This is a genomic window from Paenibacillus sp. 481 (genome assembly GCF_021223605.1).
Taxonomy (GTDB): domain Bacteria; phylum Bacillota; class Bacilli; order Paenibacillales; family Paenibacillaceae; genus Paenibacillus_B.
This window is the reverse complement of sequence record NZ_CP075175.1, coordinates 922741-980411: the sequence shown is the minus strand read 5'-3', so window position 1 is coordinate 980411 and position 57671 is coordinate 922741. Positions and strand designations below refer to the sequence as shown.

The 57671-nt window shown below is 45.8% G+C and carries 50 protein-coding genes (2 of these 50 only partly in view); 45 read left to right on the top strand and 5 right to left on the bottom strand.

All coding sequences use genetic code 11. The annotated features are described in order from the left end of the window. The 9 genes from hisS to KIK04_RS04020 form a co-directional block, all read left to right on the top strand. Positions 1-1045, top strand: the 3' portion of a protein-coding gene (hisS, locus tag KIK04_RS04060) for a histidine--tRNA ligase (protein ID WP_232278589.1). 206 nt of this gene lie to the left of the window's left edge; the window shows 1045 of its 1251 coding nt (coding positions 207-1251); the start codon falls outside the window, past its left edge; its stop codon occupies positions 1043-1045. Between the two features lie 104 nt (positions 1046-1149). Beyond that, positions 1150-2937: an aspartate--tRNA ligase gene (aspS, locus tag KIK04_RS04055; protein WP_232277050.1), complete on the top strand. Its 1788-nt coding sequence runs from the start codon at positions 1150-1152 to the stop codon at positions 2935-2937. 209 nt (positions 2938-3146) lie between these two features. Next, entirely contained in the window at positions 3147-3893 is a 747-nt protein-coding gene (locus KIK04_RS04050) for a tRNA threonylcarbamoyladenosine dehydratase (RefSeq protein ID WP_232277049.1), read from the top strand. A 10-nt stretch (positions 3894-3903) separates the two neighbouring features. After that, the gene (locus KIK04_RS04045) at positions 3904-5238 is read left to right on the top strand and encodes a replication-associated recombination protein A (RefSeq protein WP_232277048.1); all 1335 of its coding nucleotides are present in this window, start codon (positions 3904-3906) and stop codon (positions 5236-5238) included. Then, entirely contained in the window at positions 5231-5707 is a 477-nt protein-coding gene (gene crcB, locus KIK04_RS04040; RefSeq protein ID WP_232277047.1) for a fluoride efflux transporter CrcB, read from the top strand. The genes KIK04_RS04045 and crcB (KIK04_RS04040) overlap by 8 nt, the downstream gene beginning before the upstream one ends. Further along, positions 5704-6060 (top strand): fluoride efflux transporter CrcB, encoded by a 357-nt coding sequence (crcB, locus tag KIK04_RS04035; protein ID WP_232277046.1) that lies wholly within the window; start codon positions 5704-5706, stop codon positions 6058-6060. Before crcB (KIK04_RS04040) ends, crcB (KIK04_RS04035) begins: the two co-directional genes overlap by 4 nt. A 56-nt stretch (positions 6061-6116) precedes the next feature. Further along, positions 6117-6656 (top strand): PCYCGC motif-containing (lipo)protein, encoded by a 540-nt coding sequence (locus KIK04_RS04030; RefSeq protein ID WP_232277045.1) that lies wholly within the window; start codon positions 6117-6119, stop codon positions 6654-6656. Positions 6657-6814: 158 nt separating this feature from the next. Then, entirely contained in the window at positions 6815-7129 is a 315-nt protein-coding gene (locus KIK04_RS04025; RefSeq protein WP_232277044.1) for an ArsR/SmtB family transcription factor, read from the top strand. A 209-nt stretch (positions 7130-7338) separates the two neighbouring features. Continuing rightward, positions 7339-8685 carry a hemolysin family protein gene (locus KIK04_RS04020; protein WP_269670992.1) on the top strand — a complete coding sequence of 449 codons (1347 nt, stop codon included), beginning with the start codon at positions 7339-7341 and terminating at the stop codon, positions 8683-8685. 73 nt (positions 8686-8758) lie between these two features. Here KIK04_RS04020 and KIK04_RS04015 read toward each other — a convergent pair whose 3' ends face one another. Next, positions 8759-9115 carry a cupin domain-containing protein gene (locus KIK04_RS04015; protein ID WP_232277043.1) on the bottom strand — a complete coding sequence of 119 codons (357 nt, stop codon included), beginning with the start codon at positions 9113-9115 and terminating at the stop codon, positions 8759-8761. A 224-nt stretch (positions 9116-9339) separates the two neighbouring features. Further along, entirely contained in the window at positions 9340-10446 is a 1107-nt protein-coding gene (mnmA, locus tag KIK04_RS04010) for a tRNA 2-thiouridine(34) synthase MnmA (protein ID WP_232277042.1), read from the bottom strand. Between the two features lie 351 nt (positions 10447-10797). Between mnmA and cymR the strand changes: the two genes are divergently transcribed. The 18 genes from cymR to KIK04_RS03920 all read left to right on the top strand — a co-directional run bounded on the left by cymR (position 10798) and on the right by KIK04_RS03920 (position 33539). Beyond that, a complete protein-coding gene (cymR, locus tag KIK04_RS04005; protein ID WP_232277041.1) occupies positions 10798-11217 on the top strand; it encodes a cysteine metabolism transcriptional regulator CymR in 420 nt (139 codons plus the stop codon). 14 nt (positions 11218-11231) lie between these two features. Beyond that, positions 11232-12401 (top strand): cysteine desulfurase family protein, encoded by a 1170-nt coding sequence (locus KIK04_RS04000; RefSeq protein WP_232277040.1) that lies wholly within the window; start codon positions 11232-11234, stop codon positions 12399-12401. A gap of 106 nt (positions 12402-12507) precedes the next feature. Beyond that, positions 12508-12987: a PRC-barrel domain-containing protein gene (locus tag KIK04_RS03995; RefSeq protein ID WP_232277039.1), complete on the top strand. Its 480-nt coding sequence runs from the start codon at positions 12508-12510 to the stop codon at positions 12985-12987. Between the two features lie 49 nt (positions 12988-13036). Then, positions 13037-13252 carry a hypothetical protein gene (locus KIK04_RS03990; protein WP_232277038.1) on the top strand — a complete coding sequence of 72 codons (216 nt, stop codon included), beginning with the start codon at positions 13037-13039 and terminating at the stop codon, positions 13250-13252. A gap of 233 nt (positions 13253-13485) precedes the next feature. Then, positions 13486-15345, top strand: a complete 1860-nt coding sequence (locus tag KIK04_RS03985; RefSeq protein ID WP_232277037.1) for an anaerobic ribonucleoside triphosphate reductase — start codon at positions 13486-13488, stop codon at positions 15343-15345. Positions 15346-15356: 11 nt separating this feature from the next. Continuing rightward, positions 15357-15833, top strand: coding sequence for an anaerobic ribonucleoside-triphosphate reductase activating protein (gene nrdG, locus KIK04_RS03980; RefSeq protein WP_232278587.1), 477 nt, complete (start codon positions 15357-15359; stop codon positions 15831-15833). A 51-nt stretch (positions 15834-15884) separates the two neighbouring features. Further along, positions 15885-16955 (top strand): AI-2E family transporter, encoded by a 1071-nt coding sequence (locus tag KIK04_RS03975; protein WP_232277036.1) that lies wholly within the window; start codon positions 15885-15887, stop codon positions 16953-16955. Between the two features lie 252 nt (positions 16956-17207). Further along, entirely contained in the window at positions 17208-20552 is a 3345-nt protein-coding gene (locus KIK04_RS03970) for a SwmB domain-containing protein (protein WP_232277035.1), read from the top strand. A gap of 583 nt (positions 20553-21135) precedes the next feature. Continuing rightward, on the top strand, positions 21136-23766 hold the full coding sequence (alaS, locus tag KIK04_RS03965) for an alanine--tRNA ligase (protein WP_232277034.1): 2631 nt from the start codon (positions 21136-21138) through the stop codon (positions 23764-23766). Between the two features lie 99 nt (positions 23767-23865). Beyond that, positions 23866-24126, top strand: coding sequence for an IreB family regulatory phosphoprotein (locus KIK04_RS03960; protein ID WP_232277033.1), 261 nt, complete (start codon positions 23866-23868; stop codon positions 24124-24126). A gap of 75 nt (positions 24127-24201) precedes the next feature. Beyond that, positions 24202-24618: a Holliday junction resolvase RuvX gene (gene ruvX, locus KIK04_RS03955; protein WP_232277032.1), complete on the top strand. Its 417-nt coding sequence runs from the start codon at positions 24202-24204 to the stop codon at positions 24616-24618. Positions 24619-24628: 10 nt separating this feature from the next. Then, complete coding sequence (locus KIK04_RS03950; protein WP_232277031.1) at positions 24629-24955, top strand: DUF1292 domain-containing protein; 327 nt, start codon at positions 24629-24631, stop codon at positions 24953-24955. Continuing rightward, positions 24952-25260, top strand: coding sequence for a DUF1292 domain-containing protein (locus KIK04_RS03945; RefSeq protein WP_232277030.1), 309 nt, complete (start codon positions 24952-24954; stop codon positions 25258-25260). The genes KIK04_RS03950 and KIK04_RS03945 overlap by 4 nt, the downstream gene beginning before the upstream one ends. Positions 25261-25355: 95 nt before the next feature. Beyond that, entirely contained in the window at positions 25356-26414 is a 1059-nt protein-coding gene (gene mltG, locus KIK04_RS03940; protein WP_232277029.1) for an endolytic transglycosylase MltG, read from the top strand. Positions 26415-26532: 118 nt separating this feature from the next. Then, positions 26533-27468 (top strand): peptidase U32 family protein, encoded by a 936-nt coding sequence (locus KIK04_RS03935; protein ID WP_232277028.1) that lies wholly within the window; start codon positions 26533-26535, stop codon positions 27466-27468. Between the two features lie 46 nt (positions 27469-27514). Then, a complete protein-coding gene (locus tag KIK04_RS03930; protein ID WP_232277027.1) occupies positions 27515-28846 on the top strand; it encodes a peptidase U32 family protein in 1332 nt (443 codons plus the stop codon). Between the two features lie 153 nt (positions 28847-28999). After that, positions 29000-31144 (top strand): methyl-accepting chemotaxis protein, encoded by a 2145-nt coding sequence (locus tag KIK04_RS03925; RefSeq protein WP_232277026.1) that lies wholly within the window; start codon positions 29000-29002, stop codon positions 31142-31144. Between the two features lie 415 nt (positions 31145-31559). Then, positions 31560-33539, top strand: coding sequence for a peptidoglycan D,D-transpeptidase FtsI family protein (locus KIK04_RS03920; RefSeq protein WP_232277025.1), 1980 nt, complete (start codon positions 31560-31562; stop codon positions 33537-33539). A 37-nt stretch (positions 33540-33576) separates the two neighbouring features. Here the strand turns inward: KIK04_RS03920 and KIK04_RS03915 are convergent, their stop codons facing one another. Continuing rightward, positions 33577-34749, bottom strand: coding sequence for an AI-2E family transporter (locus KIK04_RS03915; RefSeq protein WP_232277024.1), 1173 nt, complete (start codon positions 34747-34749; stop codon positions 33577-33579). Positions 34750-34883: 134 nt separating this feature from the next. Between KIK04_RS03915 and KIK04_RS03910 the strand changes: the two genes are divergently transcribed. From KIK04_RS03910 to KIK04_RS03850, 13 genes are all read left to right on the top strand, one after another. Further along, positions 34884-36260 (top strand): polysaccharide deacetylase family protein, encoded by a 1377-nt coding sequence (locus KIK04_RS03910; protein ID WP_232277023.1) that lies wholly within the window; start codon positions 34884-34886, stop codon positions 36258-36260. Between the two features lie 578 nt (positions 36261-36838). Further along, a complete protein-coding gene (locus KIK04_RS03905) occupies positions 36839-38581 on the top strand; it encodes an ABC transporter substrate-binding protein (RefSeq protein ID WP_232277022.1) in 1743 nt (580 codons plus the stop codon). Positions 38582-38659: 78 nt separating this feature from the next. After that, on the top strand, positions 38660-39616 hold the full coding sequence (locus KIK04_RS03900) for an ABC transporter permease (RefSeq protein ID WP_232277021.1): 957 nt from the start codon (positions 38660-38662) through the stop codon (positions 39614-39616). Positions 39617-39631: 15 nt separating this feature from the next. Continuing rightward, positions 39632-40558 carry an oligopeptide ABC transporter permease gene (opp4C, locus tag KIK04_RS03895; RefSeq protein ID WP_442951133.1) on the top strand — a complete coding sequence of 309 codons (927 nt, stop codon included), beginning with the start codon at positions 39632-39634 and terminating at the stop codon, positions 40556-40558. 10 nt (positions 40559-40568) lie between these two features. Beyond that, entirely contained in the window at positions 40569-41552 is a 984-nt protein-coding gene (locus KIK04_RS03890) for an ABC transporter ATP-binding protein (RefSeq protein ID WP_232277020.1), read from the top strand. Continuing rightward, a complete protein-coding gene (locus KIK04_RS03885; protein ID WP_232277019.1) occupies positions 41549-42517 on the top strand; it encodes an ABC transporter ATP-binding protein in 969 nt (322 codons plus the stop codon). The genes KIK04_RS03890 and KIK04_RS03885 overlap by 4 nt, the downstream gene beginning before the upstream one ends. Positions 42518-42848: 331 nt before the next feature. After that, a complete protein-coding gene (locus tag KIK04_RS03880) occupies positions 42849-43013 on the top strand; it encodes a hypothetical protein (protein ID WP_232277018.1) in 165 nt (54 codons plus the stop codon). A 107-nt stretch (positions 43014-43120) separates the two neighbouring features. After that, complete coding sequence (locus KIK04_RS03875) at positions 43121-44005, top strand: McbB family protein (protein WP_232277017.1); 885 nt, start codon at positions 43121-43123, stop codon at positions 44003-44005. Further along, positions 43998-44810: a nitroreductase family protein gene (locus KIK04_RS03870; RefSeq protein ID WP_232277016.1), complete on the top strand. Its 813-nt coding sequence runs from the start codon at positions 43998-44000 to the stop codon at positions 44808-44810. The genes KIK04_RS03875 and KIK04_RS03870 overlap by 8 nt, the downstream gene beginning before the upstream one ends. 42 nt (positions 44811-44852) lie before the next feature. After that, positions 44853-45926, top strand: a complete 1074-nt coding sequence (locus KIK04_RS03865; RefSeq protein WP_232277015.1) for a YcaO-like family protein — start codon at positions 44853-44855, stop codon at positions 45924-45926. 17 nt (positions 45927-45943) lie between these two features. Next, complete coding sequence (locus KIK04_RS03860; protein WP_232277014.1) at positions 45944-47182, top strand: M16 family metallopeptidase; 1239 nt, start codon at positions 45944-45946, stop codon at positions 47180-47182. A gap of 17 nt (positions 47183-47199) precedes the next feature. Then, positions 47200-47937 (top strand): hypothetical protein, encoded by a 738-nt coding sequence (locus tag KIK04_RS03855; RefSeq protein WP_232277013.1) that lies wholly within the window; start codon positions 47200-47202, stop codon positions 47935-47937. Between the two features lie 39 nt (positions 47938-47976). After that, the gene (locus tag KIK04_RS03850) at positions 47977-48678 is read left to right on the top strand and encodes an ATP-binding cassette domain-containing protein (RefSeq protein ID WP_232277012.1); all 702 of its coding nucleotides are present in this window, start codon (positions 47977-47979) and stop codon (positions 48676-48678) included. 109 nt (positions 48679-48787) lie between these two features. Here the strand turns inward: KIK04_RS03850 and KIK04_RS03845 are convergent, their stop codons facing one another. Beyond that, positions 48788-50074 (bottom strand): BslA/BslB family hydrophobin, encoded by a 1287-nt coding sequence (locus tag KIK04_RS03845; protein ID WP_232277011.1) that lies wholly within the window; start codon positions 50072-50074, stop codon positions 48788-48790. 260 nt (positions 50075-50334) lie between these two features. Continuing rightward, positions 50335-52020, bottom strand: a complete 1686-nt coding sequence (gene ilvD / locus KIK04_RS03840) for a dihydroxy-acid dehydratase (protein ID WP_232277010.1) — start codon at positions 52018-52020, stop codon at positions 50335-50337. Positions 52021-52455: 435 nt separating this feature from the next. Between ilvD and KIK04_RS03835 the strand changes: the two genes are divergently transcribed. The 5 genes from KIK04_RS03835 to gntK form a co-directional block, all read left to right on the top strand. Beyond that, entirely contained in the window at positions 52456-52782 is a 327-nt protein-coding gene (locus KIK04_RS03835; RefSeq protein ID WP_232277009.1) for a hypothetical protein, read from the top strand. A 230-nt stretch (positions 52783-53012) separates the two neighbouring features. Next, entirely contained in the window at positions 53013-53912 is a 900-nt protein-coding gene (gene gnd / locus KIK04_RS03830; RefSeq protein WP_232277008.1) for a phosphogluconate dehydrogenase (NAD(+)-dependent, decarboxylating), read from the top strand. A 116-nt stretch (positions 53913-54028) separates the two neighbouring features. Continuing rightward, entirely contained in the window at positions 54029-54706 is a 678-nt protein-coding gene (locus KIK04_RS03825) for a GntR family transcriptional regulator (protein ID WP_232278585.1), read from the top strand. A 94-nt stretch (positions 54707-54800) separates the two neighbouring features. Next, the gene (locus tag KIK04_RS03820) at positions 54801-56162 is read left to right on the top strand and encodes a GntP family permease (protein WP_232277007.1); all 1362 of its coding nucleotides are present in this window, start codon (positions 54801-54803) and stop codon (positions 56160-56162) included. Positions 56163-56195: 33 nt separating this feature from the next. Then, on the top strand, positions 56196-57671 hold the 5' portion of the coding sequence (gntK, locus tag KIK04_RS03815; RefSeq protein ID WP_232277006.1) for a gluconokinase. 72 nt of this gene lie beyond the right edge of the window; 1476 of the gene's 1548 nt are visible here — the first part of the coding sequence; it begins with the start codon at positions 56196-56198; its stop codon lies beyond the right edge, outside the window.

Sequence of the window (57671 nt, the reverse complement as noted above, 5' to 3'; positions counted from 1 at the left end):
TGATCGCGGCGAGCGCAGCATGACCCTTCGTCCAGAAGGAACGGCTGGTGTCGTACGCGCCTATGTGGAGAACAAATTGTACGGCGAACCGGACATTTCCAAGTTGTACTACATTGGTCCGATGTTTCGCTACGAGCGTCCGCAAGCAGGCCGCCAGCGTCAATTCCATCAATTTGGCGTGGAAGCGTTTGGCGCTACAGACCCGAGCATTGATGCAGAAGTAATCGCACTTGGCTACTTGTTTATGAAAGAAGTTGGCTTGAGCGGTGTTCGTGTTGAAATTAACTCCATCGGTAATGCGGATGTACGTGCATCATACCGTCAAACTTTGCTAGACTTCTTGATGCCGATGAAGGAAACGTTGTGCAAAGATTGCCAATCCCGTATGGAACGCAATCCGTTGCGCGTGCTTGACTGCAAAGTGGATCAGGATAAATTCGGTGGTGCGCCATCTATTTTGGATAGCTTGGATGAAGAGTGCACGACTCACTTTACAAAAGTGAAGCAGCATTTGGATGCGATGGGCGTGGAATACGAAGTGAACTCCCGCCTCGTGCGTGGTTTGGATTATTACACGCACACAGCATTTGAGTATAAAGCGCAAGGCATTGGCGCTATCGATACAATCGGTGGCGGCGGTCGCTATAACGGCCTTGTGTCGGCAATTGGCGGACCAGACCAGCCAGGTATCGGCTTTGGTATCGGTATGGAGCGCATTGCGCTGCTACTTGAAAAGCAAGGTGTTAATGCGAACAACCAACCGCCATTGGATATTTATTTGATTGCGCTTGGTGAGCAAGCAGAGGACGAAGTGACGAAGCTGCTCTTTAATTTGCGTACAGCGGGCGTTGTAGCCGAGAAGGATTACCAATGCCGCAAAATGAAGGCGCAAATGAAATCGGCTGACCGCATGCAAGCACGCTTTGCCGCAATTCTCGGCGACGATGAGTTGGCGCGTGGTGAAATTGCGCTCAAGGACCTGGCAACGGGTGAGCAGCGTTTTGTGAAGCTGGAAGAGCTGGCACAGGCGGTAAAGCAGGGCTAAGCTTAGCGACTGTATGCTGACAATTGGTTAACTTATGCTAACTCTGTACACAGAGGTTAAGGTATATATAAACATAAAATTGAGTGAGATAGGGGAGTCATCACATGATGTATAAGACTCATCATTGCGGAAGCTTAACATCCGCACACATTGGTGAAACAGTAACACTTAACGGTTGGGTTCAACGTCGCCGCGACTTGGGCGGGGTATTGTTTATCGACCTTCGTGACCGCAGCGGTCTCGTGCAAGTTGTATTTAACCCGGAATTTTCTGCTGAGGCACTTACGATTGCTGACCGTGCCCGCAACGAATTTGTATTGGCAGTTAAAGGACAAGTCGTAGCGCGTGACGCAGAAACAGTTAACGCAAACTTGCCAACAGGCCAAATCGAAGTTCGCATTACTGAAATCGAAGTATTGAACGGAGCAAAAAACCCGCCATTCTTTATCGAAGACGGCATCGAAATCGACGAATCCCTTCGTTTGAAATATCGTTATTTGGATTTGCGTCGTCCTGAAATGCAGAAGACGTTGATGTTGCGCTCGAAAGCGGCGAAAATTTTCCGTGACTTCTTGGACGATAACGAGTTTATCGAAGTAGAAACACCAATCTTGACTAAGAGCACACCAGAAGGTGCACGCGACTATCTCGTACCGAGCCGTGTACATCCAGGCGAGTTCTTCGCATTGCCGCAATCGCCGCAAATTTTCAAGCAATTGTTGATGGTATCCGGTTTGGAGCGCTACTACCAAATCGCACGTTGTTTCCGCGATGAAGACTTACGCGCTGACCGTCAGCCTGAATTTACACAAGTGGACATCGAGACTTCGTTCTTGTCCCAAGATCAATTGCATGACATGATGGAGCAATTGATGGTTCGCTTGTTCCGTGAAACAGTTGGTGCTGAAATTCCAACTCCGTTCCAACGCATCACGTATAAAGATGCAATGGAGAAGTACGGTTCCGATAAGCCGGACTTGCGTTTTGGCTTGGAGCTTGTTGACGTATGCGACATCGTGTCGACGTGCGGCGTTAAAGTGTTCGCGTCTGTTATCGAAAAAGGCGGCGTTGTTAAAGTATTGAACGCGAAAGGCTGTGGCACATGGAGCCGTAAAGAGATCGACGATCTTGCTCCATTCGCAGCTCGCTACGGAGCAAAAGGCTTGGCGTGGGTTCAAGTGAAAGACGGCGAATTCCGCGGTCCGATCGTGAAGTTCTTCTCTGAGCAAGAGATCGAAGCATTGCGTGAGCGTACAGGTGCAGAAGAAGGCGACTTGTTGCTCTTCTCCGCTGACAACCGTAAAGTCGTTGCAGACGTGCTCGGCAACTTGCGTCTGCTCGTTGGCCGTCGCTTGAACTTGATCGACGACAGCAAGTTCAAATTTGCTTGGGTTGTTGATTTCCCATTGCTCGGCTACGACGAAGAAGCGAAGCGTTATGTAGCAGAACACCATCCGTTCACACGTCCTCGTACAGAAGACGTCGAGTTCTTCGATACAGACCCAGGTCAAATTCGTGCGCAAGCGTACGACTTGGTCTTGAACGGTTACGAAGTAGGTGGCGGTTCGATGCGTATTTACGAGCGTGACGTGCAGGAGAAAATGTTCCAAGCACTCGGTTTCTCACCAGAAGAAGCACAAGAGCAATTTGGCTTCCTCTTGAACGCATTCGAGTACGGCACGCCTCCACACGGTGGTATCGCATTCGGTTTCGACCGACTTGTGATGTTGCTTACAGGACGTACAAACTTGCGTGAAACGATCGCCTTCCCTAAAACGGCGAGTGCGACAGACTTGCTCTGTGACGCGCCTAGTATGGTAGAGCCTGTACAATTGGAACAGTTGCATATTAAGACAGCGATCAAGAAAAAAGAGAAAAAAGAAGAACAATAAGTTGCACAATTGCTATAATCGATTCGCGTAAATGCTCATGGGCCCATATGGTCAAATGAACGGATAGCGTAGCTGAATAGTTAAGCAACATATGTCCGACGCCCCTCGCTTGACTTCGCAGAAGTTTGCGCTTGGGGCGTTGCGGCTATTTAAGGGTGAACATGTTCAGGAACCCATTTTAATCGAATTTCAGGGAGGCTTTTTATCCAATGTTGCATCAATTTTCCCGTACAGAATTAGCTTTCGGCCCTGAAGGCTTAGAGAAAATGAAAGGCAGCACAGTTGCTGTACTTGGTATTGGCGGTGTGGGTGGTATTGCCGCAGAAGCGCTTGCGCGTACAGGCATCGGACGCATCATTATGATTGATAAAGATGTCGTCGATATTACGAACATTAACCGTCAAATTCATGCATTGACGACGACGGTTGGGCAAAAGAAAGCAGAGTTAATGCAGGAGCGCATTAAGCTTATCAACCCAGAGTGTGAAGCGATTGCACTTAATATGTTCTACACGGAAGAAACGTATGAAGAGCTGTTTAAATATGACCTCGATTACGTCGTGGACGCATCGGATACGATTTCATACAAAATACATTTGATTAAAGAATGCTTGCGTCGTAAAATTCCAATTATATCAAGTATGGGTGCAGCGAATAAGATGGACCCGACTCGTTTTCAGGTGGCCGACATTTCGAAGACGACCTATGATCCGATGGCGCGCGTTATTCGTCAGAAGCTGCGCAAAGAAGGCATTCGCAAAGGCGTTAAAGTCGTATTCTCGACAGAAGAGCCGATCAAACCACGTGGTGATGTAACGGAAAAGATCGTTTCGCCGAATGCGCCGGAAATTCGTAAAGCGAAGCAGCCGCCAGCGAGTAACTCGTTCGTACCGCCAGTAGCTGGGCTGATTATGGTAAGCGTCGTCGTTCGTGATCTGTTGCAAGACGTAGAGTAACGGTGCCACTATGGACTTATTTTCTTTTCGTGAAGAAGAGCAGGAAGCGGGGAGTATGCGGCTGTTAGCAGACCGCATACGTCCGCGCACGTTGGATGAATATATCGGTCAGGAGCATATCGTTGGCCCGGGAAGGCTACTTCGCCGAGCCATCGAAGCGGACAAAGTATCGTCCATTCTGCTCTATGGACCACCAGGCTGTGGCAAGACGACACTTGCCAATATCGTGTCAGAGCAGACGCAAGGCGAGTTCGTCCGCTTAAATGCGGTTGATGCATCCGTTAAAGATGTGCGTGCAGTCATTGAGAAGGCGGTATCGAACAAGTCCTTATATGGGACGAAGACGATTTTGTTCTTGGACGAAGTTCATCGCTTCAACCGTTCGCAGCAGGATGCCTTGCTGCCCGCGGTTGAAAAGGGGACGATCGTGTTCATCGGCGCAACGACAGAGAACCCATTCCATCATGTGAATGGGGCTTTAATGAGCCGTTCGACGCTGTTTCAATTGAAGCCGCTGACGAAGGAGCATTCGCTAATCGCGATGCAGCGAGCGCTTGCTGATAAGGAGCGTGGACTCGGCTTTATGCCGATTCAGGCCGATGAGCAAGCGCTTGCTCATATTGCTGCCATGGCAAATGGCGATATTCGGCGCGCGCTGAACGCTTTGGAGCTAGCGGCGATGACGACGATACCGGAGCCTGACGGCACGGTGCGTATTACGCTTGAAGAGGCGGAGGAGTCGGTGCGCCGTCCGACGATACAGGCGGACGAGTCTACGCAATACGACGTGCTGTCCGCCTTCCACAAGAGCGTGCGCGGCTCAAGTGATGCCGCACTGTTCTGGTTCTTCTATGCGGTCGAACAGCTTGGCATGGACCCGATGACGTTTATACGTCGGCTGACCGTAGCGTGCAGCGAAGATATTGGCCTGGCCAATCCGCAGGCGATGGTGCAGGCTGTAAGCGCCTTGGAGGCGTACCAGCGCATTGGCTGGCCGGAATCCAAATACGTGATTGCGCAAGCGATTTTGTTCGCGGTAGAAAGTCCGAAGTCCAATTCGATTCCGCTGGCGATTCAGCGCGTGATGCAAGCGTTTGAAGACGTCAAGTCGGCTGAAGTGCCGCTTCATCTGCGCGATACGCATTACAAAGGTGCAGATAAGCTCGGGCATAAAGGGTACCAATATCCACATGATTATGCTGGGCACTACGTGGATCAGCAGTATTTGCCCGATCCGCTTAAAAAACGTGTGTTCTTTATGGCCAGCGAACAAGGAATGGAAGCCAAAATGCGCATCAACCAAGAAATTCGCCGCAAACAGCGAACCGATCGGTCCGATGCGTAGTTCCGTCCGGCCTCCAGTTGAGCAAGATTTAAATGGTGCAGATCGTGCGGCTAGAGTGCCGCTCGGTCTGCTCGTTGTAATCGGCGGGTTTCTCGGAGCTGTGCTGCGTTACGGCATTTCACTTATGATGCCGTGGGAAGCGACAGCGGGATTTCCGTGGAGCACTTGGATCGTGAACATGGTGGGCAGTGGTTTCCTAAGCTGGTTGTATGCTTGGTTGCATATGCGCCCAGATGTAGCACCTGTATGGAAGTCGTTGTTAGGGACTGGGGTAGCTGGCGCATTTACGACCTTTTCTACCTTTTCAATGGAATCGGTATTGCTCGTTGAACAGGGGCTAGTGGATATCGCATTGTTGTACGTAGCTGCGAGTCTTCTAGGAGGGCTTCTATGTGCTTGGATAGGCTTTCTGTGTGGTTCTAGACGAACTAGCCGTTCTACGTCAAAAAACAAGGGAGAAACCCGATGAGCTGGCTATGGGTTGGACTAGGTGGGGCTGTCGGTGCGTGGTGTCGTTATTATATAGGCATCGTTGCCCTAAGACGTTGGAACGGTGACTTTCCTTGGGGTACTTGGATCATTAATATGTTGGGTTCTGCGTTGCTAGGTTTTATGTTTACTGTACAACTTTCATTACCTCAATCTATATATCTACTAATGGGCATAGGTTTTTGCGGTGCCTTTACGACCTTCTCTACCTTTTGTTACGAAGCGGTAGTGCTGATCCAGCGTGGAAAAGCAAAGGTCGCCTTTTTATATGTCGGAAGCAGTACGATTATTGGATTTGGTGTGGCTTATATTACCTACACGGTAAGCGGTTAGATCGACTCTTGTGATGGGTAATAAGATTTGCTAATCGAAAAGGAGAGATGTTTGTTATGGCAACTCAAGCACGTACTTCTAAGCTAGTCTGCGTATTTTTGCTCGGAATAAGTATCGTATTTCTATCTGCCTGCCAATCGTCGCAAAATGAATCCACAAATGAATCAACATCAACAGAATCAGCGCATGGCCATCACCAAGATCAGCTGATGACAAATGGGGATCTCCGACAATGGACAGCATCTAAGGACGAGCTACCCTCCTTTTTAGACGAGCAACGGGATGAAATTAAGTTGATTTATCGTTTGGCTGCACAAGAAGCTGAATTGTTACAATCGATGCCGTGCTATTGCGGTTGCGGAGATAGTGCTGGACATAAGAGTAATTTGAACTGCTTTGTGGCTCAAATTAACGAGAAGAACGAAATCGAATGGGATGACCATGGGACGAGATGTGGCGTTTGTTTGGATATTGCAGTCGAAGCTTCAAAGTTGAAACGGGATGGGAAATCGGCATCCGACATTCGTAAGATTATCGACAACAAATACAATGAGGGCTTTGCGAAGCCAACGCCGACGCCATTCCCAAAAGTGTAGGCAACGAGTTTTTTGACGTTTCCGAACGTTTCCTGTTGCAGCCATGATTATTATGAGGTCCTTTGTCATATCCTACAGGCATCAGCATGCGGTACATATGTCGATATGTTCATCTTCGGACGAAGACGGATGCTTAAGACGAAGGAGTGAATGTAGAAATGAATGATTTTATGGGAAAAAACTTGGAGGCTGACGTGCTTGAGCGGGTGTCACAAACGTTTAAAGCGTTGGGTGATCCGACGAGAATCCGAATTTTAACTTTGCTGGCACGGGAAGAGTGTGCGGTTAATCAAATTGCTGAAACCTTGCAATTGTCGCAGTCTGCGGTGTCACATCAATTGAAAACGCTCCGTGCGTATCGCTTTGTACGTTATCGTCGAGAAGGGCAGAACATTTTGTACGCTTGTGATGACTTACACATAATCGGACTGTTATCCGAAGCGATTCGTCATGCAGAAGAGGAAGGCGTTTAAGGCGTCTAAATATTACGAATTTTTTTAGTATAGGACGTTGCTGCCGATGAATATATTAGGCAAAAGATGTTTAGTGAAGCAGTGCTACGCGGTGTGAGTTTGACGGTTATGTTATCTGTTATATAATAAGATGGAAGGATTTTATTATTCAAAAATGGGGAGGTGGACCTGTCTGCGTCTAGTTTGTGTGGGGCAGATGGGGCAATTGTTTGAGTAGTGGTGATCCGTTACCGATAGGCTGGGGCCTACTGTTCATCGTGTTATTTGTGCTTATGAATAGCTTTTTTGTGGCAGCTGAGTACGCATTAGTCAAAGTTCGCGGCAGCCGCATCGAAGCTCTTGCTCAAGAGGGAGATCTGAGAGCTAAATTGGCACAACGCGTAACAAACAATGTAGACGGTTATTTATTAGCTTGTCAGTTAGGAATAACGTTGGCGTCACTTGGCTTAGGATGGATTGGAGCGCGTATGCTGTCGTTATGGCTGCATGATCCATTATCTGCGTTAGAAGCGGACTGGGCTGTCGTACACACGATATCGGTAGCTATCGCAATTATTATTATTGCTGCGCTGCATATTGTGCTGGGAGAGCTTGCACCCAAGACGTTAGCGGGGCGACGTGCAGAAGCAACCGCGATGTGGACTGTTGTGCCACTTATGTTGTTCTATAAACTGATGTATCCGTTTATTTGGTTGCTGAATAGTATGGCCAATCTCATTTTGCGCAGGACTGGCGTGAAACACGCTGGGGATCATGAGTCCGCGCATACAGAAGCAGAAATACGCAGCTTGGTGAAAGAAAGCCACAAGAGCGGATTAATTGATAACACTGAACTAGCATTAATGGATAACATATTTGAATTTTCGGAGACACACGCGCATGAAATTATGATTCCACGCACCGATATGGTATGTTTGTACGCTATTGATTCGATTGAGGCGATCAAGCAAAAAGCGTTTCGGGAAATGCATACTCGATTTCCTGTGTGTGAGTCGGACAAAGATCATATTCTCGGTTTTGTCCATATTAAGGACCTTGTGAAGACATCCCCAGATATAATGGACGTTCGTGATATTATCCGTCCGATTATGAGTGTTCCGGATTCGATGTCAATTAGCGCATTGCTTAAATTAATGCAAAAAAAGAAGATGCAAATGGCCATTCTCATTGATGAATATGGCGGTACGGCAGGACTAGTTACGCTGGAAGACATTATCGAGGAAATCGTCGGTGAAATACAAGACGAATTCGATGAGGATCGATTGCAAATTGAGAAGCGAGATGACAGGAATTACTCCATTGACGGCATGTTGCTTATTGAGGAATTGAATGCTTACTTCGGCACAGCGATTGTAACCGAAGATTATGATACAATTGGTGGTTGGATATATGCACGCTTAGACGCTGCGCCTAAAATTGGTCAACGCGTACGGGTAAGTGATGATTATGAATTTGTTGTGGAAGAAACCGATCATTTGCGCATTGTGCGCTTGCAAGTACAGCGCTTGAGTCATTTTAGATTAGATGAAGTTGCGGTCTCATCAGCGATGTTATAACGTTATAGTAACATGAAATATGCGAAATCGGCCTGGTCATAGACACAGGCCGATTTTTTTTGATTAGGAGCGTTTACTTTTTTACAGGCATAAATACAGAGGGTGTTAATTGTTCACTTTCAATAACGATGGCAGTTAGTCCATGACTGGTCTTCGTTTCATGCCATTCGTCTTTATCCCAAAAGACGGCGTCTCCAGCCTGTACATGAACGTACTCTTCCTTTTCGCCCCTTACGTATCCTTCGCCATTCATGACTAACAGAAGTTGAGGGACGACGGCTTGGTGATAACCAATGATGTCGTTCGCATCTAAATGCATACATCCAATATGCGTTGCAGCATCCGTTCGAACAATACGAGACATAACAAATTGGGAATCATAACGGGTAACAGGTTTACCGCTATCTTTGCTGAAAGTGAAAAATTGCATGATGTACCTCCTAGATGATGTTATCCATCATATTTATTCAACGGAATGGTACAATTATCCTGCTTTCATGTTACATGTAATTCCATAATCAGACGTAAATAAGCCCTCGTATCCTATAAAAAAATCCCTCACTAGACAACTGCGTACAACCTAAGCTTGTACGAGCTTCTAATGAGGGATCTTAGTTACCTATTCAAGTCGAACTCGGATGTATATCCAAGCGACTAAGCTTGCAATTTACGCACGGCATCAATAGTGCCGCCGCCTAAGCATGTTTCGCCGTCGTAAAATACGACCGCTTGACCTGGCGTCACCGCACGCTGATTGACGTCAAACGTGACTTCAACCGTACCGTCGGCGTTGCGTTGCAGCGTCACGCCTTGATCAGGCTGACGATAGCGGAACTTCGCTGTGCAGCGAATCGGGCCTGCTGGCATCTCGCCTGCAATCCAATTCATACGGCCAGCAAGCAAGCCCGTGGAATAAATGCTCGGGTGGTCGTCGCCTTGGACCACGTGCAACACGTTGTCCGTCAAGTCCTTATCGACCACGAACCACGGCTCGCCTGTGCCAGAGCCGCCGATGCCCAAGCCTTGACGCTGTCCTAGCGTATAGTACATCAGTCCGTCGTGACGGCCCTTCACTTCGCCTGAACGAATGTCAACCATATTGCCCGGCTGTGCAGGCAAGAACTGACTCAAAAATTGCTTGAAGTTGCGCTCGCCGATAAAGCATACGCCTGTGCTGTCTTTTTTCTTCGCCGTAGGCAATCCAGCTTCTTCTGCAATACGACGCACTTCCGGCTTCGGCAAATGGCCGATCGGGAACATGGCTTTGGACAATTGTTCCTGATTGAGCGCGTTTAGGAAATACGTCTGGTCTTTATTCTGGTCAATCCCGCGTAAAAGCTTGAAAGCTCCATTGTCGCTCGTTACCCGCGCATAATGTCCTGTCGCCAAGTAATCGGCGCCGAGATCAAGCGCTTTTTGCAAAAATTCACCGAACTTGATTTCGCGATTGCACATGACATCCGGGTTCGGTGTGCGTCCGCGACGGTATTCGTCTAAGAAGTAAGAGAACACTTTATCAAAATATTCCTTCTCGAAATTAACCGTATAATAAGGAATGCCGATATGCTCGCATACGCGACGTACGTCTTCTGCATCTTCCTCTGCTGTACAGTGGCCGAATTCGTCTGTATCATCCCAGTTTTTCATAAAGATGCCGATCACGTCATAGCCCTGTTGCTTCAGCAGGAGCGCGGTAACGGAAGAATCGACACCGCCTGACATGCCGACGACGACGCGAGTGTCTGCGTTCGATTTTGTCATTTAGAATCACCATCTTTGCTGCGAGTATTGTTTGGCCCGCGTAATCATTTATAATTGTAACATATGGCGCTTTTATAACGAAATGCTGAACTTTTGTCAAGTGTATGTCCATTTCTGTGAATAGGTTGCTAGATTGTTGCCCATAACGAGTATAGTTGTGTTACGATATACAGGGTGCCTTAATCGGAATACATTGTTTTAATTGCATAAAATTATACAATGGTGATAAAGTCATGACAACACAATATTCGTGAACAAGACGCTAGGTAGTTATACTGGTAAAATGAATAATTACAACCTACAAAGCCTATGAAACCTACAAACTTACGAAACCAATAATGAGGTGTAAACATGAAGATTTCAACGAAAGGCCGTTACGGCTTAACGATTATGATGGAATTGGCAAGGAGCTTTGGTGAAGGACCGACTTCTTTGAAAAGTATTGCCGAGCGTAACAACTTATCTGAGCATTATTTGGAGCAACTTATCGCTCCGCTGCGTAACGCAGGGCTTGTAAAAAGTATTCGCGGCGCTTACGGCGGTTATATTTTGGCTCGCGAGCCGGAAACTGTATCCGCAGGCGACGTGATTCGCGTGCTTGAAGGGCCGATCTCACCAGTTGACTTTACCGAAGAGGATGATCCGGCAAAGCGCGATTTGTGGCTGCGTATTCGTGACAGCATTGCGCAAGTGCTGGATACGACGACGTTGGCAGACCTGATTCATTTTAAAGGCGAAGGCAGCCTTAATAGCTACATGTTCTATATTTAAAGGAGATTGGCAAAATGGAACGGATCAACTTTGACCATGCAGCGACGACACCGCTTCATCCAGCTGTCATCGACGTGATGGTAGCCAGCATGCGTGATGTATACGGAAATCCGTCCAGCGTGCACGCGGCTGGACGGGAAGCAAAGCTTGCGCTTAATCAGGCGCGCGACCGAATTGCGGCGCGTTTAGGCTGCAAGCCGCAGGAACTTATTTTTACGAGTGGCGGCTCGGAAAGCGACAATACGGCGCTGTATGGCGTGGCTATGGCAGCTTGGCTCAAATCGGGCAAGCAGGTGAAGCCGCATCTCGTGACGACTCAAATCGAGCATCATGCCGTGCTGCACGCGTGTGAGCGCTTGGAGCGTCTTGGCTTTGAAGTGACTTACGTTGCACCGGATGAGTTCGGGCAAGTTCAGGCAGACGACATTGTTGCAGCATTGCAACCGAATACGTGCTTAGTGAGTGTCATGTATGGGAACAACGAAGTTGGAACCTTGCAGCCGATTGAGCAGATCGGGGCACGCGTTCGTGAGCGTGGCGTCCTTATGCATACGGACGCGGTACAAGCTTTAGGGTTGGTGCCTTTGCATCTTGCGTCACTGCCTATTGATTTTGCCAGCTTCTCTGCACACAAAATTAACGGCCCTAAAGGTGTGGGCCTGTTATATGCACGTACGGGTGCTGCGTGGGACCCGTATTTGTACGGTGGAAATCAAGAGCGCAAGCGCCGCGCGGGCACGGAAAATGTAGCGGGCATCGTCGGCTTCGCAGAGGCGGTAGAGCTTGCAACTAGTGATGCCGAGTCCGCAGCGAAAATAGAGCTGCTGGGCCAAATTCGCCATACGCTCTGGACGGAACTATGTGCACAGCTCGGTGCTCATGTCGTGCTGAACGGGCACCCCGAGCAAGGCTTGCCGCACATTTTAAACGTTAGCTTTAGCGGTGTGCCGACCGAATCGCTACTTATGAATTTGGACATGGAAGGCATATTGGCGGCAAGCGGCTCAGCGTGTACGTCAGGATCGCTTGAAGTGTCGCACGTGCTGCAAGCGATGCGACTTGATCATGAACGTGCTCGCACGGCTGTTCGATTCAGCTTCGGTTTGGGCAATACTATAGAACAGGCACAATTTGCCGCTCACCAAATTGCAACCATCGTAACACGCGTTCGTACTAGACGATAAGGACATGAATTAGCGTGATTGGAGGGGCTTAGCGTGGACGGCAAGTTACCGTGCTGAAATTAGTAAGGCATACATAGCCGTAACGCTAGCTATAGGAGGCCCCGACATGAAGCTGCTAGAATTAATTGGTTTGCCTGTTTACGATATTGTGACTGGCAAGCGGGTGTCCAAGGTGAAAGATATTTGGTTGTCAGAACAACATTGCATCACCCATATTGAGCTTGAAGGGGTGTCCCGTTTTGAGCGCGTCATACGGTATGTAGCTTGGGAAGATGTGACGGGCTGTGGAGAGGATGCCATCATGATCGTGGACAACGAAGCTGTCCAACATTCAGCAGAGGTATTTCACGAACGAAAGTTCCTCCATGGTGGTCAGCATTTGAAAGATTTGCCTGTCGTCACAACGGAAGGCATTCAAGTGGGATGGGTAGCAGATGTTTATTTTCAGCCAAATATGGGTAACCAGTTAATAAGTCTAGAAATTACAGACGGGTTGCTATCCGACCTTCTGGAAGGTAGACGACGCATAGATTGGACCAGTCAAATGACTTGGGGTGAAGATGCTATCGTCGTGCAAGAAGGCTGACAGAGGCGAGATAGGAACAAATTTACGTATGGACGGAATGGTGAAGACGATGATTCGATGCCCAAATTGCAACTCGAAAGACATCGGAAAAATAGGCTCCCACCAGTTTTATTGCTGGGGATGTTTTATTGAATTGACTGTGAACGGAGAAAAAATGTCCGTATTTCAAGTGGAGGAAGATGGTTCATTAAGCTCGCTGGACGATTTGTTTTTTGGCGATGACCTTATGCCGCCTTCTTTCCCAGAGGCGCAAGCTTCGACGTAGTCGCGTACACGTACGATAGCGGACTTTACATTTTAGCATATAGGCATACGTTTGCGGTGTAACAGCGCCTGAACTTTAACCGATAAGGTTTTAGTTCAGGCGTTTTTTGTGTTTCCTGAAAAGTGTGAGCAATATCATATTGCGAGTTTATTTTGTAATTCATAATACATGTAGTGGGATGTTGAATAATAAACACTATATGTAGTGTTTCATAAGATAAAGAGGTGGGCAATGTGTCATTAATACCGATCCAGCCATTAGAGCAGTTGACTGCATCGTTGGACGAAATTGTCGTAGGCGACAACCATGATGTGATGCAGGAAAACGCAAACGTTGACAGCAGGTCGCCAATGGGAATGATGGGCAAAATGGCTAGTGAAAGTGCGCGCTGGTATGCCGTGCAGCACTTGCTTACGCCTGAAGCACGTGAAGCCATCGAGCAAAATATAATGTATCCGCACGATCTCGATTTTTACGCTTCCGGCACGACGACTTGCTGCCAGATTTCGCTCGCCAAGCTGCTCGCGAGCGGCTTTAACACAGGTCATGGGCATATGCGTCAGCCGCAAGACATCAAGAGTGCGCTTGCACTCGCCTCGATTATTTTACAGGCGAATCAAAATCAGCAGCACGGCGGTCAGGCTTACCCGACGTTTGATTATGATGTGGCGCCGTATGTGCGGCGCACGTTTGAGCGTCATAGACGCTACTTAAGCGGGTTGCCGCTAGGCGCACAATTTGCTGTCGAGCAGGAGGCTTGGAAATTGACCGAGCGCGACGTCTATCAGGCGTGCGAGGCATTTATCCACAACGCTAACTCGATGCACTCGCGCGGTGGTGGTCAGGTGCCGTTTATTTCGATTAATTACGGCACCGACACGTCAGTTGAAGGACGGATGCTTGTCCGTCAACTGCTGCTTGCGACGCAGGCGGGTCTTGGCAAAGGGGAGACACCGATATTTCCGATTCAAATCTTTAAGCTGAAGGACGGAGTCAATTTTCAACCTGAAGACCCGAATTACGATCTATATTTACTCGCGCTAGAAACGACAGCCGAAAGGTTGTTTCCGAACTTCGCATTTCTCGACGCACCATTCAATGCGCAGTACGATGACGGTACACCAGAGAGCGAAGCTTGCTATATGGGCTGCCGTACCCGTGTCATGGGAAATGTAAACGGCAAAGAAACACCACTCGGCAGAGGCAACCTGTCTTTCACCTCGCTGAATCTAGTTCGACTTGCGCTGCTCACGGGTAGCGAGGCGGGCTTTTTCCTCCGCTTGGATGAGCTGCTCAGCATCGCCGTGCGTCAATTGCTGACGCGCTATGAGTATCAAGCTAGCAAGCGGGCACGTGACTTTTCGTTTTTGATGCAGCAGGGGGTGTGGCGTGGTGGCGAGCAGTTGCGGCCAGAAGATGAGCTGCGTGAGATATTAAAGCAGGGCACGCTTAGCGTTGGCTTTATCGGGCTCGCGGAAGCGCTTGTCGTGCTGACCGGTAAACATCACGGCCAGTCAGATGATGCTTGGCAACTAGGCATGCGCATCGTTCAACATATGAGACGCCGCATGGATGAGGCGATGCATGCGACAGGAATGAACTTTTCGTTAATCGCGACTCCCGCGGAAGGGTTGTCTGGTAAGTTTACGAAGCGGGATCGTCGTGATTTCGGAACGATTATGAATGTCACCGACCGCGACTATTACACGAATTCGTTTCATATTCCGGTCTACGCTAAATCACTCGCCTACGACAAAATTCGGTTGGAAGCACCGTTTCACGAGCTGTGCAATGCGGGACACATTACGTATGTCGAGCTGGACGGCAGCGCCAAGGCGAACCCGCAAGCGCTGGACAAACTTGTGCGCACGATGGCAGCTCACGGCATCGGCTACGGCTCAATCAATCATCCGATCGATCGCTGCCGCGCATGCGGCCACCACGATACGATCGAGCAGCGCTGCCCCGTCTGTGGAGCCGGAGAGCACGAGATCGAGCGCATCCGCCGCATTACTGGTTACTTAGTTGGCGATATGAACAAATGGAACTCTGCCAAGCGCGCAGAAGAAGCAGAGCGGGTGAAGCACGGATGAGCTTAACCGCCTTGCGCGTCCTCTCGATCGTACATGATAGCGTTGTGGACGGTGAGGGCTTACGCAGCGTTGTCTTTTTTAGCGGCTGCCCGCATCGCTGCTTCTGTTGTCACAACCCACAATCTTGGCGGTTTGAACAAGGAACCGCGATGACGGTAGAAGAGGTGTTCCAAGCGCTTATGTCCAATCCGCTGTGTGAGGTTACGCTATCTGGCGGAGAGCCATTTATGCAAGCTAAGCAGGTTAAAGTACTCGCACAGCGTCTCAAGCAAGCGGGTAAGCATATTTGGGCGTATAGCGGCTACACGGTGGAGCAATTATTATCAGGCACAGTGCACCAGCAAGAGCTGCTTCGCTATATAGATGTGCTGGTGGACGGGCCATTTCGGCTGGAGCGCAAAGTTCCAGGCTTACGATTTCGCGGCAGTGACAATCAACGGATATGGATGTTGCAAGAAGGTAAACCAAGCGGGTTAATTTTTTCTTAGCCTACATATACTTTACTGTATGAAGCTCGTCCGAACGGAGTGTGGAGTGCAGTGGAGCGCTTATTTAAAAATAAACTATTCATTTATGGCATATATGTATTGCTTGGTCTAATCATCGTTTACTTTCTGTTTCAGTTAAAGCCGTTGCTCAGTCAAGTTTATTTGTTTATGAAAACGGTGCTCGCCCCCTTTTTTATTGCGATGATTATCGCTTACGTCTTAAATCCTGTCGTTACGCTGCTCAATGAACGAAAAGTGCCGCGCACGATGGCTGTGCTGCTCATTTATGCCGTATTTATCGCTTCGATAACGGTCATTTTAATGAATATGATTCCGATGCTGTTAAAGCAGCTTCAGGAACTCAATTCGCAAATGCCGAACTTGACGGTCAAAGCAGAGAAGTTAGTGGATGGTCTCAACGATTCATCTATCATGCCACAGTCGGTTCGTTCTGGGCTAAACAACTGGATTTACGCGTTCGAAGAGAAGATGGCACGAGGCATTGCCGATTTTATGGACAATATCGGGGCGACGATTAATATGTTGTTTATTGCGATGATCGTGCCGTTTCTTATTTTTTACATCCTTAAAGATTTCGACGTGTTTGAGCGCACGATTATTGCTTACGTGCCAAAATCGCACCGCAAACATATGGTTATGATGCTGAAGGACATTGATTTTGCACTTGGCAATTATATTCGCGGTCAATTTCTCGTCTGTGTCATTATCGGCGTACTCGCGTACATCGGTTATTGGATGATTGGAATGCCCTACGCGTTGTTGCTGGCGTTGTTTGTGGCGATTTTCAACATCATTCCGTATTTGGGCCCGTACTTTGGTGCGGCTCCAGCGCTTATCGTTGCCTCAACGATTTCGTTGAAAATGCTCATATTTGTAGCTATCGTCAATACGCTATGTCAAATCATGGAGGGGAATATTATTTCCCCTCAAGTCGTGGGGCGGACGCTGCATATGCACCCGCTCGTTATCATTTTTGCCCTGCTCGTTGGTGGCGAGTTGGCTGGCGTTGTTGGGTTAATTTTGGCCGTGCCTTTTTTCGCTGCGATGAAAGTTGTGCTTCAACATGTGTTTACGTATTATATTCGGCGCAAGACGACGTAACCGAAATAATGATGGGTAAGGAAGTCCGTATCAGCATGCGCTGGTGCGGATTTTTTTCTGCTCAATTTTAGCTTAACAGCGTTTCAAAAAAACGATTACCGGGTACATATAGCGCGACAACGACAACGATGTCGACAACAATGACGATAGACGGTACGCGGATTGTAACAAATTGATTCGTTTCCACGTTTAGGTAAGTGTAGCTGTATACTGCACGAATGCAGATATCCATTTTGAAGGGGGAAACAGACTGTGAAACGATTGATCGCGATCGGGCTTACCTTTGTGTTGGCAGCGGAACTGGCTGTCGGAACAGCAGGTGCTATGGCAAATATAGAGACGCATTCCGTTATAAAAATAGAGCATACGGATACGAAAATATTGAATCCACTTAGGGAGCAGTCGCTCTCTCCAAGTACAAATACGACAGAAGTAGGATTACAGCCCTATTTAAAAATATCGTTCAATGAAGCGATTAAAAAAAATGGCGGCTCGATTGTAATCGCCAAAAAATCGGGAGAAATCGTCGATACGATTGCAGTCAATAGTGATCGGGTCCGGTTAAGTAGTAACCGCCAGTACGTCTACTTCAAGCCGGATAAGCCGCTAGAGCCTGATCAGGCCTACTATGTGCAAGTGGAGGCGGGTGCGTTTAAGACAAAGGATGCGGTTTTTGCTGGGATTTATGACCCTACACTATGGTCGTTTACGACAGTGGCAATTCCGAGTGTCGTGCAATTGCAGCCTGCTAGGGGACAGCAGGATGTACCTACAGATACGCATTTAACGCTCCAATTTAACGAAAATGTGTGGGGGTACAGTGGCAGAATTGCCATTCGTGCGGCTAAAGACGAACACGTGCTATATGTGCCTGTTCGCTCTCCACAGGTAACAGGCGATGGCACGAAGACGATAGTGATCGATACCACGCGTGATTTGAAGCCTAATACGGAGTATGTGATAGAAGTTCCAAGGGGAGCCTTCCGCAATGAAGCGAACCAGCTAATGGAGGGGTTGGATGATGCTCAAACATGGCGCTTTACAACGAGTAGGTCGGATAAGTCGGATGTTAGTGCCCCTGTGTTGCAAGCTGCTGCCATGTTGAACACGAGGACGATTCGGTTGACGTACAACGAAAATCTTGATAAACATTCGGTACCTCCGATTATCAGTTATTTCGTGACGGTAAATGGAGCTGCTCATGATATTTATGATGTGGAGGTAAACGGTGAGCATGTACTGCTTAAGCTTCGTAGCGGGGTTGATGCTGGGCAAGTTGTGCAACTGACGTATGCGGCGACATCTGGCAGCAAAGTGATTCAAGATGCAGCTGGCAATCGTGTTGCTGCTTTGGAACGTCATCAAGTCGTAAACAATACTGATACGACATTGCCTCGAGTCGTTCAAGCTACGGTTCAAGGCTCGATTATCACACTGGAATTTAACGAAGAGCTGGAATCTGTGGCTGACGCTTTTGAGCAATTCCGTGTTTATGTAGATGGCAGTAGACGTAGCATGACTCATGCATCTCGATCCGGCAATAAGCTGACATTGCATCTGAGCGGTCGCGTAACTGACAATCAAGGCGTCAAGTTGTCTTACAGGGCCAGCCAATATCCGCTTAAAGATCGTGCCGGCAACTCTGTTCAATCGTTTACGGATATGGTTGTGCGCAATCTGAGCGACCGTCAAGTGCCTGTGCTACAAGCTACACGAGTCAAAGGGAATATCGTGACATTGAGTTATCAAGGCGCACTTCGTTCCGAACAGGTGCCGTTGCGCAGCCATTATTCAGTGTTAGTGAATCATGTCGCACGAAATGTTGACAAAGTGGAGATCAAAGGCAACGTCGTTGAGTTGACGCTCTCGTCAAGCATCGGAGTGAATGATAATGTGACGGTGTCGTATGTGCCTGGCGAGCCGCGGCTCGTTGATTTAAGCGGCAACGCAGTCTCTAGCTTCTCGCAGGTTCGTGCCAATAACCAAACGGACCAGCAAGCGCCCTATTTGCGCTCAGCTACCATGAAAGGCGCGACGCTCACGTTGAGGTTCTCTGCGCACTTACGAGAGTCGCCTGCACCTGCTGCACATCAATTTACGGTGCGGACACGTACTGCTTTGCAGCAAGTAAGAAGTGTATCGGTGGATGACGACACGGTCGTTATCGTGCTGGAACGGGCAGTACATGCAAGTGATAGCATTACGCTGTCATACGTAGCGGGTGCAGCGGGTACAAATCTGCTGCAAGATTTGCAAGGAAACAGCGTGCTGACGCTCTCTAATTTCTCAGTAACGAATCAGACGGACAGCAACAATTCCCGTCCACAAGAAATTCAGCCCATCACGTATAATACGTTTTTAAGCTCGGGCTGGCATGTACTTGCAACTACCGCGGCTGAAGCAACATCAGACCGCTCGCGCTTCGGTGAGTCGATCCGTCGATATACGCTCACGGAAAGTAAATTAAGAGCAGCCTTTGACTACGTTGTGCGTCACACGAACCAACCGTATCTCATGTATGAGGTGCCGTCCTCAGAGCGGGCAGCAATGGTATCCGTACCGCTGTACACGTTAAAAGAGGTGTATGGCAAAGCAAACGAGGCCACATTTGCTGTTCGGTACGGAGATGTATTGTACAGCATACCGCTAAAGCAATTGAACTTTAGCCAATTGGAACGCGAGTGGGGGAGCAGTCCAGCCTACTTGCTGCTGCAGATAGAACGGGTGTCCGGTTCGAACGCGGGAGCGCTCGAACGTGAGCTCAAACAAAAAGGTGCTAACGTGCGCGTGCAGGCACATGACTTCTATGCGTCTACTTATGCAGGCTCGTCTAGTCCACGGGCATTGGGCGTGAAATTGCCATACAAGGTTCGTACGACAGGTAGCGTGCAGCGTGACCAAGCAACAGCCGTTCGCTACGATTCCGGCTTGCAGAAGCTTAGCTTCGTGCCTACTGTGATGTCTCAAGAAGGCGGCGTTTCCGTGTTCTCGTTCCAATTGCAAGGCAACGACGCGGTCGCGATGGTAGACCGGAATCGCGCCTTTAATGACACGAAAAATCATTGGGGACGAGACGCTATCCATGAACTTGCTGCTAAGTTTATTATCGAAGGCACAACTCCAGACACCTTCTCGCCAGATGCGCCGGTGACGAGAGCCCAGTTCGCGATCATGATAGCACGAGCGCTTGGCTTGCAGGCGGATGCAAGCGGCGGCACAGGATATAGTGATGTAGGAGCAAATAGCCCAATGGCTCCTTACATTAAAGCAGCTTCTGACGCGGGTATTATTAAAGGATATTTAGATCATACGTTCCGTCCAAATGATCTGATTACACGTGAGCATATGTCATTGATGATTGTGCGGGCGATGGAGTACGCAGGTCGTCCGGTATCGGCTGACAATTCAGCGTTAAATGCGTTCAAAGACCGCAAAGCTATTCACGGATATGCGGAGCAAGGTGTGGCTAAGGCCGTGTCGTCAGGTGTGGTGCAAGGATTAATGGGCAATATGTTCGGACCACAGAAAAAAGCGACGCGAGCGGAAGCAGCAACGATTTTAACGCGTATGTTGAAGAAGATCGGTTATTTAGGCTAGTTCGTAGGAAAGTTAAACGTTGTACCAGTACACCCCTCTTCGCTAGCACGATCAATCGGCTTATTAAGCTTAGTCTTTCAACGGAGAGGGGCTCGCCGTTAATGGATCGTTAATTGACCGCTAATTGACAATTATTCATCCAATATCTATACTAAATTATCGGATATACGTTATTGAATATACGATATTGTATATCGAATACGAATATGGAATGAAAACGTTGAAGAAACCAAGTAAGCCGCAGCCCTTGGGCCAGAGAGAAGATTTCGAAGTGTGCGCCAACCAGCTATTCAGCTGTTGCATACGGGGCTGTAAAAATCTTCACTAAGAAGAGCCGCTGAACGCTAGTTTCGGAGTGTGAATTAACTTCACCGGGTCGTTCCGTTAACGACGACGAGGCGATCGCTATTTTTAGCACAAAGAGTGACCTATCCATGACTGCATACGCAGCTGCGGGTTAGCTCCTATTTGTGACAAGGCGATAACCAGGGTGGTACCGCGATATGACAATCGTCCCTGTTTTTACAGGGGCGTTTTTTGTTTTTTATAAATAACTAAGGGGATAAACGGGAGGCGTTTAACAATGAAAGCTAGTGACATTCGCGCAAAATGGCTTGAATTTTTCCAAAGCAAAGGACACCAAATCGAACCGAGCGCATCGCTCGTTCCGCACAATGATCCATCCCTATTGTGGATTAACGCAGGCATGGCGCCGTTGAAACCGTATTTTGACGGACGTGTAAAGCCGGACAACCCGCGCATTACGAACTCGCAAAAGTGTATCCGTACGAACGATATCGAAAATGTAGGGAAGACGCGTCGTCACCATACATTTTTCGAAATGCTAGGCAACTTCTCAATCGGCGACTACTTTAAAGAAGGAGCGATCGAGTGGGCGTGGGAGTTTTTGACGGACAAGAAATGGATCGGCTTTGACGCGAACCGTTTGTACGTAACGATATATCCAGATGATGAGGAAGCGTTCAAGCTGTGGAACGAAAAAATCGGCTTGCCTGCTGATCGCATCATTAAGACAGAGGACAACTTCTGGGATATCGGCGAAGGCCCTTGTGGACCATGTACCGAAATCTTTTATGACCGTGGTGAAAAATACGGCGACCCGAACGATCCAGAATGCTACCCGAGCGGTGAAAACGAGCGTTACTTGGAAGTATGGAACCTCGTATTTACACAGTTCAACCATAATAAAGACGGCAGCTACACGCCGCTTCCGAACAAAAATATCGATACAGGCGCTGGTTTGGAGCGCTTTGCTTCCATTTTGCAAGACGTGGAATCGAACTTCGATACAGACTTGTTCGTACCAATTATTCAAGAAACGTCCCGTATTGCGGGCGTCAAATACAATGAAAATGCAGAGCTTGATGTCGCATTTAAAGTTATCGCTGACCATATCCGTACGGTAGCATTTGCGGTTGGCGACGGCGTACTTCCTTCTAATGAAGGTCGTGGCTATGTCCTGCGCCGCTTGCTGCGTCGTGCAGTGCGTTACGGTAAAATGCTCGGCATCGATCGTCCATTCATGGTCGAGCTCGTGAAGACAGTCGGCGACGTAATGGGCGTTCACTACCCAGAAGTGATTGAGAAGCGTGAGTTTATTGAAAAAGTAATTAAAAACGAAGAGGAGCGCTTCCACGAAACGTTGACAGACGGTCTGGCGATCTTGGCAGATATGGCGGGTCAAGCGAAGAAGGAAGGCCGTACGCAAATTACGGGCGGCGAAGCGTTCAAATTGTACGATACGTACGGGTTCCCGTTCGATTTGACAGAAGACTATGCAGCAGAGCATGGGCTGACGGTTGACCGTGAAGGCTTTGATGCGGCGATGCAGGAGCAGCGTACACGTGCACGCTCGGCGCGTCAAGAGTCCGAAAGCATGAAAGTGCAAGGTGGAGCGCTTGCGGAACTTACGACTAAAAGCGAATTCGTTGGATATAATGAATTGGTAACTGAATCCAAGGTGCTTGCGATCGTGTCTGGCGACGAAATGGTCGAGGAAGCGGCAGCAGGCTCTACGTACCAAGTTGTACTTGATCGTACACCGTTCTATGCGGAAAGCGGCGGTCAAGTGAGCGACGGTGGCGTATTTACGGGCGCTGGCTTGAAAGCGATCGTTGAAGGCGTGACGAAGGCACCACAAGGTCAACACGTTCACATCGTTAAGGTGGAACAAGGCACGCTTCGTGTGGGCATGACGTTGCAAGCAGCTGTAGATCGTGCTGTGCGTGAAGATGTTATTAAACATCATACAGCTACACACTTGCTACACAAAGCACTGAAAGAAGTGTTGGGCGAGCATGTCAATCAAGCAGGTTCATTAGTAGAAGAAGAGCGTCTGCGCTTTGACTTCTCGCACTTAGGCAGCATCAACGCGGATGAAATGGCACAAATTGAGCGTCGTGTGAATGAGCAAATTTGGCAGGGTACGGCACTTAACATTGAATTAAAATCAATTGACGAAGCGAAAGCGATGGGCGCAATGGCGCTGTTCGGGGAAAAGTACGGCGACATCGTGCGCGTTGTACAAGTCGGCAATTACAGCATTGAGCTGTGCGGCGGCTGTCACGTCAGCAATACATCCGAAATCGGCTTGTTCAAAATCGTGAGCGAGAGCGGAATCGGCTCCGGCGTACGTAGAATTGAAGCCGTAACAGGTCGTCATGCGTATCAATATATGGAGCAGCAATTAGAGTTGTTGAAGCAAGCGGCAGGTTTGTTCAAGGCTAACGTAGCCGATGTGCCGAAGCGTGTGGAAGCGATGTTTGCTCGTGAAAAAGAGCTTGCACGTGAGAACGAATCATTGAAAGCGAAGCTGAGCAGCATCGAGGCAGGTCAGCTTACGGATCAAGTACGCACAATTGCTGGCGTACAAGTGCTGGCAGCGAAAGTGAATGCAAGCGACATGGATGCTCTCCGCACGACAGCGGACGAGCTTAAAGTGAAGCTGCCACAAACGCTTGTTGTCCTTGGCGCAGCTAATGACGATAAGGTCAACTTCGTGGTGGCGGTAGCACCTGAACTCGTTAAGCAAGGCTTGCACGCGGGTAAATTAATTAAAGAGCTTGCAGCAGTATGTGGCGGCGGCGGTGGCGGCCGACCAGATATGGCGCAAGCTGGTGGTAAAGACGCAAGCAAACTAGATGAGGCATTAGCGTTAGTCGATAAGCTGGTTGCAGCGCAAGCTGGCGCGTAATGAATTCGTAATTCCGCTTACACGGTTTCGCGTGTAGGCGGAATATTTTCTAGTTTGATTGGGTATGTGTTATGATAAGAGTAAAGCGAGGTGACGGCGATGAATTCCATGGATAAAACGATGAAGTTCAATGTCAAAGCAGAAGAGCAAGAAGCGTCCAGCAAAGAAATTTTGTTATCCGTGTATGATGCGCTTTTGGAGAAGGAATACAATCCTATCAACCAAATCGTTGGCTACTTACTGTCCGGGGATCCCGCATATGTCCCCCGTCATAACAACGCTCGAAGCCTAGTACGCAAGAAGGAACGGGACGAACTTATCGAAGAGTTGGTTCGCTTTTACTTGAATCATCATCGATAATCATTTATCGATGATGATTCTGTGTACCGGCATCATGAATAACATGTATAGAAGAAACAAATCGTAGGAGATAAGATGAAAATTCTTGGCTTGGATTATGGGGATCGTAGAATCGGTGTTGCAGTTAGCGACGCATTCGGTTGGACAGCTCAAGGTTTAGAAGTAATTACACGTCGCAATGATGATGCTGATTTGCAGCGCTTGGAAGCCATCATTAAGGAGCACGGCGTTGAAGCTATCGTGCTCGGACTGCCGAAAAATATGAATGGTACTATAGGTCCGCGCGGCGAAATAAGCCTTGCTTTTGCTGAAACGCTGAAGCAATTGTTCGGACTTCCCGTTCACCTTTGGGATGAGCGCTTGAGCACGGTGTCGGCGGAACGCACGCTAATCGAAGCCGACGTCAGTCGCAAAAAGCGTAAGCAAGTCGTCGATAAGATGGCGGCGACGATTATTTTACAAACGTATCTTGACTTTGAATCAAGAAGGTGAGGGGTTTATTATGACGAATAATAAAGAACTGCAAGAAGAAGCGGAAATTATTTATATTCCGGACGACGAAGGCAACGAGGAAGAGTTCGAAGTCATCATGAAGTTTGATGTCGACGGCTCTGACAAAAAGTATATGATGGTCGTGCCTGTAGAAGGCACGGACGATGAGGAAGAAGAAGTATACGCATTCCGCTATGAAGAAGATGGCGACGATTTGAAACTGTTCACGATTGAAGACGAAGAAGAGTGGAATATCGTTGAAGAAACATTCAATACATTAGCTGGATATGACGACGAAGAAGAGGACTCCGCTGCGGATGTAGGTAATAAAGCGTGAGTCAAGAGCAAATTCAATTTATCGATCAATTGCGAAGCCTATACGGACAATCTGTCGAAATGACAGATGAACAGGGAAAAGGCCGCGAATATACATTAGTAGCTGAGTTTAAGCTTCGCGACAAAGCGTATGCCGTGTTGTTGCCGACAGGTGCGAAGGACGCAGAGCCGGATTTATTCCAGGTCGTTGCGGATGGCGATGGCGGCTTTGAGCTTGAGAGCATCACGGATGACGAAGAGTGGGAAGAAGTTATGGAGCTTTATGACGAGCATGCATATGCGGACGAGTTTGAAGCAGAGAAGTAACGATAAGTAAGTGAATTCCAGCAACGTAACGAACAATATTTTGGTGAAAAGGGCGGCTTAACCGCTCTTTTTTGCCATGTTGGAGAGGTGTAAGAATGAAGTCTTGGGCTAAAGTGTCTTTAGCGCTATTGGTGATGGTTGCTTTGCTTGCGGGAGTTGGCGTGTGGTACGCATGGAACGGATTAAAGCCGATGCCAGCACAAGAAAGCCAAGTAAAGCTTACTATTGAACGAGGTAGTGGGCCTTCTGTCATTGCTTCTCAGTTAGAGCAAGCAGGAATCATTCGCAATTCGTTCTTATTTAAATCGTATTTGAAAATGAACAACGAAGGTGCTCGTTTTCAAGCCGGCACGTATGCCTTTCAACCTGGTGTTACGTTAGATGAGATCATTCGCAAGCTTAACGCAGGTGACGTCTTGAAAGATGAAATGATCCGGTTTACGGTTCCAGAAGGATATACGGTTACGCAAATGGCGGACAAGCTTAGCAAAGAAGGATATGTAGAACGAAGCCATTTTTTGCAGCTCGTTAACGATAAAGCATGGTTGAAGGGACGCACGACTTTATTTGATGCTATACCTGACAGCAACTTGATTATGCACCAGCTTGAAGGTTATTTGTTCCCCGAAACGTACGAGTTGAAAAAAGAAAGTGCGGCAGAGGATATCGTGCTCCGGATGATCAAGGAGACCGAGAAACGTCTGGATGATGCATCTCCGCAATGGCAAGCAGATATGAAGAAACAAGGTCTTGATTTGCATGAACTGCTTACAATCGCATCTCTGATCGAACGGGAAGTCGTTGTGGATGAAGAACGCCCACTCGTTGCAGGTGTTATCTATAACCGCATTAAAAAAGGCATGAGATTGCAGATCGACGCGACGGTACAGTACGCGCTAGACAAACCTAAGGAACGCTTGTATTATAAAGATTTGGGTATTGACAGCCCTTATAATACGTACAAAATTGAAGGTTTACCTCCAGGGCCGATTGCAAGCCCGAGTGTAGCGTCAATTAAGGCTGCTTTGCAGCCCGAGGCGTCCGAGTATTTATTTTATGTGACGAAAAAAGACGGCACGAGTGGACATTTATTCGCAAAAACGTTCGCGGAACATGAGCGTAATATCGAGAAAAGTAAACAGCAGGCGAAATAACAACATGTTGCGAAACAGCAGCGAAGGCGGTTCGATTCGGTGATTGCAAATGGACACCGTACGACGTTTAAGTTGCTCATTGTTCGCTTGTAAGGCATATATGAAAGTGGTGACTAGGATGACATATCAACCTGAATTGCTAGTTACGGCTGGTAGCGTCGCAGAAGTAGAGCGTATGCTGGAAGCTGGAGCAAGCGCGGTTATCGTCGGGGAGCAAAAATACGGCATGCGTCTGCCGGGTGATGTGACGCTAGCAGACATCGCGTTATGCATACCTATCGTCCGCAAGTACGGTGCAAAGCTGTATGTGTCAGCAAACAACATTTTGCATAACGATGTGTTAAACGATTTGCCTGCATACTTGCAGCAGCTTGAAGCGCTTGGCGTAGACGCGGTAATATTCGGTGACCCGGCTATTCTGATGAGCGTAAGACAAGCAGCGCCATCATTAAAGCTGCATTGGAATGCTGAGATGACGTCCACAAACTATATGACAGCGCGGTATTGGCAGAAGCGTGGCTCTAAGCGTATCGTTGCTGCGCGTGAGCTTAACATGGAAGAGATTCAAGAAATGAAGCGACAACTTCCGGATATGGAAGTTGAAGTTCAAATACACGGCATGACGAACATTTATCATTCGAAGCGTAATTTGGTGCAGCATTATTTTCATCATATCGGCGATGATGAACAGGCGAACAATGTTGGCTTGGATCGCAAAATGTTCTTAATTGAACAAGAGCGTCAAGATGAAAAGTATCCGTTGTACGAAGATATAAATGGTACGCACATTATGAGTTCGGATGATGTGTGCATCATCGAAGACTTTAAGTTTTTGCTGGATGCACGTATCGACAGCTTTAAAATAGAAGGCTTGCTAAAATCGACGACCTATAATGAAATGGTCGTTCGTGTTTATCGCGAAGCGATCGATGCGTATGTGGCGAACCCTGAGCAGTATGAATTTAAGGAAGAGTGGCTGGAGCGCATTCGCAGCGTTCAAGACCCTGAACGCGAGCTGTCATTCGGATTTTTCTATAAAGAACAGATGTACTAAATGCACGAGATAAATAAGATTTACCGAGGATGAAGGGAGCACAGCAATGACAACGAAGGTAAAGCCTAAGTTTACAGGTAAGCGGTACCGCCTAGATAAACCGGAACTGCTAGCTCCCGCTGGCAATCTGGAAAAGCTGAAATTCGCCGTCCATTACGGAGCAGATGCTGTATATATTGGCGGTCAAAAGTACGGTTTGCGTTCGAACGCGGACAATTTTAGCTTTGAAGAAATGCGCGAAGGCGTGGAATTCGCTAACAAGTATGGAGCCAAAGTATTCGTTGCAACGAACATTTACGCTCATAATGAAGATATTGAAGGTATAGAAGCTTATTTGCGCAAGCTTGAAGAAGTAGGGATTAGCGCTATTATTGTGGCTGACCCAGCTATTATTGAGACCGCTCAGCGCGTTGCGCCAGGCGTGGAAGTACACGTGAGTACACAGCAGTCGATTGCCAACTGGCAAACGGTGCAATTTTGGAAAGAAGAAGGCGCGCCGCGTGTCGTTCTTGCTCGTGAAACGAGTCTGGAAGAAATTGCAGAGATGAAGAGTCGCGTCGATGTTGAAATCGAAGCCTTTATTCATGGTGCTATGTGTTCTTCGTATTCTGGACGCTGCGTGTTGTCGAATCACTTCACAGACCGCGATTCCAATCGTGGAGGTTGCTGCCAATCTTGCCGTTGGAAATACGATTTGTTTGAGGACGGACGTCCTAACTTGGACGAATTGGTGTCTGCGGAGGAAGCAGCAGAATCCTCTGCTTTGGAGCAGTTCAAGGTCGGTATCACGCAATTACCGTTGTTTAAAGAGGAAGATAACCATTTTGCGATGAGTGCAAAAGATTTGTGCATGATCGATCATTTGCCTGAACTCATCGAAGTAGGCGTAGACAGCTTCAAAGTTGAAGGCCGGATGAAGTCCATTCACTATGTGGCAACGGTCATCAATGTATACCGTCAGGCAATCGATTCTTACTTAGCAGACCCAGACAACTATGTGGTGAAGCCAGAGTGGATTGAGGAAATGAACAAAGCAGCTAACCGCCCTGTTAATACAGGCTTCTTCATTGAAGATCCGGATCATGAAGATCATATTTATGAGCCGGAAGATAAAGCGGTGCCGTTTGATTTTGCGGGCCTTGTTATGGATTACGATGCTGAGACAGGTATTGCTACTATACAGCAGCGCAACCATTTCAAAGTGGGCACTGAAATTGAGTTCTTTGGACCAAATGGCAAGTTCTTTAAGCAGACAGTAGAGTGCATTTGGGATACAGAAGGAAACGAGCTAGATGTTGCTCGTCATCCTTTGCAGCATGTACGCATGAAAGTAGCCCAGCCTGTTGCTTATTTCGATATGATGCGCAAAAGAAAATAACGCTAAACGATAGTTGACCCCCTTGGATGTGCCGAGGGGGTTTTTTTATGTTCAGGAAAATAGAGGGATTAGTCGTCTTGTGTCGAATGATAAAAATGGTTCACTAGTTCAACAAGGTATCGTGCATAAGACTTTTAATTAAGGGGGAGGCATATGCGTTGGGTGTTACTTCGGAAGCAGAGCAATTCACCCTTGAACAACAATAAATTTAAGGTGAGGAACCTGCAATGGCATCCTGCTCGTTCAGTAGGAACAAGATTATTTTTGTTGTTTTTTATCGGTATTACCGTGCTTGTCGGAAGTATAGGTCTATTTTCTTTCAACCAGTCTAGAACGATTATTGAGCAAGAAATGTCTATGCTGGAGGAAGCGGCGATCACACAGTTAGGCGATAAGTTGGATATTATGTTCAACAACTATGTTGATCTTTCGAATCAAATTTTGTTTGATCAAGATTTACAGAAGGCGCTATCGCTTACGAAGACGAATACAGCAATTACAGAGTATGAAAAGTTACAAAGGATGACGGATGTCGAGAAAAATTTAAAAGCGCTTGTATTTGGGAACGATTCCGTATTCAGTCTGCTGCTGATACCGGTTGAAGAGTCATATGGACCGATTTATACGAGTGGCTTGGCTCACTCTATGCTGGGTAGTCTTCGGAACGAATCTTGGTTTAAACAAGCGGTGCAAAAAGAGGGCAGTGTCGTGTGGGTCCCGACATCAGAGAAAGGGTTATCCCAGCAAGGCCCTAAGGAGACATTTGCGTTGGCACGCACTGTTAAAAACGTTAGCTCAGGCAATACGTATATGCTCGTTACTGAAATATACGCGGATTCTTTGCAAGAGCATATGGAGTGGAAGACAGGTGTAGGTGGATTTGCGCAGCTAGTCAGTGCTGAGGGGAATCTGGTGATCTCGCACAATAAAGAGCTGATTGGTCAAGCGCCGCCAGTGCAATTAGTGGCAGATGGAGAAAAGACGGGTAGACAGTCTGTGACTAACAAAGAAGGTCAGGAATTGCTCGGTGTATATTATAAGTCGAGTATTACGAATTGGACCTTAAATGGCTTTATTCCTGTTGATGAACTTCTTGCTGGGACAGCGGCTATTCGAAATATGACCCTGCTTAGTATTGGTGTGGCTCTACTTATTGCTATTTTGATGGGCTGGTACGTCATGCGCAGCATTGGCAGACCGCTTAAGCGAATGCGTGACTTAATGGAAGAAGGAGCGCAAGGCCAACTCGGATTGCGAATGGCTGTGCAATCCAAAGATGAGATCGGTGAGGTGGCCGCAAGCTTTAACACTATGATGAGTCGCATCGGCGATTTAGTACAGCGCACGGGAAGTTCAGCGCAATCCGTTATGACAAGTGCGAGCAAGCTTAGCGACGCATCGCGGCAAACGGCGCAAGCGGCGCGTGACATTGCGTTAGCGACGGAAGAAATTGCGAGTGGTGCGACAGGATTGGCAGCGGAAGCAGAACGAGGAAATGAATGGACGGATCATACAGCAAATCAAGTAGCGCAAGTCGTACAGCTAAATGCAGCTATGTTCCAGGCTGCGACGGAAGTGGAAAATGCCAGTAAACGCGGCACGAGTTATATGGATGAATTAAATGACAAGACGGCTGCGACTGAACAAATCGTCCATTCGCTCGTTAGTAAAGTTGATGCGCTTAAAGATAGCACGTCGTCTGCGCGCAATATTTTGGATGTGTTGACTCAGTTGGCTAAACAGACGAACATCTTGTCACTGAATGCGGCTATCGAAGCAGCGCGAGCTGGAGCAGCGGGCAAAGGATTCATGGTCGTCGCTGATGAGATTCGTAAGCTTGCGGATCAATCCAAGCAATCGATTGAGATTGTCGGCTCCATTACCGAAAATATTCAGCGTGAAGTGAACGAAACCGTTAGGATGTTAGGTGACGCTAATCCGATTTTTCGTGAGCAAGCGGACGCCGTTAAGGAAGCAGACATTATTTTTCGAGCTGTCCATGTGCAAATGGGGACGCTGATGACGAAGCTAGATGGTGCTACATCTGCGGTCCATGATTTGTCTGAAACCCAGAGTGCGCTAAATGAGGCGATAGCAAATGTAAGTGCCGTTGCAGAACAATCATCAGCTACTTCTGAAGAGGTTGCATCACTTAGCTCCGAGCAAATGTCGGTGTCTGCGAGGCTTGTGAACTTGTCTAACGAGTTGGAGCAAGTATCGCTTGATTTGCAGGAGCGTCTGTCTCGGTTTACCTTTGAGCAACTGTCCGCTGACGTAGGGGAAAAGGTTGAATCTTAATGACTTAGCGAATTAAGGGCAAGTCTCGGTTTACCTTTGAGCAACTGTCCGCTGACGTAGGGGAAAAGGTTGAATCTTAATGACTTAGCGAATTAAGGGCAAGGTTTGAACCGATATTGAACTCAAAGTGAACTCAAATTAAAATCAAATTGAACGAATATCGAATTAATATTGAATGAACATTGAACCAATATGCATAGCGCTTAAATTTTATTGGATGAGTATGAAGAAGGTTGCTTTCCCCTTTTTGGTGGAGGCAGCCTTTTTTGTATGGTGTGTATTTCATCTAGTTATAGTGGACATGTATGAAATGAGATTCGCTTGGAAATAATAAGCGGTTAAAAGGAATAAATAATTCGTTTTACGTTCTGATAGGATGTTACTGTTGTATCTTAAAATGAAGGGAGAGTTAACATTGTCACGTCCAATTCATATCCGTTCCCGTATCGCGGCGGCAGCATTATTCATAACATTCATTCTCATCTGTTACACGATGCGGCTTGGTTGGTTGCAGTTTATTCAACCTCATCGGTCTGTTCAGACTTATCGCGCAGTGAATGCCCATGAGCATACTGAGCGTGAATATTCAAATAAACATCCAGCCGATGAGTATACGTTGCTGCAACAATCGATTATTCAACGAGAGCGAGCGATTGTGCTGGAGGACGGACGCGGCAGTATTGTTGACCGAAAAGGTCGCCCAATCCGAGGTGAAAAGAGGTACGGTCTTGTATTATTTCCTGTACATCCGTCCGTTATGACATCGGCTGTGACGCAACAACTAGCAGCAGCGCTGAACGTACAACAAAGTGAACTTATCCAAAAATGGTCGTCCGCAACGGTGCCGCTGTTGTGGCCGTCAGCCGAAGACAAGAAGCTGCCCTATCTGTTGCCAGCAGATCAAGCGCAATACATGATTCGCGCTAAATGGGACGGTGTTCGTATTCTCCCTCTACAGTTAGCTTATCCGCTAGGGCAACAGACGCCGCATTGGGTTGGCTACGTATCTGCTGTTCGTCCTCAGGATGTAGTTATCGAAAGAGGGGCTAACACCTCTAAGCATGGAGTGCAAAGTGTACAAGGTGCAGCTGGGCTAGAGCGTTCTTTTGAGCCGCTTCTGCGGGGCTTAGGAGAGACGACGTTTGTTCATTATACCGATGTAGCACATCGCCCCCTGCATGGGCTAGATGTGAGATTGCGACGACCGGATAATCCTAATTATCCGTTGAAGGTTGTTACGACGACAGACATCCAATTGCAGCGTGATGTAGAAGAAGCAGTCGATCGTGTCGGTTTGAAAAAAGGGGCAATTGTTGTACTAGATGCCAGTACACGTGATGTTGTTGCGATGGTGTCACGTCCGAGTTACAACCCGAATCATGTAGAGCCACAACGAACGGATTGGAATAATCAAGCGCTAAAGGCGATTGTTCCTGGCTCGGTCTTTAAGCTAGTCATTGCGGCCGCAGCTCTAGAGAGTGGTGTGACTTCTATTGATGAATCGTTTCATTGCAATGGGAAGTATGGAAAATATGGATTGCTTTGCTGGAAGTCTGACGGGCATGGTCGTCTATCCCTGCGTGAAGCGTTCGCGAAGTCATGCAATGTTACTTTTGCTGCATTAGGAGAACGTCTTGATGCAAGTACCATTCAAGCCTACGCTCATCGACTGGGTGTAGGCGATACGGTCGGTATGATTTCAGATGACGGAGTAGGACATACGCAGCTTAAGCATTTTGATGGTGAAGAGCGTGGACGTGTTTTTGTGCCTGAGCATAAATCTGAGCCTAAGTCTAAGTCTAATCCTAAATCTAAATCTGAATCTGAATCGCAAAGTTCAGCTGAGATATTACATGTAGACGGCGGCGTAAAGGCTCAAGTTGGCATCGGGCAGCGTGATGTGCGCGTGACGCCGCTCGCAGCGGCCAACCTTGTCGCTACCTTGCTAAATGATGGTTATGGTGGACATCCTCGTTTAGTGCGCGAAGTCCAGTACGCGCAAGGTCGTCCCTTTGCGCAATTTGCGCCCCAAGCACGAATTGTACGCGTTATACAGCCGCGCACAGCGCATACATTGCTTCAATGGATGGCCGACACCGTGCAGCATGGCACAGGTACTGCCTTAACAAGCGCGCGCTGGCCGCTTGCAGGCAAAAGCGGCACGGCGCAAGCAGAATCACATGGAACTTCCAAGGTTCATACTTGGTTTGTCGGCTACGGCCCTACCCATTTACAAGGGGTGTCAGCCAATAAAGTTCCCCGCTATGCCGTATCCGTTGTTGCCATGGATGAGCCGGGATCACATTCGCATCGAGCAACAGCGCTATTTCGCGCGGTGATGGATGTGCTCGCACAGCATCATAACGCGGACAACGAGCAACAGCCACATAAATAGAGCCGCTCGGGGACAACGAGCGGCTCTATTTCATATATTATTTTATGGGATGATCGGTACCGCGGTCTTGCTCGTCTGTTTGCTCAACAGCCTGAACCGTGTTCGCCTCATTAGAAGAAGGATCAGCATCAAATTCCTCAGCAGGCATACGAATCCATTTTTTCAAATATCCTTGATCGTAAAGCGCCTTAACGAGAATGAGCAAGATCGGTGACATAATTAAGCCCATAACGCCGAACAAAGACAACGAAATCATCATAAAAGACAGCATCGTAAAGGCAGACACACCAAGCGTATTTCCTGTGATCTTAGGTTCCAAGAACTGGCGTGTTAACATGACCACGACGAGTACAATGGTTAGTGAAACGGCTAGCCATGTATTCCCGATGAACAACAAGTATACAATCCAAGGAATGAAAATGACCGGAATGCCTAACAACGGCAAAATATCAAACAAGGCGGACAGCAACGCAATCGAGAAGGCGTTGTTCACGCCTAAGCCAAGCAGCGATACAAACACAAGCGTAAACGTAATCGATATCAGTTTAAGTTGTGCTTTTAAGTAAGCGCCTATGCCACGAAACACGTTTACTTTCAAAAAATGAAACGCATTTTTGAAAGTACGGGGTGTTTTTTCTTTCGTAATCCGTTTCCAATCGCCAATTTCAATGCTTAAAAAATAAGCTAAAATAATGGCGATACCAAAATTCATAATAAAGGTAGAGAACGATTTAAGGTTGCCGACTAGCCATCCGAGAAAAGTGACAGCAAGCGCAGAGCCCTTTTGTGTAATGACGCCGACGTATTCTTTAATTTTCAACGATACATCATTAGGGAGTGCTTCGTACTTCGTTTGCAAATAGGCCGCTAAATTAACAACCTGCTTTTGCAACGCTTCTCCATATTGAGGCAGTGCGTTTTGCAATTCACTCATCTGACTAATAAAGATTAAGCCTGCTCCGAACATGGAGCTTAAAATGATTAATGTGAACACAAGCACCGAAATCGCGGATGCGGCTGCTTTGTTCATCCCGCGCCGCGCCAAAAAGCGGGCCAACGGTTCAATCATCACAAACACGAGCAAAGCTAAAAAGATCGGTGCAGCGATCGCATATAAATAGCTAAAGCCGTACATGATGAGATAGACCGTTAAAATGATCAGTGCAATGTCAAAAGCGGTCCGCCAATATTTTCGATAAAAAGTGAGCATTGATCAGACTCCTTCATTTCCATATAAAGTACTGCTTCTATTTTACAACAAAACGAAATGATATGCCTATTTTGTCACACCATATGTTACAATAAAGAGTACGAAAAAGATACAAAACGAAACGGGGAAGTAGGATGGAATTCATTTTATTGTGGGGATTTTACATCCTGACGTTTTATGCGTTTCTCCCAGGTATCGTGAGTCGCTTGTTCGGTTTTAGGGTGTTTAAAAAAGGTCGCAGCGACCACGAGCTCGCTCTGACATTCGATGATGGTCCAGATCCTGTATATACGCCGATGTTACTCGATCTTTTGAACAAATATAATGCGAAGGCTACATTTTTTGTTCTCGGGGTTTATGCAGAAAAGCATCCAGAATTGTTACAACGCATGCACGATGAAGGTCATGTGATCGGTATTCATAACTACGTGCATAAGACAAATTGGCTCATGCGTCCGAGGACGGTTAAACGTCAAATTCGTAAAACGTCAGATATTATTGAACATACTACAGGGAAACGGCCGGTTTATTATCGTCCTCCTTGGGGAATCGTGAATTTATTTGATTTTAGTAATCTTGGCCACTTGCAAATTATATTATGGTCCGGCATGTTTAATGATTGGCGTAAAAAGGTTGGGGTTGAACGGTTATACAATCGTATGATGCATAAATGCCGTGGAGGAGAAGTGCTACTGCTGCATGATTGTGGCCTCACTCTAGGTGCGGATCGTGAAGCGCCGGCCAATATGCTGATCGCGCTGGAACAATTTTTACAGCGGGCGGAAGAGCGTGAATTGAAATGTGTACGGATTGACGAATTAATCAAATCGTCTGATCGATACCGTGCGCTTCACCCGACGTGGTTGAAGCGATCCGTTATTCGCATATGGCTAGCTTATGAGCAAGGTTTCCATCTTCTGTTCGGAATGAAAACGACAAATGTAAGCGATCCGGTGTTTCATTTTCGGGTTCGTCCTTATTATGGCGAATCACTATTACTCGATGACGGGGTAGAGTTGAAACGGGACGATCAAGTGTTGGAGCTTCATTTCGATAATAAACGTCTATTTGAAATTGGTAGGCATGCACGCTCAGAAATGCAGATTGCGATCCAAATGATTAGAGCAACGGAAAAAGCATTGCCTGAGTTGGCTGAATATTTGGCGGAGCGGCCAGAGCTATGTTCGAATGTAAAGGCATTGTATGGAGTTAGTATGATCCATCGTGGACCTGAACAGTTTGGCTTTACTGTACGTGATTTACCACCAGGGCTATTTTCTTGGTTATCGCGTAAATATTTGCGCTTACTTATGAGTGTTATTCATCCGCATGGGAAGCGCAGGCTACGGCAAAATAAAGAGCAATTGGTTCCGAAGCTTACCGCAATGTCATTAGAGACGCTGTTTGCGCGCTATGGAAAACATACCGATTATGCGTTCGATTCCAATTCGTCAGACTGCTTATTAATAAATCCGAGTAATAGAGTTGGAAAAACGCCTAATATATTGTAACTATTAACCAATATATGTAAAGTCTCGTCGTAGGCCCTATAAGCCTGCGAACGAGACTTTTTTGCGTTCAAGGCCGTGTAGCTATGCAGAAAATCACATCATGTAAATGCTATGAAAAAGGAATGCAAGTTTTATGCAAATTTTATGCAAGTAACATGTCATGGAAGAATGCTCTTAATAGAAGGACAGAGTCGCAAAAAATTTTCTAATAGAGGACATTTCAAGCGAAATACATGATAATATCAATACAATTGTCATATTTTCTCTCTACTTATACGAATGTTGTCTGAATTTGATAAAAAAAAGTTATCGAGAAAATATTAAAATCTTTTAATATAAAGCTTACATAGGCATTTACAAAAGGCTCACTATCAAGTAATATAGTGAAAAATCATTCGTTTCCTGCTTATGGAACCTTGTCGTATGGAGTTTATTTGACCACCGTTCTATAAAAATAAAACGAAACTTTTCATCTATCATAATAATCATAGTTATACATTTTTTTGATTAAATATAATGTAGTTAGTAGTAATAAAATGTTCATATAACATCTTAGATATTAATAGGGGGCGAACGTTATGAAGAAGAAATTGCTAATGCTACTTAGTTTGACTATGGCACTCACGCTAGTGTTGTCTGCATGCGGTGGTTCCAAATCTGAGGGCGACAAGAAAGATGCAAGTCAGTCGACACAAACACCTGCTGAATCTGGAGCTGCTAAAGAAGAACTCGTATCCGAGGGTGTTATCCCTGCCTCGAACCCAGCAGCAGTTCCTGACGTTGCAAAGGCGCGCAAAGATTCAATGATTCTCGGTATAGGTGCTCCATCAGGCATATTCTTGCCTACGCATGCAGAGTCACAATACGACAGATATGTTGCAGATTCCATGTTCAACTATCTGTTTGAAATTCAAAAAGACGGCTCGTATTCCGAGGACTTGGCGGAGAGCTACACGATTTCTGACGATAAGCTGACGTATACGTTTAAGCTTAAAGAAGGCTTGAAGTTTAGTGACGGTACTGCTCTTACAGCAGAGGATGTTGCCTTCTCGATGCATGTTTACTATGACAAAGCTTATGATGGACCAAGTGACATCGAACTTTATGCGCCAATTAAAGGCGGCGTAGATTATAAAGCAGGTAAAGCAACGTCCATTTCAGGAGTTAAGGTTGTTGATCCTCGTACGATTAGCATTACAACAACAGAACAGAAGGCTACAGCTCTGAATACACTCGGACAACTAGGTATTCTTTCTAAAGCTTACTATGGTAAGGACTACAAACAAGGTAGCTTAGATTTTACAAATTTCTATACAAATCCACTTGGAAATGGTCGTTACAAGCTTGAGAAGTTTACAGCAGGCCAAGAAGCTGTCTTGGTTGCAAACGAGCATTACCATGGCGGTAAACCAAAAGTAAACAAGTTAATCTACAAGTTTACGAACAAAGATACAAATATCCAGTTGCTCCAAACAGGCGAAACGGATTTGGATGACATTACAGTTTCTGTAGATGCTGTTACTCAATTGAAAGATTTAGGATTCTTGAATGTTAACTTGTATCCTACGAATGGCTATGGCTACATTGCCTTTAACCACAAAAAAGACAAGTTTAAAGACCAGAAGGTACGTCAAGCATTGGCTTATGGCTTGAACCGTCAAGAGATCGTTGATGCGGTGTTCCAAGGATATGCAGATGTGATTGATGTTCCACAATCGAAGCTTTCATGGTCATACACAGATGAAGTTACGAAGTATAACTTCGATCTTGAAAAAGCGAAACAACTACTTGAAGAAGCTGGCTGGAAAGTTGGCGCTGACGGTATCCGCGAGAAGAATGGCGAGAAATTCAAGATCATCTTCTCCGCAGCAGCTGAAAGTGAAGTCAACGATGCGATTATTCCGGTTGCACAAGACAACTACAAGCAACTCGGCATCGACTTTGTAGCTGAAGTAATGGATTTCAACGCTGTTAAAGATAAGCGTAAAAAAGGCGACTTCGATATGGCGTTTATGGCTTGGTCCTTGACTCCAGATCCACAAGTTGGACAAAACGTGTTCGGTACTGGTGGCTCGCAAAATGATGACGGCTACTCCAACAAAAAAGTAGACGAGTTGTTTACAAAAGCGGGTAAAGAGATTGATCCAGAGAAGCGCAAGCTAATCTTCCATGAGTTGTATCAAGAATTGAACAAAGATTTGCCATACATCTTCATGTACCAACGTCGTGACATGTGGCCGATCAGCGATCGTCTTAAAGGATTTGACATCTCGCCATACAAAGATTTCACATTTGATTTACAAACGATCACAATTCAGTAATCTTGGTAACATGCTGTATACCAAATGCTCAGCCGCAGGCTGGGCATTTGGGTTTATATAAACATAGGAGGAATATTTATGACACAATACGCCTTGCGGCGGCTGTTGCAACTAATTCCGACGCTAATCGGTATATCAATTGTTCTATTTACCGTATTTGCATTGGCACCCGGAAACTTTATCGATGCCAACCCAACCATCTCCAAAGAGCGCGCAGAAGAGTTAAAAGAATTGCATGGCTTAAACAAGCCATTGCCTGAGCGTTACGTTATTTGGGCTACGAATACTTTAAAAGGTGACTTGGGTATGTCCTTGCAGCATAAACAAGATGTGACGACTGTCCTTGACCGTTACATGTGGAATTCGTTTATGATTGCAGCCATCGTATTAGTTCTCAGTTGGGCCATAGCCATAGTAGTTGGGGTGTTCACAGCGATTAAGCAGTATTCCTTCTTTGATGGGGCTGTTACCTTTATCGTATTTGCACTAATGTCATTACCATCATTTTTCGTCGGATTGTTTGCGATAAAATTATTGGCCGTAGACAATACCATCTTCCCGATCGGCGGAATGTATACATCAGGTTCCGAGGCTACAGGATGGGGGAAATTTGTAGATTTGACACATCACCTTATGCTTCCTGTTATTGTATTAACAGCGCTTAATGTGGGAAGTCTTACACGCTATTTCAGAACGAGCATGCTGGAAGTAATTCGCCAAGACTATATTCGTACAGCAAGAGCAAAAGGATTGTCAGAGTGGAAAGTTATTTTCAAACACGCACTTCGCAATGCAATGCTGCCTGCAATTACGCTTCTTGGTATTGAACTGCCGGGATTGTTTGCAGGTGCGATGATCACAGAGAAAATCTTCAACTGGCCGGGCATTGGTCAAATTAACTTGGCTGCGATAAACACGCGTGATTACTTCTTAGCGATGGGTTATACAATGTTTATTGCTCTCTTGACCGTGTTTGGTAACTACATTGCAGACTTGTTGTACCGCGTTGCAGATCCGCGCGTACGCTTGAAATAGAAAGGGGAGTTTAGTGTGTCGCAAACTGTAGCTAATCCAATTACAGCAGGTGCTAAGGTGCCGCAAACGAAACCTGCTTCCCCATGGAGGTTGGCTTTTAAGCAAGTGCGTAAGAATAAATTCGCAATGGGTGGATTTATTGTTCTTACTTTGATGTTCATCGTTTGTTTTATCGGTCCGAGCTTGTCGCCCTATGACCTAGAAACGAGAAACATTGCTAATCGATATAAAGCGCCAAGTATGGATCATTGGATGGGGACAGATGCGCTAGGACGCGACATCTTCCTACGAGTTATGCTAGCTGGACAAGTATCTTTGCTTGTTGGTCTAGTAGCGATGGTCGTAGCTGTAAGTATCGGGAGTATTTTGGGAGCGATATCAGGATTTTATAAAGGCTGGGTAGACACAATTGTAATGAGATTTACAGATATCATGATGTCTATACCATCGCTACCACTTCTAATTATATTAGGTGCCTTGTTATCGGATTTAAAAGTTCCACCAGACCAACGTATTTACATCGTTATGTTTTTGCTCGGGCTGCTATCGTGGCCGAGTCTTGCCCGCCTTATACGCGGACAAATCTTGATGTTGCGTGAGCAAGAGTTTATGCAAGCAGCAGAAGTACTAGGTATTCGTGATAGCCGCAAAATTTTCAAGCATTTGCTGCCAAACACGTTCCCACTTATTATCGTTGTAGGTACATTGCTTGTCGGTGGCTCCATTTTGTCCGAATCCGTATTGAGCTACTTGGGTTTAGGTGTTGTTCCACCTACTCCATCGTGGGGTAACATGATTTCAGCGGCGAATAACATGTATGATTTTAAGACACGTCCGTGGTTATGGGTACCACCAGGAGTATGTATTTTCTTAACTGTAGTATCTATTAACATTATCGGCGATGCTTTGCGTGATGCACTTGATCCGAAAATGAAGAGGTAGGAGAAACGATATGGCAAATAACTTAATCGAATTTCGCAATCTGCGCACAAACTTCTATACCGGAGCCGGAGTCGTGAAAGCGGTTAACGATGTCAGCTTCTCAATTCGTGAAGGTGAAACGGTATGTGTCGTCGGTGAATCAGGTTGTGGCAAGAGCGTTACGGCCATGTCGTTGATGCGTCTTGTTGGAGCGCCTGGTAAAGTTGAAGGCGGAGAAATTTTATATAAAGGCCAAGATTTATTGAAAATAAAAGAGCGCGAAATGCGTCACATTCGTGGTAACGAAATCGCGATGATTTTCCAAGAGCCGATGACGTCATTGAACCCGGTATTGAAAATCGGCGAACAATTGACAGAGCCGCTTATTTTGCATAAAGGAATGTCCAAGCAAGCAGCGAAAAAACGCGCGATTGAACTGATTGATATGGTTGGCATTCCGCGTGCCGAGCAAATTTTCAACGCTTATCCGCATGAGTTGAGTGGCGGTATGCGTCAACGTATTATGATCGCGATGTCGTTAAGCTGTGAACCGAAGCTGTTAGTAGCAGATGAGCCTACGACTGCACTTGATGTTACGATTCAGGCGCAAATTTTGGATTTGATGCGTAACATTAAGAAGGAATTTAATACTTCGATTATGATGATTACACACGACCTTGGTGTCGTAGCAGAAATGGCCGATTATGTTGTCGTTATGTATGCCGGCAAAGTCATTGAAGAAGCTCCGGTTATGGAGTTGTTCAAAAATCCGAAGCATCCTTACACGCAAGGTTTGTTGCGTGCGAAGCCGGTAATCAATCAACGTCAGAAGCGTTTATACACGATTCCGGGACAAGTACCGAACCCGGTTGAACTAGGTAATAACTGCTATTTCAATGACCGTTGCGAGCACTGCATGGCGATTTGTACAGAAACTCAACCGACATTGAACACTTATGGTGAAGGTCATAAAGCTGCATGCTGGTTATATGAGAAGGAGGGGGAAGCGAAATGAGTCAAGCACCACTGTTACAAGTAGAAAACCTTAAAAAATACTTCCCCATCCAAGGCGGTTTCCTTGGCCGTACCATAGGTAATGTTAAAGCGGTTGATGATGTTTCCTTTACGTTGCAAAAGGGTGAGTCACTAGGTCTAGTAGGGGAATCCGGCTGTGGTAAATCAACAACAGGACGCACGATTTTGCGTTTGTTAGACAAAACAGCTGGCAAGGTTCTTTTTAATGGCGTCGAGCTGCATGATTTGTCGAAAAAAGAGCTTCGCAGCATGCGTCCGAAGATGCAGCTTGTATTCCAAGACCCATACAGCTCCTTGAATCCGCGTATTAACATCGGGGAAGCAATCGGTGAGGCGTTAGTGGACCACGGCATCGTTTCGAAGTCTGAAATCCGCGATCGCGTTAAAGAAATTTTGACGATTTGTGGTTTGGCACCGTATCATATTGATCGTTATCCGCACGAGTTCTCAGGCGGACAGCGTCAACGGATCGGAATTGCGCGTGCACTTATTATGAATCCGGAATTTATCGTAGCCGATGAGCCGGTATCGGCGCTTGACGTATCGATTCAAGCGCAAATTATTAACTTGCTTAGCGATTTGCAAGAGCAAAAGAACTTAACGTACTTGTTCATTTCACATGACTTGTCTGTCGTTGAGCATTTGTGTAACCGCATCGGCGTTATGTATCTCGGTTCACTTGTGGAGATGGCTCCACGTGATGAATTGTTCACAAAGCCGTTGCATCCCTACACGCAAGCTTTGTTATCGGCTGTTCCTGTGCCGGACCCAACTCGCAGACCGGAACGTATCGTGCTGCAAGGTGATATTCCGAGCCCAGCGAATCCGCCGTCTGGCTGCAAGTTCCATACTCGCTGCCCGTTTGTAAAAGATATTTGCAAGCACGAAATCCCACAATTCCGCGACGTAGGTGGCGGGCACCAAGTTGCTTGTCATTTGGTGTAATGAGTTAGAGCCGCTATCGAAACAACCTTAGTCTAGTATGTTACTAGGCTAAGGTTGTTTTTTATTTATTTTCATTTAAATTGCGGCAGCTACTAAAGGATCTAATAGCATACATCGCTGCCTACAAAAGCTACCCAATGATCAAATATTAATACATGAATGAATAATTATTCATTATTTGTTGTATATTGTTTGATATGGGAAGGTGGTAGATTCCTTTATTAATGGGGCAAATTATATTTTTAGGTAGGTGCTAGTGGTTATTGTAATAGGCTGTTTTTTGTATTATTATGTAGGGGTGTTGAGAAGTTAAATTTTAGGAGGTGAATTTATGATATCGGAAAACCTACAGGAAGAGAATGAACAACTACGAAATACTTCGATGTTTGGAATCGGGATTACAAGCGCTGAACAGGAATTGCGACTTGCTCAAGAAGTTACTGGTTCTTGTAGCAGCAGCAGTTGTAGTAGCTGCTCTCTTGGCGGCGGCAAATGAGTTGTTTGAAGGGACTAAATTACTAAAATTAATACAGGTTTCACCTCAGATTGACTTGAAGAATGAAACGTTCTTCAGGTCAATCTAACTTTAAGGAGGAACACGAGATGAATGCCGCTGTTGAATACGAGATTAGTAATTTTGTTTATCATGAACTTCATAACGGGGACGTCGTTGTTCAAAATTATAGAGGTATAGTTAAAATTAATAATGCTACTATGGCTCATTATGTAAAAAGCTTGGATGTTAAAACAAAACAAACGATTAGTATGAATTCGCTGTCTAACTCCTTTGGAGAACATTCAGATGTGGCATTACAGTTTCTCTTAAAATATGGAATAGTAAAATTAAAACAGAAAATCTGTTTCGACATTGAGGAGATAGTACTCCTGTCTAATAACGATACAATTAGTGAACATTTTAATTTACATCTAGCCCCTTACTTCGCAGAGTCAAAACTACCATTTTCCACGATTACTACGGTTAGTGATTTTAATTTTAATAACAAGTTGCTAATTGTATTTTTAAATCCATACGATAAGTTACTGGCAAAGAAGATCGTTAGTAAAATACAAGAATATGAAAGCGCATTATTAATGATGACGTACATTTATAACAACAAGTTCTATATGGATTCTTTGTACAATGTCGATTGGAAAAAGCCATGTCACTTATGTCATGTTGGGTTTATCGAGACTCAGCTCCGAGTTAATCAGTACGCTGATTTATCTTATCAAGGCTTAATCGATATTTTGTATCATGAGGATGCGACGTTCAAAGTTGAAGCGCCAATCTCAGTTGTTGAAACTTACAATATGATGACGATGATTTTGAATCAACTTGATAAATTTGTTTTTCGAACAAAAGGCAGAGTACTATACTCGAATGAATCATTAGAAGATATTAACCACACCTTCATGTTAGATTTAAGTACAAACAAAATATCAAGAGATGTTAGTATACATTGGGAGTTGTGTGATTGTTATGAATAATAGAAGCAATCAATCTGGTTACTGGGATCATGCCATGTATAAAATTCTTGATAATGATATTTTAAATGAGGTTGTGAAATTTCATCAAAGCTGCACCACCATTTTGCACGGATACGATGTAACTCCGTTTAACTCAGATACTTACGAGTGGTTAAGTCAAGTTGAGCTTACTGATATTATACCTAACTATTATGAATCCGAAATATTGTTGCCTGAAGTTAAGAAAGTCAATCATGTGGGCAGTAAACGTGAATTCGAGCTGGATTATAACATAGCGCCGGAGTTGTTAAGCGAAATTATGTATCTTGCATTTGGCAGAAGTGAACATGGAACCTCAAAAAGATATCCATCTGGTGGAGGGTTGTATCCGGTAATTCCTGTTCTTTATTTATTAGAAGACAATATCATACTGCATACCGCACATAAAAAAGGAACTTACATCTATGATTATGAAAAAAATTCTTTGAAGCAAATTAAAGCTTGGGATGACCGTGAAGCTCAAAAAGTGTTGAATTTTTTAAATGCGGGTGATATTAGGAAGTATTCTAATTACATGATCGGCTATGCGATTGATATACGACGTTCTGTTGCAAAGTATAAAAGACGCGGATACAGGCACTCGCTAATTGAAATTGGATTAATGGCTCAAGCCTTTCGAGAGACGATTGTGGAAGTGAATCATTTGCAACTTGGCGATTTTTGCTGGTCTGGATTTGACGATCATGCTTTCACATATTTATCTGGCTTAAACCCAAGGACATGTCCAGTTACCCTAGTACAATGGTTTGGCAAGGTGAGTAATTAATTGAAATATTTCCATATTATCACATAGGGAAGTGATTTAAAGTTGATTATAAAAAATTACTCAAATGTTACTCCATTTATAGGTAAGGACTGGGTCGTAGATCGCTCTATATTTACGAATTCACACAGCCAAGTGTTTCTTACATCAAGCAATATTCTTGCAGCTTATGGACATAATTCTCATTTTAACTTTTCTGGTGTGTTGAAATCTGCGATTGGAGAATGGATCGAAAGAAGTACGATAACGAGAAATTTTCACAAAAATGATAAGCTCGAGGCGCTAAATTTAATTAGTGGGGAAACGATTCAAGTTGATTCAGATACAGTATATTTTATTGATGGAAGTAGCTTTAACGATTCTTGTGGACTTGCTTCCCATTTAAACTCTAAGGATGTAATTGAAGCAAGTTATATGGAATTTTTCGAAAGACACAGTCTTATATATAATTGGCTTACAAAATCCAATGGGATTCAAATTGATTGTACACATGTTAAAAATGAGAGAATAAACAACATCATGAATAAGGTGCATCATTTTATTGATGAGCTTTACTTGTTTAATATTTCATTGCATAACTCTATCTATGTCGTATTTGCACTCGGTTTTGGAGAGAAGTATAAATCTCTAGGTTTAAAGGCGAGTTTGAAGGCGGAGGACGCTATATATGGTGCTATAGAGGAATTACAGCAAACGTTCGCGAATCATTGGACGAAAAATAATGTTAACAACTATGAGCAGTATGGACAAGATAAACAAGCGGATATGTATCTGAAATATTATGAATCATTATCACCACTGGAAATGAAAGATGAGTTTTCGTATTTATGGGAAGGTATGACTGATTGTTGTTCTTTTGAAGAGTTCATTCAGAAGGAAAGTATACAATCTCTTCCGAAAGTCATGAAGCAGGTAGCGGATGATTTAAATTTAATTCCTTACTCAGCGTTCGTACCGTGTTTATATGATGGATTTAAGACTAAAATTATTAAAATTTTGTCTCCTAACGGTTATCCGCATATGTATCCGGTACTATTTAATGAGCGTCAAACGAAGTTATGTTTTAACAAAGGTACATCCGAATTTCCTAACGCTTATCGACAAATACCTTTTCCATAAGGATGAAGGAGATTAACATGGCTATCTTGAAGCTTAGCAATGGAATACAGCTGGTAACCGATCCGATGAGCAACTGTACTACGGTCTCTATCGGAATTTTTTTAAAGATAGGTTCGAAGTACGAAGTGGAATCTGAAAATGGGATGACGCATTTTATTGAGCATTTATTGTTCAAAAACAAAAAATGTGATCAGCATGATGGAATCATCGAACATTTGGAATCAGTTGGGGCGACGATTAATGCGTTTACAACGAAGGAACTGATTTGCGTTTATGTAAAGGCGCTGCCTACTCATGTGAGATACGTATTAACAGCATTAGTCGACATGTTAACCGATTTTCAAGTTACAGATGAAGCCGTTGAGATAGAGAAAAAAGTGATACTAAGCGAAATTAGTAGATTCAGAGATAATCAGTATGAACAGGTTCAGCTAAATCTACTTAAATTGATGTTGCAGAAGCATCCTTTGACGCAAGAAATTCTTGGAACTGAAGCGGGGATTCGATCGTACAATAAGGAGCAGTTGATATCGTTTTATGATAAGCATTTTGCGACGAATAAGCTCGTGTGCTGCATATCAGGTGCATTTACAGAGAGTGAGGCGCAAGATGCTATTTCGATATTAAGTAGCATGAGTACGGTGCACAAAGACGAAATTAACGTAGGTGAGCTAACTTACAATCGCTCATCGATTGTGAAGGAAAGTGAGGCTTTCCAGCACGTACTATCATTTGGCTACCCATCCATGTCTTATCTCTCCCCTAACATGACCACGTTCATGACGATGGTTCAATTAGTGGGGGGTGGAACAAGATCGATGCTTTCTAAGCAGCTTCGTGAGACGGAAGGACTCGTGTACTCCATTTATATGACGCCTTTGTCATACAGGGAAGGTGGTGTGCTGGTTGTAAATATGTCGACCCCTATTTCCAACGATGTGAACCAGTTGCGCCATTCTTTTCATACATTAATGAAATGTATTTATACACTGGGAGTGGACGAACGGAATCTAGAAAGAGCGAAACAAATGACAATTAGCAAAATTGTGTTCGGTACGGAGAGCAATCAAGCGCGAATGATTGAGCTTGGTAAGCGTGTACTGTATGCACCGTATGACGAGACATTCAATACGGACCCGTTCGCTCAACATATTGCAGATATTGAGGCGTTGACGCTAGATGATATGAATAGAATCGTGAATGAGATTTTTAAAGAAAAACCAGCTTGCTCCATTATTGCCTCTAATAAAACGTAGACGAGTATGGTGAAACGATGATTAGACAAGTTAAAGCTCATGTCATTCTTGATTTGAAAATTTTGTTCACAGAAAAAGTTGCACTGGCTTGGTCGGTTGCCCTGCCAGTCGTGATTGCACTCGTGTTTCAGGGCAAATTTCTAGAATCGATTTCATCGGAAGAGCAATTTACATATTATTTATCTTGGTTCTGGATTTTTATTATTATTGCCAGCTTTGTGAACGGAATTGGCTTGCAAATTGCTAGATTGCGAGAATACAACTTATTAAAAACGTACGTGCTGATCGCAGGTGCCAAGCATCCGTATGTCATCTCGGTATTTATTACCCAATGTATTTTCGTTGCTGTAAGTAATCTGCTATTTACGACCATTTTATCGAGTATAGTTGGTCAGTTTACACTTCTTAACTTCATTTTACCGTTGCTACTATGGTTTATGGCTATTCCTATCGGAATGGCGACACTATTATTTGCTGTATTGCCATTGAAGTTGAGCAGCGTAACCACATTTATTAACATTGCCTTGTACCCGTTATTTTTGGTGTCCTTGAACAACCTGAATGTTCCACCCATGGTGAATTGGGTTAACCCGTTTACGATTATGCGTCACCTAATTGATGTGCTGATGTCTTTATTTTCCATGCTAACGTCGCTTACCTTACAGCCTATTTTATTTATTATGTTAGGCCTTTATTTTGTAATTGGCTTATTCTCATACAAAAAGTTGAGCTTATTATCCCTTGTTCAAAGGTAGCTCATATGCTCTCTATTAACACGGTGAGGGGGATTCAGGTTGTACGTTAAACATGTAAGCTTTGCCTATCCTAAAGCGGATACAAACGTTTTAACAGATATTCATTTTGAACTGCAGCCTCATAAAATAAACGTGCTTGCTGGATTAAACGGAGCGGGCAAAACGACATTGTTTGATTGTATGACTGGAATCTTGAAGGTCTCTTCGGGACAGCTTGAGTTGCCTTCCATATCCGAGATCTTGTATTTGACGCAAACGATTTTTTTCTCTTCTACGATTAAAGGGAAGGACTTTGTGAAGTTTATAGCTGAATTAAGCAATAAGCGCGCAAGCCATAACGCTATAGACTATACCGAGCAGATGGATGAGCGGGAGCGTGAATTGTTCGTTAAGCTGTGGAACAGCAAAATTGGCATGATGTCGGTCGGCGAGAAAAAATGGTTGTTCGTTACGATGCTCACTCAAGTTGAGCGTAAACTGTACATTTTTGATGAGCCTACGAGCGGTGTCGATCCTTCTTCACGTATGAAAATTATGAATCGCATACAACGACTATTGGAGCAAAATAAGTGGTGCATCGTGTCGACGCACCAGCTCCAAGAGCTTTTACATTTGGATTGTCACTTTATTATGCTCCATAACGGTAAGGTTGCGTATGAAGGTGATTTTAAACAATGGCTAAACTGGCATCAGACCGACAATCCGGATATTGCTTTTGAAAGAACGGTGTCCACGTCGTAGGAGGATTGGACGGAAGCGACGTAAATACATTTTAATAACATAGTGAAATGATAATAGCGGAAAAGGAGCGGGGAAGCGATTCCCTGCTCCTTTTTTCGGAGTTAGCGCTTTAAGGTGAAATGGCAATGCCGAGCGGGCCACCACCAACGATAATAATTTGAATGACAGCGTTGGTTGAGGTTTGGATAACGGACACGCTGTTACTGTTTCGATTCGTAACATAGGCTAATGATCCGGTTCTGTTGAAGGCGACTTCATATGGGTATACGCCAACAGAAGTGAGTTGGATAACCGTATTCGTACTCGTGCGGATGGCCGCAATGGCATTGCTTAAACTGTTGGCAACGTAGACAATGTCGCTGTTCGGCGACACGGTAACGCCTTTAGGCAAAATGCCAACAGGGATGGAGATCACGACTACATTCGTCGTGGTATCAATGACCGAAACGTTATTATCGTTTCGATTCGTAACATAGACGTATCTTCCGTTCGGTGTGACGGTAATGCCGGAAGGTGAAAAACCGACGGGGATCGTCTGCACGACCGCATAGGTAGCCGTGTCAATAATAGTAACATTGTTGCTGCCATAATTAGCAACATAGGCGAACGTGCCGTTAGGTGCCAGCGCAATTCCGTTAGGAAACACGCCTACTGGTATCGTATGAACAATGGTATGGGACGAAGTGTTAATGACGGATACGGTGTTATCATTTGCATTGGTGACATACGCGATCGTACTGTTCGGTGCAATCGCGGTTTCAACCGGTCCGTTTCCAGTAGCAATCGTCTGGGATACGGTGTGGGTTGCCGTATGAATAACGGACACGTTGTTGCTCGAGTGATTGACTACATAAGCAAATTCGCCGTTCGGAGCGATGGCAACGTCAGTAGGATAGTTGCCAACTGCAATCGTATGTGTGACCAAGCTGGTGGATAAGTCAATTACGGATACGTTATTACTATCTGAATTCGTGACGTACGCATAGCGTGGAAGAGCCTTTATGACGAGTTCGGTGGCAGCGTAAAATTGTGAACCGATAATAATTAACGTGTTTTCCCCTGAAAAACGATAGGTTCCTGCGGCTGGTAATGTCTTGTTCAGCAGTTGTAATTCAAACGTTGCTAAACCTATCAAATCCAATGACAAGGGGACCATAATGGAACGACCGTTATTGGTGATTTGTGTGCTAGATAGAGGGAAGCCGTTGAGTATATCATTCGTGGTGGCGGTAAACCCCACAGGGAGCGTGAATACGACACTGCCCAGAGCGAGGACTGAATTAGGACGATATCTGATTTCGATGTCGGTGACGGTACCTTCAACATTACCGTTAATGGCAGTAAGGGTAATTTCAGCGGCAAATGGCTGGTTATCATCATCTGCTTGTATGCTCATCCCATCAACCCTTTCTTACGATGTAGGCTTCGGTGTAACTGCTTGAAGTGATGGGATATACTATTTTTTCGTTCAGCAAAACGATTGGACGGCATATGAAAAAAAAGCCCATCTAGAAGCATTCATGCCTGCAACATCAAGGTTGCAGAAGCAAAAATGGCCTCTAAAGGGGCTTTTCGTACATATAAGATAAATCATTTGAATGGCTGTGCGATACAAATGATAGATAATGAATACCTTCGTGCGCTTTAAGTCAGCGACTAGATAGTCAAAACACCGCCTTGGCTAGCATTCGTAACGAGCTTGGAGTAACGTGCCAAGTAGCCTGTTTTTACTTTTGGCTCGAAACCTTTCCAATTCGCACGACGACGATCCAGTTCTTCATCCGAAACTTGCAGCTCAATCTTACGATTGACGAGATCCAGGTCGATGATGTCACCATCTTCAACGAAAGCGATAGGTCCACCTTCTGCTGCTTCAGGCGAAATGTGGCCGATACTAATACCACGAGAAGCGCCGGAGAAGCGTCCGTCCGTAATGAGTCCTACTTTCGCGCCTAGGCCCATACCGGTAATTTGCGAGGTTGGTGCCAACATTTCTGGCATACCTGGCCCACCTTTAGGTCCTTCGTAACGAATGACGACAACGTGACCTTCTTTTACTTTGCCATTCGCGATGCCTGCTAGTGCCTCGTCTTGCGAGTCGAAGCAAATAGCCGGGCCAATGTGACGGCCGCCTACAGAAGCATCAACTGCGCCAACTTTAATAATAGAGCCTTGCGGCGCCAAGTTGCCGAATAGCACGGACAAGCCGCCTTGCTCACTGTGCGGGTTATCCAACGGACGGATGACGTCCGTATCTTGAATTTCACAGCCAGCTACATTTTCGCGCAGCGTCTTCGCGGTTACCGTTATACAGTCCTCGTGCAGCGCGCCTTCTTTTTTGAACAATTCGTTCAATACTGCGCTAACGCCACCTGCGTTATGCACATCTTCAATATGATAATCCGAAGCCGGAGCAATCTTTGCCAAATGAGGAACGCGTTTAGCAACCTCATTAATGCGCTCTATCGGGTAGTCAAATCCTGCTTCGTGCGCTAACGCTAACGTATGCAGCACCGTATTCGTAGAGCCGCCCAACGCCATATCAAGGGCGAAGGCGTTGTCGATTGCTTTCTCGGTAACGATATCGCGCGGTTTAATATCGAGCTTAATCAGTTCCATCAACTGCGTCGCAGAACGTTTAACGAACTCACGACGCTCTGGCGCAACCGCTAAGATCGTACCGTTGCCTGGTAATGCTAATCCTAAGCCTTCGGCTAAGCAGTTCATCGAATTAGCTGTAAACATACCGGAACAAGAGCCGCATGTTGGACAGCCGTACTGTTCTAATTCTGTCAAACTTTTTTCATCAATTTTGCCTGCTTGAAAGGCACCGACGCCTTCAAATACACTGGACAGCGAGATGGAACGACCCGTAGAGTCTTTACCTGCCTTCATCGGTCCGCCACTTACGAACAAGGTTGGGATGTTGACACGCAGTGCGCCCATCATCATACCAGGTGTAATCTTATCACAGTTCGGGATACATACCATCCCATCGAACCAGTGCGCGGAAACGACCGTCTCCAGTGAGTCTGCAATAATCTCACGGCTCGGCAATGAATAGCGCATTCCGATATGCCCCATGGCAATACCGTCATCAACACCGATTGTGTTGAATTCGAATGGCACGCCGCCAGCTTCGCGGATAGCCTCTTTTACGATTTTTCCAAACTCTTGCAAATGAACGTGACCTGGGACAATGTCAATATAGGAGTTACACACCGCAATAAACGGCTTATCGAAATCTTCTTCCTTTACTCCGGCAGCGCGCAGCAAGCTGCGGTGCGGTGCTCGGTCAAAGCCTTTCTTAATCATGTCTGAACGCATTTTCTTGGCAGTCATTAGTGATGAACCTCCGTATCCAAATGCACGTTTTTTGGTATTTCTATAGAGTCTATCATAACTGCTTCACTTTTTCTACCAACTTCGACAGCCTTCTTTCTATTAAGTTAAAGCGCTGCTAGAACAGAGAAAAGGGAATGGAAAGTCCGTGTGGAATGGACGAAAAGCAGGGGAGAGAAGATTTGAAAATAGATGTTACGGTCTACCCTGTAAATTCGATGGCTGGTTGAGTAGGGTTGTTTTTGTGGTTATATTAACACTCGTATAAATTAATTTAAAAAATTCAATTTATTAACATAAAATGTCTAGATATTCCTTAATCTATCAGCTACCTTGAGGGAAGGTTGATCATTTTATAGATTGGAGCCCTGTTTCCCAGAAACAGTGACGTCTTTTAAATGGTTCATTCAATTAAAAGTGCTGGGAGGTTTGAATGTGTTTAAAAAAGGTATGATGTTAGGTTTAGCTGTATGTTTATCCTTCTCAGTTGGAGCAGGCGGGGTGTCTGCTGCTGTACAGAACAACACGCTGCCAGCTCCATCAACTTATCAGTATCCAGTCGTTGAACACACCATTAAAGTCGGGGAGAGAAAAGGGTTTACTTGGTGCAGTAAAACGCTTAGTGGATCTGACGTCGTTAAGGTAGAAAACATTCGTGTTCCGCGATGTATAGTAACAGGGTTAAAGCCTGGTGTCGCACTGGTTGAAATAAGTGCGTTTCTTGTTAAATACCACGCAAGGATCACGGTCGTACCCGCCTAGCTCTAGCAATACGGACGGATGCAATTCCAAAAGAAGCTCAACGGTTTCTGAGCTTCTTTTGGGTAAGGTCTTTGTCGAGCAAACCCACAGGCTCCTCGCACCTGAAATGTTTATATTTCACAATGAAGTCGCTTTCAAATTTCTCTTTACAAACAAAAAAGAAAGCGGTAACATAAGTTTCATCAACTTGTATACAAGTATACTTGTAGTTTTTCTTAAGGAGTGAAGGCATGAAATTAGGGTTGATCGGACTCGGTAAAATGGGATTTAATCTAGCAGAAAATATGCTTCGTCATGAGCATCAAGTCATCGTGTACGATGTGAATCCAGAGCCAGGACAGAAGCTGAAGGCTCATGGCGCAGTTGCAGCACCGTCGATCGAGCAGCTCGTTGCGCAATTGGAAGCTCCGCGCATCGTATGGATCATGGTGCCGGCAGGTGGGATTGTAGATAGTGTCATTGACACCCTGATTCCGCTGCTTTCACCAGGGGATATCGTGATGGATGGTGGCAACTCTCATTACAAACAATCGCAGGCGCGGAATGAGAAGCTACAAGTACATGGCATTCACTTTTTCGATGTAGGTACTTCGGGTGGTACTGAGGGCGCTGCGCAAGGCGGTTGCTTTATGATTGGCGGTAACGAGTCCGTGTTCCCCACGATTGAACCACTATTTGCGGATATTGCGGTGACGAACGGATATTTATATGCGGGTAAGAACGGCAGCGGCCATTTTTTGAAAATGATTCATAATGGCATTGAGTACGGTATGATGCAATCCATTGCAGAAGGATTTGAGCTGCTGGATAAGAGTGATTTTGACTACAATTATGAGCATGTGGCTCAGGTATGGTCGAACGGTTCTGTCATTCGCAGTTGGCTGATGGAGCTGACACAGAACGCGTTTGCGAAAGATCCGAAGTTGTCTCAAATTCGGGGAGTCATGCAAAGCTCTGGTGAAGGCAAGTGGACGGTGGAGACGGCGCTTGATCTGCAAGCGAGCGCGCCAGTTATCGCGATGTCGTTGTTTATGAGATATCGGTCACTTGAATCCGATACGTTTCATGGAAAAATTGTAGCCGCATTGCGCAATGAATTCGGTGGTCATGGGGTAGTGGAGAGCAAATAAAGGTACGGTTGCATCGGTACGCTCTAATGGAATTGTCGGGGGAATGTATGTTAGAATGGAGCGATCTGCCACTATAACGGCATCTTACCCATTTTCATTAGGAGAGTTGAATGTTGATGCATTATCCATCCGCGTGGCTGCAAGGTGTTTCCCGTGGGGAAGCGATTGCTTGTGAATTACGGTTACAAATTATTAAAGGAACGATCAAACCTGGAGAAGTGATCTCTGAAAATAGAGTTGCTGCCGATTTCGGCACGAGTCGATCACCGGTTCGAGAAGCGTTGAAAGCGTTATCGAACGAAGGGCTGATCCGATTAGAGCGCATGGGCGCTGTCGTACTCGGTTTAAGTGTAAAGGATGTCGAGGAGTTGTACGATGTCCGGTATTTAATTGAAAGCTTTGTGCAGCAGCGACTTGCCCATATGGATCAGGAGCGGCTTATTACGAAGCTGAATCAAATTCTCGACAAAATGGAGCTTGCTGTCAAATATAACGATGTCGTTGATTTTGCTTATCAGGACTTATCTTTCCATGAGGCGATCATCGCGGCAACAGAACATAAACGAATTATGCATCTGTGGACGAGTATTCGTCATATCGTTATGACGGTGATGCTCATTACGACCGAGGAAATATTTTCGAAAGGCGAGCAGCGTTTAGGCTCGGTGATTGACAAGCATCGCACGATTTTGAAAGGCTTGCAATCCAAAAATCCAGAAGTGGTTCAACAAGTGGTGCGTGAATATTTTGCGGATTCGATGCAGACGTTGCATACGAGCTTGCCCCAATTTTAAGCGTAAGCTCCCAGCATCCATGTACGTTACGCAAACTTGTCGACAAGTATACAATTACATATAGCCAATACCCAATCTCAGGGAGGATAACCCTATGGACACTATATTTGGTCTTAGTCATAATGCGACGCTATTAATTTGGACATTCGTATCAATTGTGTTTCTGATTGTGTTTATTGCAAAGTTCAAATGGAATCCGTTTGTTACTTTGCTCATGTCGGCATTGATGCTCGGGCTATTGGCAGGAATGAAGCCACTCGATGTCGTGAACGCCGTTATTGGTGGTGTTGGTGGAACGCTTGGGAAAATCGCGATCGTAATCGGTCTCGGAACAATGCTCGGTAAAATGATGGCTGAATCCGGCGGCGCGGAACGAATCGCAACGACGTTGGTCGATAAGTTCGGGGAAAAACGGGTTCATTGGTCGATGATGTTTGTCGGATTTATTGTAGGTATTCCGGTCTTTTTTGAAGTTGGACTTATTTTATTAATTCCAATCGTATTTACAGTTGCACGCAAGACGAACATGTCGTTGTTGAAAATCGGAATTCCGATCTTGGCAGGTCTGTCCATCGTGCACGGTCTGGTGCCACCGCATCCGGCACCTATGATTGCGATTGATGCTTTTAATGCCGATTTAGGACTTACCATTATGTATTCGATTTTAGTCGGTTTACCGGCAGCTATTATTGCAGGGCCGATTTTCGGCAAGTATATCGGTAAGCGCATTCAAGTAGAGCCGCCAGCTGATTTGGCTGCACAGTTTGCATTGAAGGGCAATCGTGAGCTACCTGGCTTTGGGATTACGTTGTTTACGATTTTATTGCCTGTTATTCTAATGTTGAGCGGCTCGGCAGCGATCATTGTGGATCCAGAAGGGCTAAGCAGCTTAACTGTATTTTTTGAGTTTATAGGTCACGAAATTATTGCGTTGTTAATTGCAGTTATTTTCTCATTTTTCTCCCTTGGGTTTGCAAGAGGCTTTACGAAGGAAGATATTTCTCGCTTCTCGAGTGAATGCTTGGCGCCAACGGCAACGATTATTTTGATTATTGGTGGCGGCGGTGCGTTCAAACAAGTCTTAATTACGAGCGGTGTTGGTGGTGCAATTGCGGAGATTGCGACGCAAGCAGATGTAAACTTGATTTTGTTTGCATGGTTTGTGGCAGCCTTGATTCGCGTAGCAACGGGATCTGCGACTGTCGCGATGACGACAGCAGCAGGCATTGTGGCACCTGTGCTGGCATTGAATCCGGGAGCGAATGTGGAGCTCGTCGTCTTGGCAACTGGTGCAGGTTCTATCGTCTTGTCACACGTGAATGACGCAGGGTTCTGGATGGTTAAAGAGTTTTTTAACATGTCCGTGTCACAAACGTTGAAGTCGTGGACGGTGATGGAAACGCTGTTGTCGGTCGTCGCATTGGCTTTCATTCTTCTCCTCAGTACGTTTGTATAGGAGTCGTAGATAATCCAGAAAGAAGGTTTAGTTATGAGCAGGTTAACGTACATGATCGGTGTCGATATTGGAACGACGAGTACTAAAGCAGTTCTGTTCGAACAGAATGGGACGATTGTTGCTAAAGGTAATGTGGAGTATCCATTATACACACCGAGTTCGACCATTGCGGAGCAAGATCCTGAGCAGATCTTTCATGCGGTTATCCAATCGGTCAAGCAAGCCATGGATCACAGTGGAGTTCGTCCTGATGACATCATGTTCGTTTCGTTCAGTTCGGCGATGCACAGTGTCATTGCGGTTGATGCCGCAGGCAAACCGCTTACGCCATGTATGACGTGGGCGGATAATCGCAGCAGTGAACAGGCCGAGCGATTGAGTCGGGACATGAACGGACACGAGCTGTACTTGCGAACGGGGACACCGATTCATCCGATGTCACCGCTGACGAAATTAATGTGGATGCGCGAGGAAGATGCTCAGACTTTCCAGCAAGCAGCCAAATTTATTTCGATTAAGGAGTATGTATTCACCAAGCTCTTTAACGAGTATGTGGTGGACTACTCGATCGCATCGGCGACTGGACTGCTCAATTTGAAATCGCTCGATTGGGACGAAGAGGCGTTGCAAATCGCGGGCATTACGCGAAATCAGCTTTCCACGATCGTTCCGACTACGCATCAAATGCACGGCTTGGTCGCGGAATATGCGCGTGCGATGGCGCTTGCACCGAGCACACCGTTTATCGTGGGCGCCAGCGATGGCGTGCTGTCGAATCTGGGTGTTAACGCGATTGAACCCGGTGTGGTCGCGTGCACAATTGGGACAAGCGGGGCGATTCGGACGGTCGTGGATCGTCCGGTAACTGACCCGAAGGGCCGAATCTTTTGTTATGCGTTGACGGATAAACATTGGGTCATCGGCGGCCCGGTCAACAATGGGGGCATGCTGTTCCGTTGGGTACGGGATGAGCTTGCTGCTTCGGAAGTTGAAACCGCGAAGCGGCTCGGCATGGACCCGTACGATGTGTTAACGCAAATCGCGGAGCGAGTAAGTCCGGGCTCAGACGGATTGTTGTTCCATCCGTATATGACAGGTGAACGCGCACCGCTATGGACTGCGGATGCGCGAGGGTCTTTCTTCGGTTTGACGATGCACCATCGTAAAGAGCATATGATTCGTGCGGTGCTTGAAGGGGTTATTTTCAACCTGTACACGGTATTGCTAGCGATGCAGGAGCAGATTGGGCAGCCGAGCAAAATTCACGCGACTGGCGGGTTCGCACGTTCGGCGTTATGGCGCCAAATGATGGCCGACATTTTCAATCAAGAAGTCGCCATTCCAGAAAGCTACGAGAGTTCTTGTCTAGGTGCGGTCGTGCTTGGCCTGTATGCGATCGGTAAGACGGATCGCTTGGAAATCGTGGCGGATATGGTGGGGGCTTCTCATCACCATAAGCCAATCGCAGAGCATTCACGCATATACGATGAGTTGCTGCCGATTTATATT

Bases quoted from the DNA above. Each gene is read 5' to 3' on its own strand.
- ilvD (WP_232277010.1), bottom strand. From the start codon at position 52,020: ATGACTGCCAAGAAAATGCGTTCAGACATGATTAAGAAAGGCTTTGAC.
- crcB (WP_232277046.1), top strand. From the start codon at position 5,704: ATGAGCTGGCTATGGGTTGGACTAGGTGGGGCTGTCGGTGCGTGGTGT.
- KIK04_RS03915 (WP_232277024.1), bottom strand. From the start codon at position 34,749: ATGCTCACTTTTTATCGAAAATATTGGCGGACCGCTTTTGACATTGCA.
- crcB (WP_232277047.1), top strand. From the start codon at position 5,231: ATGCGTAGTTCCGTCCGGCCTCCAGTTGAGCAAGATTTAAATGGTGCA.
- KIK04_RS03990 (WP_232277038.1), top strand. From the start codon at position 13,037: ATGATTCGATGCCCAAATTGCAACTCGAAAGACATCGGAAAAATAGGC.
- aspS (WP_232277050.1), top strand. From the start codon at position 1,150: ATGATGTATAAGACTCATCATTGCGGAAGCTTAACATCCGCACACATT.
- KIK04_RS03885 (WP_232277019.1), top strand. From the start codon at position 41,549: ATGAGTCAAGCACCACTGTTACAAGTAGAAAACCTTAAAAAATACTTC.
- KIK04_RS03995 (WP_232277039.1), top strand. From the start codon at position 12,508: ATGAAGCTGCTAGAATTAATTGGTTTGCCTGTTTACGATATTGTGACT.
- KIK04_RS03875 (WP_232277017.1), top strand. From the start codon at position 43,121: ATGAATGCCGCTGTTGAATACGAGATTAGTAATTTTGTTTATCATGAA.
- KIK04_RS03935 (WP_232277028.1), top strand. From the start codon at position 26,533: ATGACATATCAACCTGAATTGCTAGTTACGGCTGGTAGCGTCGCAGAA.
- KIK04_RS03820 (WP_232277007.1), top strand. From the start codon at position 54,801: ATGGACACTATATTTGGTCTTAGTCATAATGCGACGCTATTAATTTGG.
- KIK04_RS04025 (WP_232277044.1), top strand. From the start codon at position 6,815: ATGAATGATTTTATGGGAAAAAACTTGGAGGCTGACGTGCTTGAGCGG.
- KIK04_RS03870 (WP_232277016.1), top strand. From the start codon at position 43,998: ATGAATAATAGAAGCAATCAATCTGGTTACTGGGATCATGCCATGTAT.
- KIK04_RS03855 (WP_232277013.1), top strand. From the start codon at position 47,200: ATGATTAGACAAGTTAAAGCTCATGTCATTCTTGATTTGAAAATTTTG.
- alaS (WP_232277034.1), top strand. From the start codon at position 21,136: ATGAAAGCTAGTGACATTCGCGCAAAATGGCTTGAATTTTTCCAAAGC.
- cymR (WP_232277041.1), top strand. From the start codon at position 10,798: ATGAAGATTTCAACGAAAGGCCGTTACGGCTTAACGATTATGATGGAA.
- KIK04_RS04000 (WP_232277040.1), top strand. From the start codon at position 11,232: ATGGAACGGATCAACTTTGACCATGCAGCGACGACACCGCTTCATCCA.
- KIK04_RS03930 (WP_232277027.1), top strand. From the start codon at position 27,515: ATGACAACGAAGGTAAAGCCTAAGTTTACAGGTAAGCGGTACCGCCTA.
- KIK04_RS03900 (WP_232277021.1), top strand. From the start codon at position 38,660: ATGACACAATACGCCTTGCGGCGGCTGTTGCAACTAATTCCGACGCTA.
- mltG (WP_232277029.1), top strand. From the start codon at position 25,356: ATGAAGTCTTGGGCTAAAGTGTCTTTAGCGCTATTGGTGATGGTTGCT.
- KIK04_RS04015 (WP_232277043.1), bottom strand. From the start codon at position 9,115: ATGCAATTTTTCACTTTCAGCAAAGATAGCGGTAAACCTGTTACCCGT.
- KIK04_RS04050 (WP_232277049.1), top strand. From the start codon at position 3,147: ATGTTGCATCAATTTTCCCGTACAGAATTAGCTTTCGGCCCTGAAGGC.
- KIK04_RS03960 (WP_232277033.1), top strand. From the start codon at position 23,866: ATGAATTCCATGGATAAAACGATGAAGTTCAATGTCAAAGCAGAAGAG.
- ruvX (WP_232277032.1), top strand. From the start codon at position 24,202: ATGAAAATTCTTGGCTTGGATTATGGGGATCGTAGAATCGGTGTTGCA.
- KIK04_RS03905 (WP_232277022.1), top strand. From the start codon at position 36,839: ATGAAGAAGAAATTGCTAATGCTACTTAGTTTGACTATGGCACTCACG.
- mnmA (WP_232277042.1), bottom strand. From the start codon at position 10,446: ATGACAAAATCGAACGCAGACACTCGCGTCGTCGTCGGCATGTCAGGC.
- KIK04_RS04045 (WP_232277048.1), top strand. From the start codon at position 3,904: ATGGACTTATTTTCTTTTCGTGAAGAAGAGCAGGAAGCGGGGAGTATG.
- KIK04_RS03910 (WP_232277023.1), top strand. From the start codon at position 34,884: ATGGAATTCATTTTATTGTGGGGATTTTACATCCTGACGTTTTATGCG.
- KIK04_RS03950 (WP_232277031.1), top strand. From the start codon at position 24,629: ATGACGAATAATAAAGAACTGCAAGAAGAAGCGGAAATTATTTATATT.
- KIK04_RS03880 (WP_232277018.1), top strand. From the start codon at position 42,849: ATGATATCGGAAAACCTACAGGAAGAGAATGAACAACTACGAAATACT.
- gnd (WP_232277008.1), top strand. From the start codon at position 53,013: ATGAAATTAGGGTTGATCGGACTCGGTAAAATGGGATTTAATCTAGCA.
- KIK04_RS03860 (WP_232277014.1), top strand. From the start codon at position 45,944: ATGGCTATCTTGAAGCTTAGCAATGGAATACAGCTGGTAACCGATCCG.
- KIK04_RS04030 (WP_232277045.1), top strand. From the start codon at position 6,117: ATGGCAACTCAAGCACGTACTTCTAAGCTAGTCTGCGTATTTTTGCTC.
- KIK04_RS03825 (WP_232278585.1), top strand. From the start codon at position 54,029: ATGCATTATCCATCCGCGTGGCTGCAAGGTGTTTCCCGTGGGGAAGCG.
- KIK04_RS03925 (WP_232277026.1), top strand. From the start codon at position 29,000: ATGCGTTGGGTGTTACTTCGGAAGCAGAGCAATTCACCCTTGAACAAC.
- KIK04_RS03890 (WP_232277020.1), top strand. From the start codon at position 40,569: ATGGCAAATAACTTAATCGAATTTCGCAATCTGCGCACAAACTTCTAT.
- KIK04_RS03845 (WP_232277011.1), bottom strand. From the start codon at position 50,074: ATGAGCATACAAGCAGATGATGATAACCAGCCATTTGCCGCTGAAATT.